This is a genomic window from Paenibacillus aquistagni, from assembly GCF_900177815.1.
Taxonomy (GTDB): domain Bacteria; phylum Bacillota; class Bacilli; order Paenibacillales; family Paenibacillaceae; genus Paenibacillus_B; species Paenibacillus_B aquistagni.
Window position 1 is genome coordinate 173,015 of record NZ_FXAZ01000008.1, and the last position, 57,671, is coordinate 230,685.

Sequence of the window (57,671 nt, forward strand, 5' to 3'; positions counted from 1 at the left end):
TCTTCTGCCGCAAGAGCCAGAGCAGCCATCATCAGCTCGACCGGCTTTGTGCCATATGCCTGATGGCACTCGTGCATCAATGTCCTTGTCTCTTGTTCTGTCCAGCGACGCTCAAGCACATGAGAATGGGCAATTAACGCCTCGCCATGCTCCATATCCAAGGGAATCGGCCGGATTCCCTCTAGTACAGCGTTCCAATATTGTTCTTCCTCATGTGAGACAGACAGCTGTGACACGGAATCAGACCACAGCTTAAGAGAAGCCGTCTTGGATGGAAGCTGGCAGCTTTGCCCTCTTGCACGACGATCTAACGCATCCGCAAAGTCTTCTAATAAAATGCGCCAGGATACGCCATCGATAACGAGATGATGCGCGGTGATCAATAGACGCTGGCCGTTCTGGCCAAGGTCAAACAAACAGCCCCCAATGAGGAGTGTATCGCGAAGATCAAATTGCCGCTTGAAGGTCTCGCCAAGCTCGATCATCCGTGCCGTCTGCTGTTCATCATCTTCGATATGCGCTAAAGAAATCGTTTGAAAGAGCTCCAGCCGATCGGGCTCATGATGGTACTTCAGCTCTTGCAGTTCCAGATCCACCTGCAATCGCAGACCATCATGATGTTCGGCTAATTGCAAGAGAACCGCTTTAACAGCATGCATATCAACAGCAGCCTTCATCTCCAGCAGCACCGATTGGTGGTAATATGCTGGATCTTCGAACTTCTGCTTAAAGAACCAGGACATGATAGGCAAAGGCTTCACGATGCCTTCGCTTCTCGCTTGGGAATATAGACTCTCTCCCATTAGCGGCTCTATTCGCAACGCCATCTGTTCAATGATAGGATTCTCCAATATATCTCGAACCTTAAGCAAATAGCCGGTCTTGTTCATTCTTGAAGAAACTTGTATCGCTTTAATAGAATCGCCGCCAAGATCATAGAAATGATCGTAAAGGCCCAACTTTTCAACTTGCAGTACACCGCGAACAATTTCAATCAAAATTGCTTCAATACTGTTTCGTGCTGACGCATGCTCGTTTTCCTGTACTAAAGTAAGTTCGGGCTCAGGCAGCATCCCCCGATTCACTTTTCCGTTAATGGTTAGCGGAATTTCCTCCAGCTCCACAAACACATGCGGGACCATATAGCTAGGAAGCGTCACTGCCAGGTACTGTTTAAGCGCTGTATTCTCAACGATTCCTTGCTTGACGATATAAGCACATAAATATTTGCCGAGCCTGTCATTCTCGCGATCCATGACGAAAGCATCTGAGATCCGTTCGTGCTCCGTAATGGCCTTCTCGATCTCGCCCGTCTCGATGCGGTAGCCTCGAATTTTGACCTGATGGTCCACACGTCCGATATATTCGAGCTTGCCGTCAGGAAGCCGCTTCACAAGATCTCCTGTACGGTACATTTTCTTGCCTGTCACAAATGGATTGTCAAGGAACCGCTCTTGTGTCAATTGTTCACGGTGAAGATATCCGCGCGCTACCCCGTCCCCACCGATGTACAGCTCGCCGATCATGCCAGCAGCGACAGGATTCTGGTCTGGGTCTAGAATATACAACGTCACGTTGTCCGCAGGAATGCCGATCGGAACGGACACCCGCTGATCCTGAATCGGATCATACTGATGAATCATGCAGCCTACCACCGTCTCGGTCGGTCCATATTCATTGTAAATTTCAATATGTCCTCCGAAGGCTTCCGTAATGTCCTTCGCAAGGCTTGTCTTCAGATCCTCGCCCCCAACAATAAACCGTTTGACAGAGGATTGCTTATAATTCCCTTCTCTTAAGAGTGATAAATGAGCTGGAGTCAGCTTCACAATGGTTGACGCCTCATCTCGTATAATGCGGTATAACACAAACTCATCACCGTCGTCCCGATACACGCATATGCGGCCGCCGCAGATTAGCGGGGTAAAAATCGAAGTAACCGTTAGATCAAACGCCAGTGATGAATATAATGGGAATGTCGGAATGTGATCGCGAACATATACCTTCTGTGCCCACCAGATATAATTGGTCAGTCCCTGTTGCTCGATCATCGCACCTTTTGGTTTACCAGTTGAGCCTGACGTATAAATCACATAGGCAAGATCCCCTGGAGCATGAACATGCTCCAGATTGGAGGAATGCACGTGATCCAGCATCAAATTGGAATAGGTTAGGACCTGACCTGCATAGCCCATCAGGATCGTATCGGACAGATTGGTCAGGACTAGCTGCGCGCGGGAATCCTCCAGCATGTAACGAATTCTCTCTTCCGGATAAGAAGGATCAATCGGCAGATAGGCTGCTCCTGTCTTCATGACCGCGAGGATAGCTGCAACCGCCTCTATGGAATGCTGCATCCAAAGGCCTACAATAGATGCTTTGCCTGCTCCATGCTGAAGCAGCACTCTTGCCAAGCGGTTGGCATGCTTATTGAGCTGCTGATAACTCCATTCCTCGTGCCCATGGACAACGGCGATGGCTTCTGGCCGCTTAGCCGCTTGCTCCTCGAACAGCTCCAGCACCGTGCGTTCCTTCGGATAAGCGGAAGTTGTTCGATTATGCTCATGCAATTCGCGATACTGCTCTTCTTCCGTCAACAATGTGATGCCTCGGATCAGTCTCTCCGGCTGATCAACCATCTGTTCGATGATAAGCAGCAGGCGCTTCGACATATCCTCAATCTGCTCCGCACGATAGGCATCCAATCGATAATCATAATCCAGCGTCAAGCCGCCATCTCTTGACCAATGCTTGATGACAAGCTGGAGCTCATACAGCTGATGGCCATTGTAGAATTCAGTGTTATCAACCGGCATGCCGCAGACATCCTGCGCCATGGTCGTATTATAGTAATTGATGCTTGTATGGAATAATTGATCGTAGCCTTTCTTCTTCAGCTCTAGATCCTGTGCAAGCAAATCATAGGGATAGCGTTGATGGAAGTAGCACTCCATTAATGCCTTCTGTACAGCATGCAAGGCATTGGCAATCGTGTCCTCCGCCGGAATCACGTATCGAAACGGCATGGTGCTCGTAAACATGCCAAACATGGATTTTTCCTTTTTGCCCGATCGGTTCAAAACAGGGGTACCCACCACGAGGTCCTGATGCTGCGTGGATTTGTACATGTAGATAAAATAAGCGAGCACAAAAAACGTATTCAAGGATATCCCTGCAGCATCTGCGAAAGATTGAATACGCTGTGAGCGCTCCATATCGAGCTCAACCGTATAACGTCTTCCCTCTGTGCTGACGACAGCTGACGGGGTTACTCCTTCGGGAATCGATGTGTACTTATCATTCCAGAACCGCTTGCTCTTCGTAAATCTCGGTGAAGCTAGGTAGCGTTCTGCATCCTGTATGTAATCGATGTATGATGGCGCAGACCCTGCATCTTCGATGCGTTCTCCATCCATTAGCTTGGAATAAAGCTCTGCGATCTGCGAGGTAGCCAATTGGTTGGACCAGCCGTCTGCTATCATATGATGGGATTTGATCAAGTACCCGTTATCTTCATCTGAAATGCGAAACATCGCGAAGTAATAAAGCTTGGAATGGGTAAGGGCAAATGGCTTGCCTGCTTCTTCATCAATCCAAGACCAGAATGAGGCTTCTGGATCAGGCTCTTTGGAAAAATCGTAAAAATCCAAGGGCGCGTCCTCGTGCGCCGCAACGAACTGGCGTATATCCTCATCCTGTGGGACAAACTGCAGCCTTAAGCCATCATGTCTCTGTATAAAAGCAAGAATGGCTCGCTCCAGCAGAGAAAATGCAATGGCCCCCTTGATTCGAACCGGGCCCCCGATGTTCGCAAATGAAGTTCCTGGAAAGATCTGCTCCATGTACCATATGCGCTTTTGCGGATGGCTTAAAGGATACGTGACATGGCCCAAGGGCTGAACCGATGTCGGTACATTCATGTGAAATTCCTCCCATACATCAAGTTGGATAAATCTCGCCTCGATTCAATTGTAGGGTAACTCTAGAACGCATTAAGAGATGCTTTGAGAAAAAAATGGGTTGTTAAAGGCGGGAAAGAAGTAGAGCTTCCCTCTAAATCTATACAGCTCGTTGGACTTGGCTCATATGAAGGAGTTGCAAGGTGCATGCAAGTCAGCTCCGATGGTGTAATTCAAACGGTTTCATTTTAGAGAAAAAATAAAGAGAGTAATTCTGGGTGTAAGGGTTTATTGAAGTTATGCTCCCTCATCTTGGGAGTGGTGGGAATGTCGATTCTTGATGGTTTAATTAGTCATACTCTACCAAAGTTTATCAGAAGAAGTCAATAAGTCCATTTCAGGAATTTGTAAATATTTGTCGTCGAATATCGTAAAATTGTGCAGGAAAACAAAAAAATTTGTCGATTTATATTAAATTTGTATTCTCCTCTCTTCAATGGATGTTTAATGGCATTTAGCATAATAATTGATACCCTAAAATATTTTCCTATTGATCCCACAATATCCCTATCTTTGACTAACGTCAAGTTTATTTTCCACATGAATGATTGAACTTTTTGTGTAGGTTTGCCGCTCATGATGCTTGGTAATCATTCTACTCCTCTACCTAAAAATAGCTTTAGAAAAAGACATCTAGCGCATGACGATGCAGCATCGCAACATGCTAGATGTCTCATTGGTTATGCTCACATATATCTTGCAATAATCCGCACAAGCTTAGCGGGAAGCTCATGCAGCTCCGTAATGTCCAAATACCGTTCACTACCGTATATTTGGCTAATCACGTCTTTGTCTTGGCCGATAGCCGCTGCCAAGAAGGTAACGCCCTTGCGCTCATATTCCGCGATGGTCTGCTGCATGTCTGCCATCGCATAGCCTCCGGTGTAGTCCTCCATGGCCTTCGGCTGGCCGTCGCTTATGCTGATCAAGAGCTTCGTCTTATGCATAGTCGCCGCGAGTCGCTCGGACATCAAGCGAAGCGCCAAGCCATCTCGGTTGTTGCTTCTCGCACGAATCGCCATCAACCGATAACGATCCATAGGTTCTGCTTGATCAAAGTCGGTGTATGCGAAGAGCGACATCTGCTCCAGCCTGGACACATCGGCGGTATCTCCGCAAATAAGGACTGGAATGTCGCACATCTGGCAGAATTCGTATACCGCAATAACTGCGCGCTTAGCTGCCTCTAATCGTCCGAAGGCGGCCATGGAGGCGGATTCATCCACCCTTAAGCCCACCACAAGCGAAGGCGATTCGGATGGAGGACGCTTTTTGGCAAATGTTCTGAAATCTCGGTAAGCCACGTTGTCCACCTGGAACTTCGTTCCATAGAATTGATGTTTGGCATATTCCAAGGACACCTCGTGCTCAAGCAGCGGAAGCGTCTTTCTTGCGATCTCTCTAATGATCGGCATCAGCGACATCGCGAGCTCATCGTATTCAAGCACATGCACCGCATCATAATCAGGCCGATGCACGATCAGCTTTACTCCATGATGGATGGAATGGGAGGCGACTTCCCTTGCCGTTCGATTCAATTGCTTGCGGAAGTCACGCGCTCTGCGCTTCGCGTCCTCATCCATATTGTCGGGATTTCCCTGATGGTATTTGGGATCACCATCCTCGCCCTGATCAGAGCTTTCCATATCTGAAGATGGATCTGCCTCTGCAGATGCGCTATCTTCACTATCTGACGATCTTTTTAATGCAATGCCGACTTCCTCTTCAGCATCGTCCTTCGTACAATCGCCATCATCAATGCTTCCCCATGCCTTTAATTCGATATCATCAATTTTTCGTTTTTTTTTAGAAGTTTCTCTAGCTGCTCCAGGCTCTCCAGCAGACCGTGACGATTCAACGCTTCTTCCAGCAGCTTGATTTCCTCTGAATCGGTCGTAATCTTATAAATGACCTTGTGATAAAGGGATGCTTTAACCGGAGTCCCTGCCGCAACGGCATCGGTCCAGTAGAAAAAGGATCGCATGCCCGCTACCCCTTTAATCGCATTGGCCCGTGCAGCTATGTCCAACGTCATGATGATCTCGGCTAGAACATCAAGCACCTGCTCATTCTGGTAGCCCGTCTTCGCAATCGCGCGTTCAATCATGACCGCCTTCGACGGCAAATCCATCTTCTCCGCATGCTGAATCCGGTCGCGCAGCGCTTCATTGAGCGGCCTCGCTCCAGCATAGCTGCGGTTAGTCGTAATCACCACGATAAAATCCGGATGACGGTGAATGACCTCTGTCGGAAGATTGATGCTCCCATCCAGCTCTAGAGCAGAATTTAATGCCATTAATACAGCAGCATCCCGAATGACATTCGGCTCCTGAATCTCCAGCAGATAGCCGTGCTGATAGGCTCTTACAATCTCGGATGGATAGAAGCGGTACTCAACGTTCTCCCCATCTGCATGTTCAACAGCCAGCTTCAAGAGCTGCTTCAGCTTCCATGCAGCTTCCTCGGAAGTAAGCTTCAGAACGTCCGCTAGGATGCTCGCCGCACTTTGAAAGCTGTCGCCTTCATATAGAGCCTTCAATGCAGCTTGATCGTTAGGCTCAAGCTCCTCCAATCGCTCAGAGTTAAGTACAGGCAGGATGGCGCCGATAATATCGGATTTATCCATATCGGCAAAGCAGGTGACCTTCGTATAAGGCAGGCCAAAGTTTGCCGACAATGCTTTTGCCAGCTGTGTTTTGCCGCTCCCGGCATCACCCTCCAGCAAAATATTGGCGATCTTCATCTCCCCGCGATTCCAGTTGCGGGCAATCTCCTCGCTGATGCGGCGTTCCTGCTCACTTTCCTTATGAGAGCGCGGCTTCTTCCAAATCAGACTCCGCTCTTCCTGCGTTAACTGCCTCTCTGGCGACAAATGATATCTCGATTGATGTTCTTTCATTGTGATTCCCTCCAAAAACGGTTCACATCAAATGACCGTTTGTTCGCTCACGAGGGATTGCTGACCATAGAAGGCCCTATTCGAACTTGAGAGGAGATTAATAACCCATCTCCTTCAAAATTCGCGATAACGTACGAAGCCTTTCCCCGATCATCTCTCCATCGTCGCTTAGCGCTTGATTAAACAACTCAATATCTTCATTAATTTTCTCGTTGTCTGTGCATACCTCTACTGTCATCGCGTCCCCTTGCAGGCCGATACGGTCAATGACAGGATTCTCCGGATCGTACAAATGCTCGTAGCGGTAGGCTTCGCGAAAGTGTTCCATCGTGCGGCAGATCAGAATGCTTAGATCCAGCACCCGATGCAGCGGCAGCTCCTCTGATTGTCTCGACCACTTCTCGCCCGTGAATCTCCACACCTTAGCTGAAATATCCACCTTGCCTCTGTCGTTCCATTGCGCCAAACCCAAGGATAGACCCTTGGCGTCTGTGTTTCTGGCCTTTCTTCCATCTACCTGCTCATAGTTCTCCGATACAACGACAGGCTTATGCTTAAGATTCGTAGGTATTTTCATTGCAAATCCCTCGCTTTGTTATTTTTATATATACTTGATTACTGAATTACTAATTTACTTATTTACTAAATTACTAAATCCATGAGCTCATTATAACGCTTTGCTGCTCATGAATCAAACCCATTTTTCATTTTTTTGCTTATCCCAGGCTCTCGCCTTCATGGTTAAGCAAATAAAAACACCCTCTTAGACATTGGATAAGACCATCGGCAATCCAAATGAATGCATGAGGGTGTTTGGTGACTTGCTTTACACCAGCAAGTCGAAAATGCTGTTTCTTCTAAGCAATGAACATCGAAATGCTGTTATTTGGCTATTCATCTTGCTTTCTCTCGCGGATTACACGGTCACACTCAGCTGAAAGCACGTCCAATTTGTGTGAGAGCGCGTCTAGGTCCTTGTTGATTCTTTCCATAAGGAGAAGGGCTCGATTCATCTCATCGCGAACTTCCTCCACTTTGTTGGTCAACCTGCATTTCGCTTCATCTCTTTCCTTCATTGGACGACATCCTCCATATCAAGCTTGACTCTTTTATCATACCTGTGAAACAGTTGAGACAACACGCTTAAATTGCTATTGTTAGTGGTAATAAGGAATCATAAACCGTGAAATAAACGAATATTCGGGTTTGAACTACCATTACCACCTTTATCCACATCTATAACCATTATGAACATCCCTGCAGCGGTCTAAAAAGGAGAGCATCCGATGAACGAATTCAATATCCCTATCACCAACTATGAACATGTCATTGAGAATCAAACCGTGATGATTGAAGATATCCAGTCCTATTCCTATTTTAAAAACTGTGTGATTGAATATAAATTCGGGCGCAGGCAGATCAATGAGGTTGCTTTTGAGAACTGTGAATTTGCTTACCATGATTTATCCAGCATGGAGTTCTTGGACTGCTTGTTTTATAAATGCGATTTTTCCAACGGAGAATTCAAGAGTACAACTCTATACCGGGTCAAGTTCGGCTCGTGCAAGCTGATTGGGGCACAATTCACCAACTCCACTATTAAGGATGGACAATTTTTGGATTGCTTATTAACGTATTCTTCTTTTTCAGATTCCAAATTAACCAATGTCCACTTTCAAGAAGGCAAACTAGATGATAGCTTCTTTCAACACATTAAACAAAAAAATCTCACCTTTAGCCGCGTCGCGATGGATGGAATTGATTTCTACGAGACACCGCTTAAGGACATTGACTTGTCTACATGCGAATTTCATCTCATCAATCTGGATATTGCTCTTGCTAGAGGCTTAACCATAAGACCCGATCAAGCATACAGCCTCGTCGCCTTATGCGGGGTTAAGCTCACTGATTAAGCTTCCCTTCTCAGCCACTCCTAGTTGAGTGGCTTTTCTACTATATAATTTCTCACACCTTCCTTGCATCCTCTAAAACCTTCTAATTGACTACGATCTAGACTTCATTTAACCACTTGCATACATTCGAATGGATATAACAGACTAGAGGATATACAGTCCAAACATCCACCAACCAACGTCATCAAGCATTAAAAAAAGGCTGCTGATGGGTTTCATAACTCATCAGCAGCCTTCTTGGCATACTACGGATAGAACGCACAACAAATGAAACAGAGCTGCTTCTCTTTTAGCGGAGCGGTTCAATGTTAAGCCGTGTGGACATTGACCTATAGTTCCTTCCATTTTTGTTTTAATTTTTGGCGGAGCCTGAAGCTTAAGCGCTGTGTATGCTCCTCATTTTTCACAAGCAGCTTGTAGGCATCCCATAGACGTTTTCTTTTCTTAATTGGTACAGCTTTTCACCAAATGTCATTCTTAATTACTCCTTCTTTTTTACATGGATAGCCTCATAATAGGTTCATAAAAACAGCTTCAAATTGAGGAGGATTCTACCATTATATATGAAAGGGGCGGGAGCATTCGTTTCAATCCGATTGCATCGCGAGGATACGGTTCACTGCAGGACCAATAGAAGCTGTCAATCCATTATTTCATCTAATTAGAGGATGCTCTCTCTTCTTCGGATAAGCCTTATCACTCGTCAACTGATGCGTAAGAGTTGTACCCAAAGAAAAGAAGCTGCAAATGAAACTGCAGCTTCTTCGTTATCTATTAATGCGCTGAACCATTAGCAAATCTTCCGCTGACACCTGTCTTGATTTACGTGCCTGTCAGGTGAACGACGCTCTTACAGCTCACCTTTTACAAAGACATATCGTTATGCACGCTGCCCTTTTCTTTTTGCTTAAAAGGCCACCAGTTGGCTTCGCCGAACGTCCGAATCATAACAGGGACGAAGAATGGCATGAACGCAAATGCATAGAGGAAGAGTCCCGTAATCGCAATCGTCGCGATCTGAATCAAAGACAGCACACCTGATGGCAGCATCGCAGCGAAGGTTCCTCCTAGAATAATGGCTGCTGAGATGATGACGCTGCCCATATTCTTCATCGCATGAATCATCGCATCTTTCACTGGCAAATGTCGATACTCATTAAAACGGTCCATCAGGAAGATGCTGTAGTCTACGCCCAGCGCGACCAATATGACAAAGGCGAAGAACGGCACCGCCCAGCTTATGCCTCCGTACCCCATCATATCAACAAAGATGAGCTCTGCTACCGCAACGGAGGTGAAGTACGTCAGAATGAGCGACAAGATCAAATAAAGCGGCATTATGATTGATCGTAACAGCACGACAAGGATAATGCCGATTCCAACCAGCATCAGCACGACCGTTCTGGAGTAGTCCGCTGCCGAGATCTCATTCAGATCGGCAAATGTTCCGGTAACTCCGCTAATGCCATAGGTGGCATCGGACAGCACCGTCCCTTTAATAGCGCGCTCGACGGCTGCCTTGATCTCATCGACCTTGGCGATTGATTCCGTGCTGTACGGATTGCCAGTAAACACAACGTCCAGCGTGGCAACTTTGCGGTCATGCGACATATAAGTATCGAAGACCTGCTGGAAGTCCGTATTCGCCAGCACCTCGCCAGGAATATACCAGCCGGCCATCGTTTCATCAGAAGCACGGGCAAGACCATTCAAATATTGCTGGGCGGAATCCAAGCCTCCTGTCAGCTCGCTCAAGCCAGCCACGCTTTGATCCAGTCCATCCGTCAGCTCGCCCAGCTGATCATCAAGCTGATTGAAGCCCTGCTGGATTTCCTTTTGGCCAGACGAGATTTGTCCAAGCCCTTGGATAACGCCCGGCACTTGGGAGACGATCTCGCCCTGGCCGTCAGCAGCCTGCTTGATGCCCATGCGCAGCTCTTCCATGCCCGATACAAGTTGATCCAAGCCTCCGACCAGTATGGTCTGGCCTTCAAGTGATTGCGCCAAGCCTTGGTTTGCCTGCTTCAGGGATACCCCAACCTTAGTCAGCTCCGCATTCAATTCAGACATGCCGAGCGCCATTGGCTGAGTGCTCTGCTGCAATTGAGACAGCATCGCCTGGAGCGTGACGTAGTCCTCATCCTGACGTAGCTCAGGATAGGTCTCAGCCAGCTTGCGAAGATGATGGTCCATTCCGCCAAGGCCTTCGCTGATTCCAACGAGCCCCTTTTCAATCTCCCCGTATTTCTCCGCAAAGGTCGAGATTCCACCTTCCAGCTGCTGATATCCTCCCAGCAGTTCCTTGCCTGCTGCTGCAAGCTGCTCAGCCGACTGCTTAGCCTGCTCTACAGCCTGCTTTAATTCACCCGCTCCTGCGGAGCCCTGCCGGATTCCATGCTCAATTTGCTTGAGTCCCTGGTTGAGCGCCGTCACGCCGCGCTTTAATTCATCCGTGCCTTGAACGAGTGTGCCTACTCCCGCTGCAGCTTTGGACAGCTCTGGTCCAGACTTGCTCAATTCAGCACTCGCGGTGCTTAATCCTTCTCGAATCTGTCCGATACCATCCTTCCCTTCGCCAAGTCCTTCATCTAGCTGCTTTACCTGCTCGGTGACGAGGAGCTCCTTCAATCCTTCTCCTGCAGGCCGGGTCGCGCTTCGTATCGATTCGATCCCATCTATTTTTACAATCTCCCGACTGACCTTCTCGATGGCTGCTAGCGCTTCCGAAGTGTCCATCGGCAGCTCATTTTTCAATACGATCTTGGCAGGCATGGATTGCCCTGGCCCAAAGCCATCTGCGATCAGATTAAACGCCTTGACGGAATCATAGCCATCGCCGATCTCATCAAGCGAATTATACGATTTGAGACCGTCATAGGTCAGCAGCAGCGGAATGATGAGCACGGCCAATAGCAGCAAGGTTATAAGTGGACGCTTCCACGAGAAGCGCCCTGCTGCCGCCCACATCCGGCTTGGCTTATGCTCCAGCGTCCCCTTCGACGGCCAGAACAGCTTGCTGCCTAATACCGCCATAAAGAAAGGCACGAGCGTAACCAGCGCGAGCAGGAGCACCCCGACACCAACCGCCACCGCGGCAGCCGATTGATAGAGCACAAAGGTGGAGAAGCCAATTGACGCAAAGCCGACCATGACGGCAAGCCCTGAGAACAGCACAGTCTTCCCTGCCGTGCGATAGGTCTCGATAATCGCGGACCATACATCCTCTGGCTGCTTGACAAGCTCTTCTCTGAATCGGCTGATAAGCAGGATGCAGTAATCCGTCCCGATTCCGAACATGACCGCGACCAAAAAGATCTGAGTGAAGTTCGAGAGCGGAAAATCCACTCCATCAACAAGGAACGCAACGATGGACTGTGCGGCCAAGTAGCTGATGCCTACCGTGAGAAGCGGTACAAATGGAGCGACTGCTGAGCGGAATACGATGAACAGAATGACAAGAATAAAGATCACCGTGATCACTTCCGTTCGCTTCAAGCCTTCCTCCGAGCTCGCCACCACATCCTCATCGATAAAATGCCGGCTCGTCAAATAATGCTCGACCGGATTATCTTTAAGTGCGGCATAGAGGGAGTCCCTCACTTCTGATGTGGACTGCCCCTCCCAGTCGCCGCCAAGCAGCACCATCAAGGTCTTGCCGTCCTCGGACACAAGCTGATCTTGCAATTCAGGCTGGTCAAAGTGGCTGGTCACGGACGTAAGCGACAACTCCTGCTGCTTGCTCTTAAGCAGCTGTATCGATGCTTCAATGTCCGCGAGGTTATCGGAGGAGAGCCCCTCATTATGATGAAAGACCAATACCGTATCCCCGATCTCCTCACTGCCTCCTTGCTTGCTGACTTCCTTCAGCATATGGTCTGCCATGGAAGACGAATAGCCGTCAGGAACCGTTATCTGCCCCTTTTCCCTAACGAGATCCGCCATACTCGGCGCCATCACAAATAATCCCGCTGCAACAGCTATCCACAGCACAACAATATACCATCTTGCCTTTAAAATTCCCCTTATCATGCCGTCCATCCCCCTTCCCATTCCATCAACCATAATGAGTCTATGCTGCCAAAATGAACGTTTTGCATCTCTTGTTGTCCACTCCTCACCTGACACAATCCAAGCCCATCCGATTCATGAGCATTGTACAGCAGCTCCAAATTAGACATACACACGTAATAAAATTGACAGATGTAATATTTTTGCTTAGAGTATAGGAAACAACACTGACATGTGTCAATTATTTTTCCCAAAGTATGACAGAATGGAGGATGTGTCGTGTATTCTGGAACGAACCCCTCAGCGATCCGTTCACAAAAGTGGCTGACTGAAGCTTTATTGTTGCTAATGGAGGAGAAGCCCTATAAGAGCATTACGGTGAAAGAGCTGACAGAGCGAAGTGATCTGGCTAGACAAACCTTTTATCAATTGTTTGATTCGAAGGAAGAGATTCTTGAGTATCATTTGGATCATTTATTTCAGATTTTTCTTCATGAAATGCATAAAACGATGCTTACGACTTCCGAGCTAGTCCGTTTGTATTTTGCCTTTTTCGAGCAGCATGAAAGGTTCATTCGGCTTTTAATCCAAAATGATTTGATCAGCATCCTCAACAACAAGTTCAATTCGTACCTTGGCGAGATTATGTCTCTGCTAGAGCTAGAGCAAGATGCCGAGCTCGATAGATATGCGGTTGCCTTTCTATCTTCAGGACTTGTTGGACTGCTCGTATACTGGTTCGACGACAAGAAGGCGCTGACCATAGATAAGCTAGTCGTATTAGTGGACAAGATGTTTAATAATGAGTGCCGGGATAAAGGCGGAGAATTGTGCTAGTGCATCGGCGTGCATTTAGGATCATGTCCACATAAAGAGCAGCCTCATGTGCTTCTATGAGACTGCCCCGTAACATGTCAATGATCATGGCATATCTGTCTACGCTAACTCTACAAAATCATGCTGTTACGCCGACGAGCGACAGCTGACATTATGCGTATATACAACAATGCGAGAGAAGTGGTTACGTTCCCTATTTCTAGCATTTCTATCATGTAAGGATAACTCCAGATGTCCCATGCTATCTCATGACCATCATTAGGAGTTCGCGGGTTTCTGCATGAGTGGTGGGTAGTTTCACAATTGGGTTTTTTTTACGTGCTCATTCTGACAAAGGGACATCTACGGCCTAAAGCGCGATACGGCATCTGCAAAGCGGCCTTCCATCAGGAGAACGATATGGCTGACGACAGTCTCAGCGGGAGCTTTCATTCCATGCTCAATCCAATCCAAGAGGGTCCCTGCGAAGGCATGGCTGTAGAAGCGAACGATAAAGGTCTTGTCCTCCTCCGCCACTTCCTCTGCATCAGATACTTCATGAATCACATTGCTCAGCAGCTCGCAAAGAACCTGATTCAAGAACATCTCCAAATGCTCCTTGCCAAGCGAGCGGCAGGTATTCATGCACAGCGCCTTGTTGCTCTCGACATATTCCAAGATGATCGACAGCCCCTGCTGCCATGTCGCATAGGATTTGTTGTTCTGAATCGCACCCAGCGCCTCCGTCTTATAGATCCAGCCGAGCAGGTCATAAATATCCTGAAAATGATAATAAAAGGTTTGCCGATTCAGCTTGCAGGCTTCTACGAGGTCTTTAACGGTTATTTTGTCCAAGGTCTTCGTGCCCAGCATGTCCTTCAGTGCAGTCGCTAATGCTTGCTTGGTGTACGGATGCATAGGAAACCTCCCCTTACGGTGCAATATGTTTTATTTTAGCATATCCTTATCCTTTTTTAGACATCTCGCATCTGACGTTGGATTTTTAGACACAGGGCCTGTGCTGTCTATGTAGATTCCTTACCATCTCCTATACATTAGAGGTGTCAAGAACACTTAAGGAGGTTGTTAAGGATGTATTACAGCAATGGTAACTATGAAGCATTTGCCCGTCCCAAGAAACCGCTCGGCGTTGATCACAAATCCGCCTATCTCATCGGCTCTGGTCTTGCGTCATTGTCTGCAGCCGCCTTCCTTGTACGCGATGGTCAGATGAAAGGAGAAAACATTCATATCTTCGAGGAACTCGATATTGCAGGAGGAGGACTCGATGGCATCTACGATGACGGCCGCGGCTTTATCATCCGTGGTGGTCGCGAGATGGAGAACCATTTCGAGTGCCTGTGGGATCTATTCCGCTCCATTCCTTCCCTGGAAGTGGAGGACGCCTCCGTATTGGATGAATTCTACTGGCTGAATAAGGAGGACCCGAATTATTCCTTGCAGCGCGCTATTTTGAATCGTGGCGAAGATGCGCATACCGATGGCAAATTCACGCTTAGCCAGACTGCCTCCATGGAAATCATTAAGCTGTTCTTTACGCCTGAGGAAGCGCTCGAAGACATGAAGATTACAGATGTCTTCTCCGAGGATTTCTTCAACTCGAATTTCTGGCTGTATTGGCAGACGATGTTTGCGTTTGAGCCATGGCACAGCGCGATGGAAATGCGCAGATATATTGCGAGATTCATTCATCATATCGGCGGACTGCCTGATTTCTCCGCGTTGAAATTTACAAAGTATAATCAGTACGAGTCTCTTGCCCTGCCGTTAATGCACTATTTGAAGGATCACGGCGTCAGCTTCCAATATGCAACAACCGTAACCAATGTGGAATTTGAAATTACAGAACTTAAGAAAGTAGCCAAGAAGCTCGTTTACGTGCAAAAAGGACAACAAAAACATATTGATTTAACTGAAAATGACCTTGTATTCATCACCAATGGCAGCAATACCGAGAGCTCAACGCTCGGTGACAACAACAAGCCAGCCGTCATGAACCCAGCGCTGGGCGGCAGCTGGGAGCTGTGGAAGAAGATTGCGGAGCAGGATCCTGCCTTTGGCCGTCCAGACAAATTCTGCGGCAACATTGCAGAGAGCAACTGGGAATCCGCCACCATCACTACCCTGGATGATCGCATCCCGCCTTACATCGAGAAGATCTGCAAGCGCGATCCATTCAGCGGCAAGGTGGTTACCGGCGGCATCGTGACCGTGAAGGATTCTAAATGGCTGATGAGCTTTACGCTGAACCGCCAGCCTCATTTCAAGTCTCAGCCAAATGATCAGCTTGTCGTATGGGTATACAGCTTGTATTGTGACGTGCCAGGCGACTACATTAAGAAACCAATGAAGGACTGCACAGGCATCGAGATTACGCAAGAATGGCTCTACCACATCGGCGTGCCTGAAGCACAGATTCACGAGCTAGCAGCAAACGCTGCGAACTGCGTCCCTTGCATGATGCCTTATGTTACGTCCTACTTCATGCCAAGAGCAGCAGGAGATCGTCCGAATGTCGTTCCTGACAACTGCGTCAACGCTGCCTTCATCGGCAACTTCGCGGAAACACCGCGCGACACCGTATTTACTACGGAATACTCGGTCCGCACAGCTATGGAAGCCGTATACACGCTGCTCGATATTGATCGCGGCGTGCCTGAGGTATTCGGCTCCGCTTATGATGTGCGTGTGCTGCTGGACTCCACCGCCAAGATGATGGATGGCAAGAAGCTGACCGAGATGGAGCTTCCTCCAGCTGTTCAATTGGCTGCAATGACAGGTGTGCAGAAGATCTCTCACACTCGAGTGATGCAGCTGCTTAAAGAGTATAAGCTGATATAATCGAATACGATCATGTGAAATGATAGAGGCTGCTGCCCGCTGTTGAGAGATTCACAGTGCAGCAGCCCTTTTTTTGAATAAACCATGCATTTTGACAGCTTGCTGTTCTTGTTCGACTCTACAAGAGCATGATTCGTATGACCCGCTTCATTATGTCGATAGTAGCAATTTGATAGAATCCTATATTTTCGAGCCCGATTCCATGTTAAGGTAGAAGCAGGAATTAGAATACATAAAGCGAGGGCTAATGATGAAGATTTGCAAACATGATCATGTACATGCGACTAGAATTGCTTCTAACAGACCGATGCCTTCGGGAAAAGTTCGAAACCAAGCATGGCGTTCACCAATGGGCTGGATGATCACTGTTCTTGCCATTATGATAGGCTTGCTGCCAGCCATCCAAACGGCTTATGCAGCCGAATATTCGGCCAAAGTCTATGCCACCTCTCTTAACGTCCGCAGCGAGCCTGCTGCTGATGCACAGATTGTAGGGAGCGTGAAAGAAGGCGCTGTCGTCACTGTTCAGGACGCACAATACGGCTGGTTGAAGATTCAATCCGAGGGTTTAACGGGCTGGGTCGCTGGACATTATCTCAAAAAGGTTTCAGAGAGCACCTCTACGGATGTCTCCTCTTCAGATAAGGGAACCGCAGTGAATGCCAAGGACCCTAAGGCCCCCTTGACAGGGACCGTCACAGCCGACTCCCTTCGCATTCGAAGCGGCCCTGGAACGAATTATGATATGATTGGCTCGTTGACAGAGGGCAATACCGTTACGATTCTGTCCAGCAGCTCTGGCTGGCTGAAGATCAAGATGACCGATGCCGCTGCTGGCTGGGTCTCGGGCGAGTATGTCACACACGAAGGCTCATCCACCATAACCGAAGGAAATACGGAGAATGCCAACGATAGCGTAAAGAAGCCTGTAAACGCAAGCTGGGAGACGCTTAAAGGCAAGTCAATCATTGTAGATGCGGGACATGGCGGTGATGATCCGGGTACGATTGGCACGACCTATGGGACTTTGGAGAAAGATCTTAACCTGCAGACGGCCCAGTATTTGAAAGATTATTTGAACAGCGCAGGAGCTCATGTAACGATGACTCGAGCAAAAGACGAGAAGCCTTCTCTCTCAAGCCGAGCCCAGTTGGCTCAGTCCATCTCTGCCGATGCCTTTATCAGCATTCATTATAATTCTTCTCCTAAGAAAGTATCCGGCACGCTTACCTTCTACTATTCAGAGACGAGCGACTTGAAGCTGGCCCATGCCATCGAGAAGCAGCTTGGAACTGGTGTGGATCTGAAGAGCAACGGTGTCTCTTACGGCAATTTCCATGTGCTGCGCGAGAATTCGGTCCCTTCTTCACTCGTTGAGCTCGGCTTCCTGACCCATCCCACCGATGAGTCTATTGTGAGAGGGCCTGCTTATCAGAAGCAAGCCGCCAAAGCCATTGCGCAAGGGCTGGCTGATTATTTTGCCAAGTGACATTACAGGATTCTCTTTAAACTTTGAATAAACATCCGATGAACAACAGGAGCTTGTTTCCCAATGCGGTTAGACGGGAAGCAAGCTCCTTATTCTGTATTTACTTCCTGTTGATCAATTGAATGTTTAAAAGATGGAATGAAATGTAATCCTGAACTTGACACGACACCAAACAGTGTCATATAATCAAACTGACACCAAAAGGTGTCTTATCAGGAGGTGGTGAAGGGCAACCATGATCACAACTCTCCCTTCTTGCCAGCATTAGAATTCAACAACAGGAAATCATATTTTGGAGGGGCTATGGTGAGCGAGAACAACCCGCAGCGGAATGTGTTTGACGCAATTGCAGATCCGACTAGACGTCGACTGGTTCGCCTGTTAGCAGAGACAGATGAGATGCCGCTGCATGAATTAACCGCACATTTTCAGATGGGAAGAACGGCGGTATCCAAGCATTTGACCATTCTTAAAGAGGCTGGACTCGTACTTGACCGTAAGGTCGGCAGGGAAACGCGATTTAGGCTGAACGCCTCCCCGCTTCAAGAGGTACAAGATTGGGTAGCGTTCTACAGCAAGTTCTGGAGCACGAATATGCTGCGCTTGAAGCAGCTATTAGAGGAGGAAGAAGAATGAGTTTAACCTTATCCTTGGATTTTCAGTACAACACAACGATAGAGAAGCTGTGGTCTGCCCTAACCGATTCAAGCAAGCTTGCCAAGTGGGTCGTGAATATCCACACGGATCAAGCCATGGAGAATAATTTTGAGCCCGTTGTAGGGCATCGCTTTCAGTTTCGCACCGAGCCTACCGAATGGTGGAATGGGATTATTAAAGGCGAAGTGCTCATTGTCGACGAACCACACACCTTGTCCTATACGTGGGAAAGCGGCGAGAAGCACAAGATTGTTTGGACACTTCAAGATCTAGGAAATGGAAAGGTCAATCTTCATCTGGAGCAAACCGGAATCTCCAATGAGCAAGCGCTTAATGGCGCTAAATACGGCTGGAGCAAGTGGTGCAGCGGCCTTGATGCCGTGCTGGCCTAATATCCTATTGATTAAGCTGAGCCGCTAAGCGGAGACAATGTTGAACGGTGAATGAAAGAGGCAGTCGGCCCACTTGCCCCGCTGCCTTCTCTTCTCTTAACGGCGTAAAGAATCTGAATGCATGAAAAAAGCTTAAACTCGAACAAGATTGCCTGTTGATCGAATATGAAATGAGGTGCTTGATGATGACGAATCAAGAGACGAACCCTAAGGTTGATGGATTTTTACGTAAAGCGAAAAAGTGGAAGGAAGAATTTGAGAAGCTAAGAGCAATCGTGCTAGACTGCGGGCTCACTGAGGATTTTAAGTGGATGCATCCCTGCTATACATTTGACAACAAGAACATCGTGATCATTCACGGCTTTAAAGATTATTGCGCGCTTCTGTTCCACAAAGGAGCCTTGCTGCAGGACCCTCATGGCATTCTTATCCAACAAACAGAAAATGTACAGGCGGCCCGTCAAATTCGTTTCACCCATGCTCAAGAAATAGCAGATATGGAAACGATCCTGAAAAACTACATCCTTGCAGCCATCGAGATCGAAAAAGCCGGCTTGGAGGTAGAGCTCAAAAAAACGACCGAATACGCCATTCCAGAGGAGCTTCAGCACAAATTCAATGAGCTGGCCGGCTTGAAATCCGCCTTCGAAGCATTGACACCAGGACGGCAAAGAGCTTACCTCCTCCATTTTTCTCAACCTAAGCAATCCAAAACCAGAGTGTCTAGGATTGAAAAATGTGTGCCGCAAATACTAGATGGCAAAGGATTAAATGACTAAGATTGGTGAAGCACAACATGACGCTTTGCAGCCTGTCGATTGGACAGGTTTTTGCGTTTATGGCTTCATAATGGCATGTATTTCACCTGCAAGCTTACTCTTCGCACAGCTTCACAATTTGATCATGAACATGGGCATGGCTTAGTCCCCCGTGGTAGCAAACCACCGATTGGAGATCGAGCTCCTTATATTTGTGCAGCGACAACCGCGCAGCCTCCATGTCCGGCGTCGTTGGAGGATGTATGCCTTGAATGACTCCATTTATACTGTACATCGAATCGCCTGCCACGAGCAGCTTGCTGTTCTTCAAGTAAAGGCTGATATGCCCCGGTGTATGGCCAGGCGTATGAATGACTTGGATCCCGCCGCACCAAGGCATCTCCTGACCATCCATTAAGGTCATGTCCACACGGCCCTTAGGAGGATTCTCCAGCTGCCCATCTTTCAGCAATGGCCGTTTCCCTTGAATATAAGGCTGATCGAGTTCATGTGCACATACAGTGACCGCATTACCCCGCTCCTGCAGAATCTCTGGAAGGGAGCCGATATGGTCCACATCCTGATGTGTTAAGATGACCCCTCGGAGTTGGTCAAACGACACCCCCGCCTTCTCTATTTCCGCTCGCAACTCTTCAAATTGCCCCGGGAACCCTGTATCGATTAGAATGGCCATGTCCTCATCCCATACCAGAATCGGATGAACGATTGCGCCCTGATAATCAAGATAAAGCATCTTCACACCTGGTGAAATCTCCATAAGCTTAACCCTCGCTTTTTTGTAAGAATTAGGTTGGCGTAATTGGCTGTTTATGACGACCACCAATCGCGGATCTGATCCAAGTTCCATATCCTCTCCTCTAGCCGAAACACAAACCATCAGGATGGATTCCCCAACTCACTACGTAGACGCTTATGCTGATCGAAAAGTTACTTTTTCCAATGCGCAAGGCATCATCCCTACACCTGCAACGGTTAAAAGCCTGAAAAACGAGACTCTACATCAAAATCCACATCCTGAATAAATTCAATCACTTCCCCATTGGGACTGTGGACCAAGGCGTTCCTGATCGGCAGAGGGGGCTCGCCAAGAGCGAGGTTACCCGGCTCCACATAAGGCTTGGCCCCATGGGCAATCGCCGTCTGGAAGGCCTCGTCGGCATCATCCACATAAAACGCCAAGTGCAGCATAGCGCCGTAGGCAACTTCATCCTCCGAGCGCGCTTTCTTCCCTTGCGCTGGAATCACAGCCTCATCATCAAAAATCTCAAGACAGGTTCGGCCGTCAGGAGAGATCAGCATCGAAGCTTCCTTGATCTGAAAGGAAGGAAGGCTCCAATGATGCCCCCGCTTGAATCCCAGCGCCTCCATATAAAACCGGATGGTGGCCGAATAATCTTTTGCTTGAATCGCAACATGTGCAAGACCCTTGATATTCACATATACCTTCCCCTTTCTGTTGACTTCATTATAGAATGCTGATATCACTAAATACATACGAAACGAAAGGAATCAATCATATAAAATCTTCAGAACATTAGGAATTCTACTGATATTTTTTCATTTTAGAAACTAGATTAGGAGGAGCGAAGTTAGGATGGAAGATTGGATGGATGAGACCGATGTTCGCATCATGCGTCTGCTTCAGCAGAATGCGCGCATCTCTATTTCACATATCAGCAAAGAAGTATCCATGTCCCAACCCTCAGTTAGGGAACGAATGAAAAGACTTGAGGAGAGAGGCATCATCACGGGTTATACGGCAACCTTCCAGCGTCAGGCGCTTGACCGTGGGACCACGGCATTTTTCCTAATTAAAACAGAGCAATGCCAAGCATTAGCGGACTTTTGCGAACATTCGCCTGCGGTGACGGATATGCATCGTATTAGCGGTGAGTATAACTACATGATTAGGGTCCAGACAGCTTCTATAGAGGAGATTGGCCAATTCCAGGATGCTATCATCAAGTTCGGACCGTCGAAGTCCCTCATCAGCTTGAAAAATCTAATCGAGAATCGAATAATAATATAAGCTGTTCATAATGACAGGAAGCTTAGTGGGCAGCATAAACAGGAATCCCCACGGCCCGCTGCCCTACTTCGCAGCCAGATTGCAGATCTGAAACTTCATTTTCCAATCTGGAAAAACAATCATAAGCATCCAAATTTATGTTGACTTAATGGGAGCGAATCCATATACTTGTCATAACAACTATATTAACGGCTCTAAATGGAGGTTCCTATTGAAGTTAGAACAGTATATTGGTGTCATCGTTCACCGTACAGATCTAAAGCTATATCAGTATTATCAGAAGGTAGTTGACCCTTTCAATATCACCATAGATCAGTGGGAGATTCTCGTTATCCTGTGGGAAACGGAAGGGATTACACAAAAAGAGTTGGCTGAACGGCTTTATAAAGATCAGGCGAATATTGCCCGCATGCTGTTCAAGCTTGAGCAGAAAGGCTTTATTCATCGTACGACCCATGAGAAGGATCGGCGTTCATTGCGCGTGTACTTGACTGCTGAGGGGCGTGATATCAAGGATAACATTCTCGAACCCTCTATTGAGGCGTATAACAAAACGATTGCTGGGCTGACAGAAGAAGAAGTTGAGAACTTCAGACGAACGCTTTCGATTATCTATAACAATGTAAAGGATCTGTAGCTCCCTAACCCGCTATTGGTCCTCCATTTTTATCGCCATATAGTTGTTATGACAATTACAGCTAAGACAACTACCGTTACGACAAGTATAGTAGGAGGTCATGATCACAGAAACCGTAAAACAAGGGATTTTCAGCACTCCATATCGCGCCTTAACCATCGGTATTATACTCGCGATCTCTACCGTTGCCTTTGAAGGATTGGCGATTACTACTGTTGCTCCGAATGTCGCACAGCAGCTGCAGGGTATCCATTTATATGGATGGATATTCAGCGCCTTTCTTTTATTTCAAATTATCGGAACCATCGTAATGGGCAAGCGGATTGATCAAAACGGCGTCTTCAAGAGCATCATCTGGTCATTTTCCCTTTTTGTGATTGGCATCATCATTGCGGCTCTATCGTTCCACATGCCTGTTCTTATTATAGGAAGGGCTTTTCAAGGATTTGGGGCAGGCGCTCTGCTAACCTGTGTGTATTACTGCGTTGCTGTTCGTTACCCTGATTCTCTTCGAACCAAAATACTTGCTTCATTCTCGATGGCTTTCGTGCTGCCAGCGTTAATCGGCCCGTACATTGCTGGGCTAATCGCGGTTTATGTATCATGGAGACTTGTATTTCTAATCGTACTCCCCTTCATTGTCATCTCCTTAGGTTTAACACTTCCGACTTTTCGTTCCTTACAACAACCTGCATCTGCTACAACTAAAAAACGAAACAGCAAAGAAATTTATGCGATCATCCTTGCCATAGGCACAGGTGCTCTGCTAACTGGACTAGGCTGGATTCCCGATTGGAAAGGAATCATCCTTGCCATAGCAGGCATTCTGGTGATGGCACAGCCTTTGCGCAAGCTGCTTCCAGCAGGCACATTTTCGGCTGCCAGAGGCCTGCCTGCAACGATTGTGGCAAGAGGCATGTATGTTGCCTGCTACTTTGCCACAGAAAGCTTTGTCGTATTGGCCCTTGTTGAAGTGAAAGGCATCTCCGAACATCTGGCCGGACTAATCGTTGCGGCAGGAGCATTAAGCTGGTCAGGCGCGGCTTGGCTGCAAGCTGCTCTTGATTCCAGAGATCATGGAACGGGGAGAAAAAGAAGAATCCTCAGCGGAGTAGGTTTTATTATCGCAGGGGTTGCACTCATTATCATCGCAATTGCTAGCTTAGGTGTTGGAGTCGGGATCGCGGTGCTGTCCCAGATCATTATAGGCTTTGGAGCAGGGCTGGCTAATCCAACGACAGCAGCGATTGCTTTGCAGTATGCGGAGCCTGGGGAAGAAGGAGACGTGTCGGCCATTCTTCAATTTATCGATTCCTTTAGTATTGCACTAAGCATTGGGATTGGCGGAGCATTAGTCGCGATCAGCGAGACGTTTAACTGGGGTATTGGGACTGGAATTCTGATGGCGCTCTCTCTTCAACTGCTCTTTGCTCTCGTTAGCTTTATCACGACCTTCCGTATTTCTAAAAAGGAGCAGGTCCACAACACTAGTCACACTAGTGCATCCAGCAGCATGTCCTAACACCACGTCAAGATAAAAGATGAATGTCTAAATTTAATGCTATGAAAATGGAGGTTCGGTTCTATGGCGCGTGTGTTAGTTGTGAATATTCCTGCTGAAGGGCATATTAATCCTACCTTGGGTTTAGTGAAGCAGTTAGTAGACTGCGGGGAACAAGTCGTCTATGTATGTACAGAAGAATATCGCGATAAAGTGCTTCAAACTGGCGCAGCGTTTCGTGCATATCCTTTTCCTATGGACCCGTTCTCGCATGATCCGGACTTAAAGCCAGCTCCGTATAAGCACCCTTCGCAGTTTGCCGACATGGTCGTTCGTGGAATTATTCAGAAAATCATCCCCGAAGCATTAAAGGTTGCAGAACAGGACACTTATGATTATCTCATTTTTGATTCATTGATGGGCTGGGGAGGCACCATACTTGCACAGAGATTGGGTATTCCTGCGGTATGTTCCATTGCTTCCTTTGCTTTTGTCGACCCGCTCGGCGCTGAGCAAGACTATTACGAGGATTTTGGCGGCAATGACGCGAATCTATATGCGTCAACGATGGAGCTTGCACATCAATTAGCGAGACAATTTAATGTTCCCGTTCCTTCGATCCAGGAGCTCACCAAGCATGCTGGACAGCTTAAGCTTGTATATACAAGTCGCTATTTGCAGCCAAAAGCGGATCAATTGGATGACAGCTTTCTTTTTACAGGGACTTCTGTTGTCCCCCGTCTGGATGCCCCTCCATTTGATTTTGAGCCGCTTCTTGACCCGAACCGCAAGATCGTTTATATCTCCATGGGAACGATTTTGAACCGAGATTTAGCCTTCTATGAGCTGTGCTTTGCTGCATTCCAACAGCTCCCGTTTCAATTCATCTTATCTTCAGGAAGAGATACGGATATGACACCATTGGCAGCATACATTCCAGACAACTTTATTGTGAGGCCCTACATTCCGCAGTTGGAGGTGCTTGAACGAGCCGATGCTTTTGTTACGCATGCGGGGATGAACAGTGTAAGCGAGGCTTTGTATTATGATGTACCGATGGTTATGATTCCACTAACATCTGATCAGCCGCTTGTCTCTAATCGAGTGCAAGAGCTCGGTGCTGGGATTACACTCAAACCTAGCACACTTACGCCTGAGACCTTGAGAGATGCGCTGTTGCAAGTACTAAGTGATAGAAGCTACAAGGATCAAGCTTGCGTGATCGGAGAATCGTTGCGCCAGGCAGGCGGATACGTGCGAGCAGCGGACGCTATCATCCGAACTTTCTCCACCGTAGAGCAGAAATGAGCAGCAGCTTTCACCTATTTTTAAAAATAGTATGCTCATCGAGATGCTGCGCAATAGACTTGAGCGCATGCTTGTTAGCTTGAATTTTCAATAAATATAAAATGCTTTTTGCTGTTATCAAGCGCTGTTGCAATGAATCTAGCTTGCACACAAATTGACTAACGTTGTGACAAGCTTACACAATAGAGGGTAGCAAGGAAATGCTGTGCTCCCCTTACGGTAGACAGGTGAAATAATAGAACCTGCTGCTGTGAGGGGAGCTTATTCATATTCAAAAAAGTTCAGTGCTTGGTTCTACACTTTTCGGATGTGCTATTGTCTGCCTACTACATTCCGTCATGCTTGGTCAGCGCAAGCTCGACCTGATGAACGCAGCGCGCTCTTCGATGCTGCAGCGCGGAAGCTCGACTAATTCGTATCCCAGTTCGGTATAAACGGCCGCCATCGTGTCAAAGGTTCGGCAGGCTGTTTTTAGATCCTGCTTTCGTTCGGCATCCTGCCGATAGATGTCTGGCCAAGGCGGAGCGATAAAGACACGTTTATTGTAGCGAAATAACTCGCCAGCACGCAGGATATGATCTGGAACCTCCACCCCTTCCAATCGAAGATACCCCATGACATCAGGCACACCTCGATCAAACAAGACGGGCGCGTTAATTCCTTGCTTCAGCTTTTGTAGCTCATGTTGGTATGAACGCATGTCCCAAGATAGCATCAGCTCTGCGAAGAGCATGCTGTCTTTCCACGGCAGAGCGGCGCCGCCAATCATCGTTTGCTCCTGAATGATGCTCCGTCCCGCTTCGACCGACCGCATGAAGCCTTGCTGCTCGAGATAATCGATGAGCGTACTCTTTCCTGAGCCAGGGCCACCTGTGATGACATAAAAATGGTTCCCATCAAACGGCATATATACCTCCTTAAATAGAGCATGGGTGGGCGAACTCGACCCATCTATAGATTCGTTGAACGCAGTATGAATAGAGTAGGTGTGGTTATTCTTCAAGTATGGTGAGAAAATAGGCATCCAAGGAGGGATAGAAGAGGATTGCAGCGGCGAGAGGCCACTATGAAGTGATTACATTCTATTCGTGCATTATATCATACCGTTGAAAAATGGCTTCAACCGTTCTCTTAAGTGTGCTAGAACAGTTCCAATCTGGCGAGTAGCAGAGATAAAAAAACAACGCAGCAAGTCCAACCAATGACGTCACTAATTTTCCGAAATCACGTGCATGACCTAAGGAATAGCAACGTCTAACGGAAAAGTGTACAATGCAGGTAATACATATATTGGTAGAGTCAACATATATCCATCTTCCAAATAAAACACTCATGATTAAGAGGTGTAGTAATGAAAGTAAACATGATCCTCGCAGTATTCACCGTTACATTGTTCCTAGCTTTTGGTTATACGGCACACGCGAATAATCTTCATGACTATTATAATGATGTAACAGAAAATGACTTGAAAAATAGTATCATTCTGTCCCCTGAAAGTTCCATGGCATTTGTTAACGGACAGAAGAAATCAGCCGTTCAGCCTATTGTTAAAGATGGAAGAACATTAGTACCCCTTCGGTTTATCTCTGAAGGACTTGGTGCAAAGGTCGATTTTAATACAAAAACGCAGTCCATTACGATCAAATACAACGATAAGACCATTCTCATGAAAATAGGAAAGAACCAGATTTCTATAAACGGTAAATCAAGCGAAATGGATGTGCCCGCAAGCATATACAACAACTCAACGTATATTCCTTTAAGAGATATTGGCGAGGCATTGAATAAAAAAGTAGTCTATTTAAATCATGCAGAGATTCGATCCTATCCTTTGATTATCATAAGGGACGTTAACGGAACAGCACTTGAGGATCTTAAATTTACCCGCATTTTTCAATTACTTTACCAAGGAAAGTCCATTGTCTATAGTGACCGTTTTATGGTTGTCATTAAAGAAAACGGTCAATTATTATTCAGCAATGATTTTAATTATTTTGAGCCTTTTAATTATCAGGAATTGATTGAGGATAAAAACTCGGTTCGTCTTGGAGATATATGGTTCAAAACAGATATGGGCCATTTTTATTTGGATTATGCTTATAACACTACACGGGAATTTATTTTATATCGTGTGGATGGAGAAACGATTACAAGGGTAGCGATTGAAAAAGCACCGATTAAGGCGGTAAAAACCTATCAAAACGAGGTTTATTATTTGACGAGATATGAGCGTGGCATACCCAATGCTCATGAAACAAGCAATTTAAAATCTGCAACGTTTAACAATGGACAATGGACTTCTGATTATTTAGGCAAGCCTGGATTCTATTATGGCTTTGACACATTAGGCGAGGTCTATGATTGGCCAATTACGAATAACGGCATCGTTGCATTTGGTTATCAACGCTTCGGCGATCTGAGCTCTGATGAGAGAAAAAAAACGTTCGGACTGTATAGAATCGAGCGGAAGGGACATCACCATGAGCTTGTAACCCCATAACGCAATTGGCTAGTTGAAGTTCTTATTGTTTAGAACTTTAACTGGCCTTTGTTTTTATCCAAAAGATTTAGGATTCTATTCCGTAATTAACCCTACTCCTCCACCTTGGTTTAAAGTAGGCTTTTACCCCTATAGCTCGATCATGAGAATAAAGCTATTTATCAGACGATTCGACCAATTTCTCACTTATCATTGCTGCCTCATAATTTTCAGCAGGGGCAACAATCCGTTGAAATTAATGTCCATCAATTTATAGGTCTTTGTGAATTCAAAAGTTCCTATTTCAATATTTCCGGAGAATTTCTTAGAACGGAACAAGGGATCCGTAAGAGTCCCTTCGATTTTAATTGTTGTCTTACAGCTGATGATGACGGCTCACCCGGTTTGTATTGGATTGCAGGATAAGTAATATTGATTTCTTTAGGATAAGAGTAAAAAAAAGTATATTTTACACGGTTTACAACTGATTTTCGTTGAGCAGAAGGATTTACAAATGCATCAACTGCTAATCCAGTATCACCATAACCTGCAGGAACTGAATTTATCACTATAGTCCTGACTTGATATACTCCTTTCATTTGAAAAACACCCGGCAGGATGCGTGCCGAGAGAAATACGGCATACATCCAAGCCGGGTAAGGGATTAGAAAATAATATCAATGGCCTCTAGCACATCTTGCTCCTGCTCGGCTTGCCCGTTCAGGGAAATATCCTTCAACAGCACCGAAGGCTGTTCGCAAATCTGGGTGATGATCACGAGCAGGTCCTGAACGAAATTGTCGATCAGATTGCGCGTAAACAACTTGGTCGCATATTCAAACTGCCCGTTCATTCCCTCATCCAGCATCGAAATAACCAAGGTCAGATCAAATTGGGAAACCGTATGCGTTTCCGGATAAGATTCGATCTGGATATCCCCGAAGCTTTGAACGTTATCTTCCTTCGTTTCCAGAGCAAACATAACATCAAATAAAGGATTGCGGCTTTGATCTCGTGGAACTTGCAGCTTTTTCACAAGCTCCTCGAACGGATAATCCTGGTGGTCGTAGGCCCCCAGCATCGTTTCTTTGACTTCGTTCAGGTAAGCGTGGAACGTCTTCTCCCCGGACGGATAATGGCGAATCGCCAACGTGTTGACAAACATTCCGATGAGCGGCTCCAGATCGGCATGTGTGCGGCCCGAAACCGGCGTGCCTACAATGAAGTCTTCTTGTCCCGAGTACTTGCTGAGCAGGATGGAATAGACCGCGGATAACACCATATAAAGGGTGGCACCGTTCTCATCGGCGATGCGCTGCAAGCTGTCGGTCATCTGCTTGTCGATGCTGAAAGGCAGCACATCTCCCTCAAAGCTGCGAACGGCAGGTCTGACAAAGTCCGTAGGCAGTTCAAGCGTCGGCAGCTTTCCTTCCAACACGTCCAGCCAGTAGGCTTCCTGACGTTTCAGTTGTTCTTTTACAGGTTCGGACTGCTGCCAAGCAGCGAATTCCTTGTATTGAATCCGAAGCGGTTCCAGTGTCTCGCCGTTATACAGACGCAGCAGCTCTTCGACGAAGATGCCCATCGACATGCCATCCGTGACGATATGATGAATGTCCAGCATGAGCAGATGCCGTTCCACTCCCCATTCGACTAAGCCCACACGCAACAGCGGCGGCCGCTCCAAATCAAAGACGCGCACAAAGCCGTCTGCGATGCTCTTCGTTTCACTTTCCGTCGCTTTCGCATACTCCACGGCAAACTTCAAATCCGGATAAATCCGTTGTACCGGTTCGCCGTCGACCATTTCGAAGCCGGTTCGCAAAATTTCGTGACGAGCGATTAATCCTTTGAGCGCCGCCTCGAATTGATTCCTTTCCAAGCGCCCGACGAGAACCGTCATGCCGGACATGTTGTAGCTAAGCTCGGCGCCTTCCAACTGCTGCTGGATGTACAGCCGTTTTTGCACGGAGGAAAGCGGATAATAATCCCTCTTATCCACAACCGGAATGGAAAGGTGTTCCTGCCGCTCCAATTGGCTGATCGCTTCGGCCATCGCTTCGATGGTCGAGTGCCGGAATACATCGCGCAGCGGCAAGTCCACGCTCAGCTCCTTGTGCACCTTGCTGACCAGCGTCGTCGCCCGCAGGGAGTGACCGCCGAGGTCGAAGAAGTTGTCCGTCACGCCAATCGTGACCGGCCCGAGCACGTCCTGCCAGATGGCGACCAGTTTCGCCTCCAGTTCGGTGCGCGGCGCCACGTATTCGCGGCCTCCGCCTGCTCCCCCTTCCGGCGCCGGCAGCGCCTTCCGGTCAATCTTTCCGTTCGGCGTCAGAGGCAGGCGCTCCAGCTCCACGAAGTACGACGGAATCATGTAACCCGGCAGCTCACTGGAGATCGCCCGTTTCAGGTCTGCCACCGTCAGTTCGCCATCCGTTGTGTAGTACGCGCACAGCACCTTCTGCCCGTTCGCGTCACTTCGAACCAGCACCACCGCTTCGCGCACGCCTTCCACCCGCATCAGCTGCGACTCGATCTCGCCCGTCTCAATCCGGTACCCCCGGATTTTCGCCTGGTTGTCGATCCGGCCGATGAAGTCCACGTTCCCGTCCTCCATCCACCGCGCCAAATCCCCCGTGCGGTATAGCCGTTCGCCCGTAGTGAACGGGCTGTCTACGAACTTCTCTTCCGTCAGCTCCGGACGATTCAAGTATCCGCGCGCTACGCCGACTCCGCCGATGACCAGCTCGCCCAGCACTCCGGCTGGCACCGGGTTCAGATACGCATCCACGATGTAGAACTTCGCATTCAGCCACGCTTTGCCAATCGGCACATGGCCGGTCTGCGGCAGCTTCATCAACTCCTCGTCATAGAAGCTGGAGTCGATCGCCGCTTCCGTCACGCCGTAGGCGTTGATGATTCGGAATAACGAGCCAAACCGTTCCTGCAAAGTCCGGTAATCCGCCACGCTGCAGCTGTCCGAGCTTGTGATTAACAGCTCCATCCAGCTCATATCCAGCCCCTGCTCATGCACATACTCCATGAACGGCACGATCAGCGCCGGCGTCGATTCGAAGATGGTGACCCGTTCCCGCTCCATCCAGTAATGAAGACGAGAAGGATCGATACGGTCGTCCTTCGGCACAATGACCATCGTGCCTCCGTTGTACAGCGTGCGCGCGATGTCGCCCACGAACACGTCAAACGAGAAGCTCGCGAGCTGCAGCAGCCGCACTGGGAACTGATCCAACCGATATTCCCGCCGGTAGCCCGCCGCCGTGTTCACCAGGCTGCGATGCTCGATCATTACGCCCTTCGGCTTGCCCGTCGTTCCCGACGTATAGATCACGTATGCCAGATCCTCTGGACGAGCTTCATGGAAGCTATCCTTGCCGACAGCATTCGGATGGCTTTCATCACCGTCGTTGACAGCACCTGTCAGTTTGCCGGAGACCATACCGGAAACCATATCAGAGCCACTTGGGGCATCCTTCGGCTTCACGGAGATCATCCCCGATAGCTTGTCGGAACCCATCGGCGCATTCGTCTGCTCCTCGGAGACGATGCCGGATAGCTTATCGGAGCCCATCCGCACAGTCGTCCGCTCCTCACTGTACGACGCTTCGTCGTCGAGGTAGAGCACAGTCGCCAGCGCCAGCTCCTCTTCGCCGAGCCAGGCTTCGGCGCGCTCTCGTAGCGGAGTTTGCGTCAGCAGCACCTTCGCTCCGCTATCTTCCAGCATGAACCGCACGCGATCCACCGGATAATCTGGATCGAGCGGCACATACGCCCCGCCTGCTTTCCAGACAGCCAGCACAGCCACCAGCAAGTCCACCGTACGCTCGGCGAGAATGCCGACGATCGTCTCCCGGCCGATGCCGCTTGCGCGCAGCGTGGACGCCAAGCGGTTCGCTCGCTCGTTCAGCTCCGCATACGTCAGCCGATCGTTCTCGTACACGACAGCTGCCGCTTCCGGCGTGCGCTCCGCCTGTTCCTCGAACAGCCGGTGGAACGCGGCCGCAGGAACCGCTTCTAGCTGCGCGGGGTTAAACACGCCGAGAATTTGCTCTTTTTCCACAGATGTCAAAATGTCCAGCTCGGCAATCGTCGCCAACGGGTTGCGGAGAATGGATTCAAGCAGCTGCAAGTAGTGAGCGGCCAATTTCTCCACCGTTTCGGTTTTATAAAGAGCCGTGGCGTATTCAAACAAATATTCCAAGCCTTCCTCGATCTCCGTAACGTCCAGGCTGAGATCGAATTTAGAAACAATTTCTTCGCTGGCATACGTCGACAAATGGAGTCCAGGAAGCTCGATTTCCAAATTCTCTGTATTCTGCAAAGCAAACATCGTATCGAACAGCGGATTGCGGCTCAAATCGCGAGCCACGTTTACCTTATCTACCAGCTCCTCAAACGGATAATTCTGATGTTCAAAAGCTCCCAGCGTCGTCTCCTTGATTTCCATTAAGTAGTCAAGGAACGTCTTACCGGCAGCCGGATAACTGCGGATAGCCAGGGTATTAACGAACATCCCGATCAGCGGCTGAACGTCGCTGTGATTTCTTCCCGCAATCGGCGTACCGACCACCACGTCTTCCTGGCCTGAATATTTATGCAGAAGCACGTTATACGCCGCAAGCAGAACCATGTAGAGCGTTGCGCCGTTCTCGGCTGCAAGCCGTTTCAAACCCTCGCTTTTCTCGCTATTCATAAACAATTGCAGCGTGCTGCCCTCGTAGCTCTGCATAGCCGGGCGCGGATAGTCCGTTGGCAATTCCAACACCGGCAGCTCTCCTCGGAACATGTCGAGCCAGTAAACTTCCTGCTTGGCAAGCTGAGCTTTCTGCTCGTCCGATTGCTGCCATACCGCGTAATCTTTGTATTGAATGCGGAGCGGCTCCAACTGCTCCCCACTGTACAAGCGGACGAACTCTTCGATCAGTACGTCAATCGAAACGCCGTCAGATACGATATGATGCGTATCAAACATCAGAATGTGCTGGTCCGGCGCTAGTTCGGCCAGGCCTACCCGCAGAAGCGGCGGCTTCGCTAGATCAAATGCGCGTACGAATTGGCGCACCGTTTCTTCCGCCTGCTCCCCGCTGATCTGCACATATTCCACCAAGAAGGCGGCTTCTTCGTAAATCCGCTGAACCGCTTCGCCTTCTACCATCTCAAAGCCGGTGCGCAGCGTTTCATGACGAGCTACGAGCCCGCGGAACGCTTCTTCAAACCGCTGCCGGTCGAGCTCCCCTTCGAACAGCATTGCTCCCGGTATGTTGTAGCTCAGCTCGCCTCCTTCCAGCTGGTTCAAGATATAGAGACGTTTCTGAGCGGAAGAGAGCGGATAATACCCGCTAGGTTCGGCAGCCGGAATAGCCGTGAATGAGCCGATCTCCAACTGCTCCATAGCCGCGGCCATTTCCTCAACCGTCGAATAGCGGAATACATCGCGAAGCGGGAATTTAACGCCTAGCTCCTTATGCATCTTACTGACAAGCGTCGTCGCCCGCAGGGAGTGTCCGCCGAGGTCGAAGAAATTGTCCGTTACGCCTACCGCCTTTTCCCGAACAAGCACATCCTGCCAAATGATGGCCAGCTTCGCCTCAAGTTCGGTGCGCGGCGCCACATATTCGCGTCCTCCACCAGCACCCTCTTCCGGTACCGGCAGTGCCTTCCGGTCAATCTTTCCGTTCGGGGTCAGAGGCAGGCGATCCAGTTCCACGAAGTACGACGGGATCATGTACCCCGGCAGCTCCTGTGCCAGCTCCCTGCGCAGAACGTTCACTGCCAACTCCGCCCCGGTATCCGGCGTATAATACGCGCACAGCGCCTTCTGCCCGTTCGCTTCACTTCGAACCAGCACCACCGCTTCGCGCACGCCTTCCACCCGCAGCAGCTGCGACTCGATCTCGCCCGTCTCAATCCGGTACCCCCGGATTTTCGCTTGGTAGTCGATCCGGCCGATGAAGTCCACGTTCCCGTCCTCCAGCCACCGCGCCAAGTCTCCCGTGCGGTACAGCCGCTCACCCGCGACAAACGGGCTGTCTACGAACTTCTCTTTCGACAGCTCTGGACGGTTCAAGTACCCGCGCGCTACCCCGACTCCGCCAATGACCAGCTCGCCAAGCACCCCGACTGGCACCGGATTCAGATGTGCGTCCACGATGTAGAATTTCGCATTCAGCCACGCTTTGCCGATCGGCACATGGCCTGTTTGCGGCAGCTTCGTCACTTCCTCGTCGTAGAAGCTGGAGTCGATCGCCGCTTCCGTCACCCCGTAGGCGTTGATGATGCGCAACGACGAGCCGAACCGATCCTGCAAGGTACGGTAATCCGCTACGCTGCAGCTATCCGAGCTCGTGATTAACAGCTCCATCCCGCTGATACTCAGCCCCTGCTCATGCACGTACTCCAGGAACGGCACGATCAGTGCCGGTGTTGATTCGAAAATGGTGACCCGCTCCCGCTCCATCCAGTGGTGCAGACGGGCCGGATCGATCCGGTCGTCCTTCGGCACAATGACCATCGTGCCTCCGTTATACAGCGTCCGCGCGATATCGCCCACGAATACGTCGAACGAGAAGCTTGCGAGCTGCAGCAGCCGCACCGGGAACTGATCCAGTCGGTATTCCCGGCGGTAGCCTGCCGCTGTGTTTACCAAGCTGCGGTGCTCGATCATTACACCCTTCGGCTTGCCCGTCGTTCCCGACGTGTAGATCACATACGCCAGATCCTCAGGACGAGCTTCATGGAAGCGGCCCATGCCAGCAACATACGTATGGCTCTCATCGCCATCGCAGTAGCCATCGTCCACAGCATCCGCAAGCTTGCTGGATACCATACCGGAGAGCTTGTCGAGGATTGTGTTGGAAACCATATCAGAGTCCCTCGGCGCATTCGTCCGCTCCTCGCTGTACGACGCTTCGTCGTCGAGGTAGAGCACTGCCGCCAGCGCCAGCTCCTCTTCGCCGAGCCAGGCTTCGGCGCGTTCTCGCAGCGGCATTTGCGTCAGCAGCACCTTCGCTCCACTGTCTTCAAGCATGAACCGCACGCGGTCCGCCGGATAATCCGGGTCGAGCGGCACATACGCCCCGCCCGCTTTCCAGACGGCCAGCACGGCCACCAGCAAGTCCACCGAACGCTCGGCGAGAATGCCGACAATTGTCTCCCGGCCGATGCCGCTATCGCGCAGCGTAGACGCCAAGCGATTCGCCCGCTCGTTCAGCTCCGCATACGTCAGCCGGTCGTTCTCGTACACGACGGCCTCCGCTTCCGGCGTGCGCTCCGCCTGTTCCTCGAACAGCCGGTGGAACGCGGCCGCAGGAGCTGCTTCCGGCTGCGCCGGATTGAACGCCCCTAGAATTTGCTCTTTTTCCGCTGCCGTCAAAAGCTCCAACTCATTCACGCGGATGTCCGGGTTAGCTGCAACCTGCTCCAGCGCCCGAGCAAAGTGACCGTGGATCTGCCTAATATCTTGCTCTCTGAACGTCAACACATTGTACGTAAACCGCAGCAAAATATGCTCTTCTGGAATGACGGTAATGTCCAGGTCGTAGTTCGTTTGCTCCGGCGACTGGATATTAGCGATTTTCAGCGCTGCTTTTTCTCCACCAACGACCTGTTCAATCTGTTCTTCCATCGGATAATTTTCAAAAACCATGATATGGTTGATCAAGTCGCGCTTTTGCTCGCTCAACGACTGAATTTCGAACAGCGGGAACGTTTCGTAAGCTCCCGATGCCAGCGCTTGATCCTGGGTTTTTCTCAAAATATCAGCTGCCGTTTCCTCGGCTTTGCCTTGAATACGGACCGGAATCGTATTAATAAACAGGCCGATCATGCTTTCAATGCCCGGAATTTCCACCGGACGCCCGGATACGACGGAGCCAAATACGACATCCTCGCTGTTGTTGTATATTTGCAAAACGAGTCCCCATACGGTCTGCATGAACGTATTGAGCGTCACCTGCTGCTGGCGCGCCACCCGCTCGATTTGCCCGGTCAGTTCCTTGCTGAGTTCCACATCGAGTTCTGCTGCTTCAAAAGCACCCTGCTTCAGCTGCGTTTTCTCCTGGGGCAGCTTGGTCTGCTGATCGTAACCCGCCAAATACTCGGACCAGTAACGCGAAGCTGTCGCGGCATCTTGAGCTTCCAGCCATTCGATATACCGGGAGTACGAGGTAACCGGAGGAAGCTCCGGCGTCCGCTTCTCCTGGAACGCGAAGTAGGTGTCGAACACTTCCTTGATCATAAAGGACATGCACCAGCCGTCCATCAAAATGTGATGATGACTCCAGATCACATGGTAGGACTCGTCACCCGTGCGCAAAACGGTCACACGCATCAGAGAGCCTCGGTCCAAATCGAACTTGTTCGCTTTATCCGCACTGACGAAATCAGCTACTCTCTTCTTCAGGTGCTCATCGCTTACCGAGCGAATATCTTCGAAGTGCACTTCACACTTCCGCTCGCGGAATACCACTTGAATCGGCTCGTCTCTCCAGCCGGTAATAAAGTTGGTCCGCAGCGCCTCATTCCGCTGCACCAGCGTATCCAATCCTTGGGTGAAGGCTTCGACATTCAGGCTTCCGTACAGATCGAAGGTCACCTGTTCGAAGTATGCTTCCGAATCGGCATCCAGCAGGCTGTGGAACAACATCCCTTTTTGCAGCGGAGTCAGGGTGTATACATTCTCCAGTTCGCCAAGCGCCGCCGTATGTTCGGCCAGCCGCTCCAATTCATCCACTGTTACATCTTGAAGTAATACGTCGCTAGGCGTAAGCTCCGGCCGCTCTTTCGATACGCAGTGGCTGATAACTTCACGCAAGCTCGAATGAAGCAGGGTGCCCAGGCGCTCTACCGTTTCCCGTTTATACTGGGTTTCCCCATAACGGATCGTGAGTTCCAGCACTCCTTCCGACACCATACCGTTGATATCTAGGACAAAATCCATCCCTGCATTCGGGCTTGAATCGGAGCCCGGGCTGAACGGAGACGGCTGCGAGCCGCTGCTTTCGTAATCCTGGTCGAACTGACCCAAATAGTTAAAGCTGATCTCCGGCTCCACAGCGAAGCGCTCGCCGTCACGCGGCGCCGACAAATAGCGCAGGATGCCGTAGCCGATTCCTTTTTTCGGAATGCGGCGCAAGCTTTCTTTCACCTGTTTCACCTGATGACCGAGCGCCTGAGCGTGACCGAACTCCAGAACGACAGGGAATTGGCTTGTAAACCAGCCTACCGTGCGCGTAATGTCCACATCCGGCAAAATATGTTCCCGGCCGTGGCCTTCGAGATTCACCAGCACGCGTTCCCGGCCGCTCCAAGCTTGTACTGCGAGGCCAAGCGCAGCAAGCAGCAAATCGTTCATTTCCGTACGGTAAGCACGGTGTGCGTGCTTCAGGAGCTGTTCGGTTTCCTCTGCTGTCCAGCGAACGGTCACGAGACCGCTGTCCTTCAGCTTGGATCTGCCTTGTTCAAAATCTTTTGGAAGCGGCTCATAGCTCAATTGCTCGATATGCTGCCAGTACGCTCTTTCGCTTTCCATCGCCGAACCGTTCGCATAATTAGCGAGCTGTTTCGCCCACGTTTGGAATGAATCCGTTTTGAGCGGCAGACGGATCGGCTTCCCTTGCAGCGCCTGCTCATAACCGGCGGCAAAATCCTCAAGCATAATCCGCCAAGATACGCCGTCTACGACCAAGTGATGGATCGCGATGAGTAGATGGTCGCCGTCATCGCAGCGGAACAAGCCGAGCTTCACCAGCGGACCATTTTCCAGATCGATGCTCGCTTGAATGTCATTCGCCCTAGTCTCTACCGCTTCTTGCACGTCTTGGGCTCCCTTGCAATCGACAACCTCCAGATCGAACAGCGCTTCATTCTCCCCAGCGCCGCGGTTCCAGGCGCTATAGCCGTCCACGGTTAAGCGGTAAACCGTACGAAGAGCATCGTGATGCACGACAAGCTGACGCACCGCTTGGCGTAAAGCTTCTTCGTCGAAGCCTTGCTTGGAGAACTGCATGAACGCCTGATTGCTGTGATGCACGTCGGCTGGATTTTGTTCAAAGAACCAACGCTGAATTGGGGTCAAGATGACCTCTCCCATCACTACGGCTTGGCTTGCCGTTCTATCCGCCGTTTGCAGCTGCAAACTAAGGGCGGAAATCGTCGGGTAATGGAACAAATCTTTCATGACCAGCTTGTACCCCGCTTGCAAAAGACGGGATGATACCTGCAAGGCCTTGATCGAATCGCCACCGAGCGCAAAGAAATTGTCCATCGTGCCGACCTGCTCTACGCCCAGCACCGACTGCCAGACCTCCGCAAGTGCTTGCTCGGCAGGTGTACGAGGCGCCGTGTATGCAGCCTCGGCACGAATGCTTCCCTCCGGCACAGGCAGCGCTTGACGGTCGATCTTGCCGTTCGGCGTAAGCGGCATTTGATCTAGGCGCATCATGCGCGAAGGCACCATATGGGCAGGCAGCGCAGCGTCCAGATGGGACACAAGCCCTTCCAGATCGAAGCTGGAATCCGCTGCGACATACCCGCACAAATATTTCTGCCCACGCTCGTCCGCCCGATCGATGACAAGCGCTTGACGCACGCCGGCAACATGTTGCATCGCCGCTTCAATTTCTCCAAGCTCGATCCGATAGCCGTGAATTTTCACCTGGTTGTCGATCCGGCCGATGAAGTCCACGTTGCCGTCTGGCATCCAGCGCGCCAAGTCGCCCGTCCGGTACAACCGCTCCCCAGCGGCGAACGGGCTGTCTACGAATTTCTCCGCCGTCAAATCCGGGCGGTTCAAGTAACCGCGGGCTACACCCGCTCCGCCGATCACCAACTCGCCCAGCACCCCGATTGGCACCGGCTTCAGATTCGCATCCACAATGTAGAACTTAGCGTTCAGCCACGCTTTGCCGATCGGCACGCTGCCCGTCTTCGGCAGCTTATCCAGCGGCTCGTCATAGAAGCTGGAGTCAATCGCCGCTTCGGTTACGCCGTAGCTGTTAATAATACGGAACTGCGAGCCGTAGCGCTCCTGCAAGGTGCGGTAATCCGCTACGCTGCACGCATCCGAGCTTGTGATTAGCAGCTGCATCGAGCTGAGGTCCAGACCTTCGGCATGCACATGCTCCATAAACGGCACGATCAGCGCCGGAGTTGATTCGAACACCGTCACGGCGTAGTCGTGAATCCAGCCGTAGAGGCGGGTTGGATCGATCCGATCGTCCTTCGGCACAATGACCATAGTGCCGCCGTTGTACAGCGTCCGCGCAATATCGCCGACGAACACGTCGAACGAGAAGCTGGCGAGCTGCAACAAGCGCACCGGAAACTGATCGAGGCGGTAATCGCGCCGATAGCCCGCCGCCGTGTTCACCAAGCTGCGGTGCTCGATCATTACGCCCTTCGGTCGGCCCGTCGTACCGGAGGTGTAGATGACGTAAGCCAAATCACACGGCTTGTTCACATTCGCCGGATTCGATGCGAGATTCACTGCCAGTACGTTCTGCTCGGCTTCTGCGGTGGCGGACGTTTCGGCAGAAGCGATTTCCGCTTGCGCCAATCCCCGCGCCTCTGCGCCTGCTTCGCCCACAGCTTGTACACCTTGAGTTTGTACGCCCACTGCCACTGCCACTTCCGCCGCTCCAAGGCTGTACGTCGCAGCGTCGTCAAGTGCAAGCACCGTATGCAGCGCTGAAGCTCCGTTGCTGCGCCAAGCTTCCGCCTGCTCCAGCAGGCAAGACTGCGTGAGCAGCACCGATGCCCCGCTGTCCGCGAGCATATACTCGATCCGCTCCGCCGGATAGTCCGGGTCAAGCGGCACATAAGCGCCACCCGCTTTCCATACGGCGAGCACCCCGATCAACAGCTCCGTCGAACGGCCAGCCAGAATGCCGACCACCTGCTCCGGCTTCACCCCGCGCGCCCGCAGCGCATATGCCAGATGATTCGCTTTAGCGTTCAGCTCCGCATAAGTCAGCTTGCTGTCTTCATATACAACTGCCAGCGCTCCAGGAGTGCGCTCCGCCTGCTCCTCGAACAGCTCGTGGAACGTTCTCTCTCTCCACAATTCATCCGCTTCCAAGCCTGTACCCTCTGCGGCGGGTTGCTTCGCAAGAGCCGCAGACGACACGTCAAACTTGACCAGCAAATCATGCTTTTCGCTGTCCGTCAAGAGTTCCAAATCCGCAATCCGTGCACCCGGCTGAGTCACAATCGACGCCAAAAGCTGCTCGTAATGACCTGCCAGCCGTACCATCGTGTCCTGTCTAAACAACGAGGTAGCGTACTCGATCTTGCAAACCAGCTCGTTACCCGCTTCCACGATATCTAAGCTAAGGTCGAACTTTGCCGTCTTTTCCTCGATGTCGAACAGTGACCATTGCAAACCATCCAAGGTTACATCCAAGCTTTCGTGCTTTTGCAAAGAAAACATGGTGTCAAACAACGGATTCCGGCTTAAATCCCGGCTCACTTGAAGAGCTTCTACTAGTTCCTCGAACGGATAGTCCTGATGCTCGTAGGCTCCAAGCGTCGTTTCCTTCACTTCCTGCAAGTAATCCAGGAACGTCCGCTCCGCCACCGGACCCAAGCGAAGGGCCAGCGTATTGACGAACATCCCGATAATCGGCTGCAGATCGGCGTGAGAACGGGCGGCAATCGGAGTGCCGACCACGATATCTTCCTGTCCTGCGTATTTATGAAGCAATACAGAGTACGCAGCCAGCAGCAGCATGTACAGTGTCGCCCCCGAATCGCCGGCAAGCCGTTTGAGCGCTTCGCTTTTCTCCGCATCCAGCGTAAACGTAAGCGTCTGACCGTCAAATTGCTGGACGGCCGGGCGGGAGAAGTCAAGAGGCAGCTCAAGAACCGGAAGCTCGCTGCTGAATACCCCACGCCAGTATTCCTCCTGCCGCTTGATGCGCTGGCGCTGCTCCTCGGATTGCTGCCAAACGGCATAATCCTTGTATTGAATCCGCAGCTCCGGCAATTCTTCGCCATTGTAAAGCCTCACGAATTCGCGCAGCAGCACGTCCATGGAAAGGCCGTCGGAACCAATATGATGAATATCCAGCGCGAGCAGGAATTTCTCTTTCTCCAGTTCGATCAGCAGGGCGCGCAGCAAAGGCGGCTCGGTCAAGTCAAAAGGCTGAATGAAGCCTTCAAGAATGGCCGCAACCTGATCTTCGCTTACTTGAAGCTTCTCGACCTTGAAAGCTGTGAGCGGATGAATACGCTGAACCGGCTCCCCATCCACAATTTCGAAACCGGTGCGCAGCATATCGTGCCGGGACACCAAAGCAGTCAGCGCCTTCTCCAATTTGTCCTCGTTCAAAGCCCCTTCCATTTGCAACGCACTTGGGAGGTTGTAATTCAGCTCTGAGCCATCCAGCTGGTGCAGAACGTACAGTCTTTTTTGCGCGGAGGAAACGGGATAGTACGCTTTCTCTTCCGCTTTTGGAATCGAGCTGTGCCGCATTTCTTCCAAGCTGGCAATAGCTCCGGCCATCGACTCTACCGTTATATAGCGGAACACATCGCGCAGCGGAAGTTCGACGTTCATTTCCTTCCGAATCTTGCTGACAAGGTTCGTCGCCCGCAAGGAATGGCCTCCGAGCTCGAAGAAATTGTCCTGGACTCCAATGCCGGAGTAACCCAGCACTTCCTCCCAGATCTTCACAAGCTGGGACTCCGTCCGGTTACGCGGCGCTACGTATTCAACGCCTGTATGTAAGCCACTTTGCGGCGCCGGCAGCGCTTTGCGGTCCACTTTGCCGTTGGACGTCAGCGGCATGCGCTTCAGCTGCACGAAGTAAGATGGGATCATGTACCCCGGCATTCCCTGGGCCAGCGAGGTTCTCATATCACTGACCGTCAGCGTCCGGTCCGCCACGAAGTAGGCGACAAGCGCCTTCTCGCCCCCATCGTCCTGACGGGCCAGCACCACCGCTTCTTCCACGCCCTCGACGTTCAGCAGCTGTGTCTCGATTTCGTCCAGCTCGATCCGGTAGCCGCGGATTTTCACCTGATGGTCGATCCGACCCAAGTATTCGATGTTGCCGTCCGGCAGCCAAGCCGCCAAGTCGCCCGAGCGGTAGAGCTTCTCCCCCTCCGCAAACGGGGAATCGACGAACTTCTCCGCCGTCAGATCCGGACGGTTCAAATATCCTCTCGCCAGGCCTTCCCCGGCCACATACATTTCCCCCGCTACGCCGATCGGCACAGGACGGCGGTTGGCATCAAGAACGTACACGCTTAGCGTCGGAATCGGCTTGCCGATATTGCTCTTCGCCGCCTCCATTTCGACCCACGTCATTTCCTTATACGTCACGTGAACCGTCGTCTCGGTAATGCCGTACATATTGATCAGCTTCGTCTCCGGGTACTTCGTCTTGAAGCCCTTGAGCAGCAGCGGACTGAGCGCTTCACCCCCGAAAATGACGTTGCGAATCCGCAAATCGTACGGATGATCCGCCAACACCTCTCGCAGCAGCTGGTAGAAATACGTTGGTGTCTGATTCAAAATGGTGACCTGTTCGCGGCCCAGCAGCGCCAAGAAATCCGCCGGACTTTTCGCTGTGAGCGTCGGTACGATGACCAGCTTGCCTCCGTACAGCAGCGCGCCGTACATTTCCCAGACGGAGAAATCGAAGCAGAACGAGTGGAACAGCGTCCACGTGTCGGACGGCCCGAAGTCGAACAGGTTCTTGTCGTTGAACAGGAGGCGCACGACGTTCTTATGCTCGATCAGCGTTCCCTTCGGCCTGCCCGTCGTTCCCGACGTGTAGATGACATAAGCTAGGTTGCTTGGTCCGGACATCGGCTCCAAATTCGAAGCGTCCAGCGCACCTTCCGACGTTGTGGAATCCGTCCCGCTGTCGCCCCAAACGAAATCGTCCAATTCGAGGCGAGTTCCTGCGAAGTCAGTCTTCTCGTGCAAATGCTTTTGAATCAGCAATAACGGTGCGCCCGAATCCTCGATCATGAAGCGAATGCGCTCCTCTGGGTAGTCGGGATCGACAGGCACGTAGGCTCCGCCCGCTTTGAGAATCGCCAAAATGCCGACGACCATATCAAGCGAACGTTCAGCCAAAATCGCTACCAGTTGGTCCGCTTCGACTCCCGTCTCCCGCAGCTTCCGCGCAAGTCGGTTGGATCGCTCGTTCAGCTCGCGGTAGGTCAGCTGCCGCTCGTTCATAACGGCGGCCACGTTATCCGGGTAAAGCTCCGCCTGCTCTTCGAACAAGCCGTGAATCGTCTGCTGCTGCGGGTAGTCCGCCTCCGAATCGTTGAAACCGCGTACCAGTTCGCGGATTTCCTCTTCCGTGAGCATTTCCAGCGAGGCAATATCCCCGTCCGGCGCTGCTGCGATGGTTTCGATCAGTTTGTCATAATGTCTGGCGAACCGCTTCGCGGTCTCCTGTTTATACAAAGCCGTAGCGTACTCCAACCGGCATTCGAGCTGACCATCCAGCTCCGAAATGTCTAGGAGCAGCTCGAACTTGGATGTTCGGTTCTCCAGCGGATAAAACGATTGCTCCAGCCCCTCGATGACAATTTGCTCGTTCTCCGTATTTTGCAGGGAGAAGAACGTATCAAAGAGCGGATTCCGGCCGGTCGCGCGCGGAATGTGAAGACTATCCACCAAGTCTTCGAACAAATAATTTTGGTGTTCGAAAGCGCCGAGCGTGATGTCCTTGATTTCTTCCAGGTACGAAAGGTATGGCTTGGAACGTTCCGGACGGCTGCGAATGGCCAGCGTGTTGATAAACATCCCAACGATCGGCTGCACTTCATCCTGCGTTCTTCCGGCAATCGGCGTTCCGACGATCAGATCCTCCTGACCCGAATATTTATGCATAAGGATGGAGTAAGCCGACAGCAGCACCATGTACAGGGTCGTCCCCGTCCGTGCCGCCAGCTCTTTCAGCTTCTCCGTCCTCTCTTTCCCGATATAAAACTTCACGGTCCGGCCGTCAAAGCTTTGCACCGCTGGCCGCGGGAAATCCGTCGGCAGTTCCAAGACCGGCAGCTCGCCTGACAGCTGTTCCAGCCAGTACTCCTTCTGCGGCTGAAGCATCTGCCCGTAGGCTTCGGAATGCTGCCAAACGGCATAATCTTTGTATTGAGTGTGCAGCGGAGACAACTCCTCGCCCCGATACAGGCGGCTGAACTCGTCGAAGAGCAGCGCTGTCGAAATACCGTCCGAGACGATATGGTGCATATCGAACAGCAACATGTGGCGATCCTCAGCAATTTGAATCAGACCGATGCGCAAAAGTGGCGGCTTCGTCAGATCAAATGGACGATAGTAAGCTTCTACCACTTCGTCCACTTCCTGCTCGCTCGACTCGAAATAATCGACAGCGAACTCCACCTCGTCATAGATGCGCTGGACAAGCTCGCCTTGAACCTGCTCAATCCCGGTACGCAGTGTCTCATGGCGCTGAATCAGCGCCCGGAACGCGTACTCGGTGCGCGTGCGGTCCAGCTTGCCTTCGAGTACAAGCGCCGCCGACATATTGTAGCTGCGCTCGGCCCCGTCAAGCTGGCGCAGGACGTATAGACGCTTTTGCTCGGATGAAACCGGATAGTACTCGGCCTCAGCCGTCTTTCCAATCTCATACGTCTCCTGCTGCTTCAAACCGCCGATTCGTTGGGCCAGCTGTTTGATCGTGGTGTAGCGGAATACGTCACGCAGCGGTACCTCGACTTGCAGCTCTTTCCGAATCTTAGAAACAAGCGTGGAGGCCCGCAAGGAATGACCACCCAAGTCAAAGAAATCGTCTTGGACTCCAACTCGCGCAATACCAAGCACCTGCTGCCAAATGAGAGCAAGTCTTGTTTCCATCGTTGTGCGAGGCGCCACATACTCATGGCCTGCTTCTACCTCTCCGGTCGGTTCAGGCAGCGCTTTACGGTCAATTTTGCCGTTCGGCGTAAGCGGAAGCTTATCAAGAAACATCAGACGGGCCGGGATCATATGAGCCGGCAGCTCTTGCTTCAATTGAGACAGCAGATCGCTCAGCTGCAAGGAAGTATCCCCCGCCACGTAGCCGCACAAATATTTATGCCCCTGCTCATCCGTACGGTCGGTCACTACAGCCTGCTTGACGCCCGGGAATCGCAGCAGAGCCGTTTCAATTTCGCCGAGTTCGATCCGGAACCCGCGAATTTTCACCTGATAGTCAATCCGGCCGATGAAGTCGACGTTGCCGTCTTCCAGCCAGCGGGCCAAATCGCCTGTTCGGTACAGACGTTCGCCCGCAACAAACGGGCTGTCCGCAAACTTCTCGGCGGTTAGGTCCGGACGGTTCCAGTACCCGCGCGCCACCCCAGCACCGCCGATGACAAGCTCGCCCGGAACCCCTACAGGAACAGGCTTTAACGCCGCATCGACAATGTAAAACCGAGCATTCAGCCAAGCTTTGCCGATCGGCACATGACCCGACGACGGCAGCTTATCCAACGCCTCATCGTAAAAGCTGCTGTCAATGGCCGCTTCGGTAACACCGTAGCTGTTGATGATGCGGAATTGTCCGCCGAATCGTTCCTGCAATAATCGATAATCGGTGACACTGCAAGCATCCGAGCTGGTAATCAGCAACTGCATGGAGCCAATGTCCAGCCCTTCTTCATAAATATGCTGCATGAACGGCAGAATGAGCGCAGGCGTCGATTCGAATACCGTAATGCTTTGGTCCCGAATCCAGCCGTATAAACGGTTCGGATCAATCCGGTCATCCTTTGGCACAATCACCATCGTGCCTCCGTTATACAGCGTCCGCGCGATGTCTCCGACGAATACGTCAAACGAGAAGCTGGCCAGCTGCAGCAGCCGCACCGGGAACTGATCCAAGCGGTACTCGCGACGATACGCATCCGCCGTATTCACGAGACTACCGTGCTCGATCATGACGCCTTTCGGGCGTCCCGTCGTACCCGAGGTGTAAATCACATAAGCCAAGTCTTGCGGGGCGCTGTCGGCAGATTCACATTCCACGGCTAAGGCATCCCCGTTATAAATCTGTTCATCGTCCATGGCATAGACAGCTTGAAGCTTCAGCCGATCATCGGCCAACCAACCTCCAGCCCGCTCCAACAGATGACGCTGTGTAAGCAGCACCGATGCTTCGCTATCGCTAAGCATGTACTCAATCCGCTCCGCCGGATAATCGGGGTCCAGCGGTACATAGGCTCCGCCGGCTTTCCAAACGGCAAGCACCCCGACCAGCAGTTCCACCGAACGCTCCGCCCAGATCCCCGTAATCGTCTCCCTTCCCACGCCCTGTTCACGAAGGAGAGAAGCCAGCCGCTCGGCGCGTTCGTTCAATTCGCCGTAGGTCAGCTGTGTGTCCATATAGACGACCGCCGGATGATTCGGAATTTCCCGGGCAAACTTTTCAACATACCGATGAAACGCTTCTCCCTCGCTCAGCTCTGCCACTGGCAGGTTAAACACGCCCAGAATGCGGTGTCTCTCCTCATCGCTCAGCAGAGAAATATCGCGTACCGGCAGTTCCGGAGTCTGAAGGAACTGATCCAGAACGGTTACATACTGTTCCATAATCCGATTGATCTCAGCCGTCTCGAACAGGCCGGTACGATAGGAAGCATGGAGAATGACATGGCCTTCATTCAGCATATGGTCAAAGCGCAGCAGCAAATCGTCCATCTCGTGCCTAGCGAAGTGAGCCTCCAGACGAACCTTGATGTCTTCGTACTCCACGATTTCCAAAGGCAAATATTCCAGTGACGTCCGGAACAGACCCGAAAGATCATTGCGGCCGTGTTGTTCGCGTAAATCCTGGATTAATTGGTTATAAGGATATTTCTGATACCGCAGATCGGCCGTATTTTCCTTGGAAACGGTTTGGATCAAGGAAAGCACATGCTCGTCTGGATTCAGGCGAATCCGCGTAGCCACGGTGCTGACGAACATGCCGATCGTTTCTTTCTCCTTCTTGCTAGTGCGATTGGCGAACACCGTGCCGACCGGAACATCGCTGCTGTCGGTCAGCTTGTACAATAAGGTATACATGACGGACAGAAATAACGTATATAAGCTGACCTGATATTGTTCGCTGAAGGCCAGAATGCGTTCATACCGGGAACCGTCCAACGTGATGGCCAGTTTATTGGATTCGCTCCCGATCAAGAATGGCGGATACGATTTGATGCCGGTCGTTTCAGGCAAAGTGCTGTACTTCGTCAGCCAGTATTGCTTGCCTTTTTGATAACGCTGCGATTGCTCATATTCAAGCTCTGTGGAAATATAATCCAGATAGGAAGGGGCATGGTAACTACTGGAGATGCCTTTGCGCAGTTTCAGGTATTTTTCCATCACCGCATGCAGCAAAGCATTTACGGACAAGCCGTCGGCGATAATATGATTTACCGTCAAATTAAGCCATACTTGGCCGTTCGCAAATTGGATCAACGTAAATTGGTGGAGGTGTTCATCGAATACACTGACCGGTTTTTCGCTTACTTCTTTCACCCATGCATAGAATTGTTCGGTGGTGCTTAATTCGAGGCGGCTTATTCTGGCTTGGACATTCTCCGGCTCTTCGAACCACTGCATTGGATGTTGCAAATCGCCGCTAATGCGGATTCGGAAAGCGTCATAGGTGTTGACGATCTCTGCCGCCGCTTGCTCCAGAAGCTGTGTGTCGATCTCGCCCGTCATTTGGTAGGTCGCGGAAAGCATCGTGATGGACGTTCCCGGATTCATTATTTCCATGAACCATATTCGGCGCTGGGCTTGCGTTAATCCATATTGCTCGTTGGTATTCTCTCTCACATCGACACACTCCCGTTTTAGAGATTGTTTGTAGATAGGCTTTGTACCTAGGAAGCCGCCCACCGTAAAGCGGGTCTAGCCGTACAGCCGGGTGTAATAACCCCCGAGCGCCAGCAGGTCCTGATGGCGACCCCGCTCGACGACCGTCCCTTGGTTGATGACGGTAATCAAATCCGCATGTTCCACGGTGCTGAGACGGTGGGCGATTAGAATGGTGGTGCGCCCCTTCATCAATACGTTTATGGCCTGCTGTACCCCATGCTGGGATTCGTTATCCAGCGCGGAAGTCGCCTCGTCCAGCAGCAGAATCGGGGCGTTTTTGAGAATCGCCCGGGCGATCGCAATTCGCTGCCTTTGTCCGCCCGACAACGACGCTCCTCTCTCTCCCACCGGCGTTTTATACTGTTCCGGAAGTTCCTCAATGAAATGGTGAGCGTACGCCGCTTTGGCCGCTTCGATCACTTCTTCAACCGTTGCATCCGGGTTGCCGTAGCGGATGTTTTCCTCAATCGTTCCGGTAAACAAGAACGGCTCCTGCGGAACGTATGCAATCTGCCTGCGGATTTCGTCCAGCGTGTAATGGCCGAACGGTTTGCCTTGAAGCAGGATTTCTCCGCTGTTCACAGGATAAAAGCCGAGGAGCAGCTTGATCAGCGTACTTTTGCCGCTGCCGCTGGCCCCCACGATAGCGGCGACTTGGCCGGGAAACACCTGCATGGACATGTCGACAAGCACCTTTTTATCCGCCTGATAGGAAAATTCCACATTGCGAAACTCTACCGCAGCCTCTGACACGAGCTCGCTGTGAGGAGATCCCAGGCGATTCGGTTCCTCTTCCTCTCCTAGCACCTCTTCAATCCGGTGAGCGCCCGCGAGCGAATTTTGGGTCATCGACAACACCACGCCTAAGTTCAACAAGGCGTGTGTCAAATTCACTTGCAGAACCGCCAGAGCGGCAACGCTTCCCATTCCCATCAGTCCGTGGGCATAAAGAAGACTGCCGATGACGATGATGCCGCAGAACGTGACATAGCTGATAAAATGATTCACCGCAGCTTGCATGCCGTTCTTCTGCGCCGTTTGCCGAAGCGTCTGCGTCATTTGTTCGTTCAACGCCGCGTACTGGCTGTAAATCGTGCGGATGCGGAACAGCTTCACAATTTGAATGCCGCCCATAAAATCTTTGAATTTTTCGGTCATTTTACCGAGCGTCTGCAAGCCTTGTTCGGATAGGACGCGAATATCCCGCGCAAATTTCAGGCTGACCACGGAGGACAGCAGCAGAATGACAAAGGATACGCCGGCAAACCGCCAATCGATCAATACCATGGAGACTATGGAGCCGATGCAAAACACAACTTGAAGCAGCAACACGAAGTAAACCTGCGACAATGTAAACTCAACGGTCGTTACGTCATTGTTCACCCGCGACAACAAATCCCCATGATGCGTCTGCTCCAGAAATCTCGGTCGAACCCGGCACAGCTTGTCATAAAGACGTTCGCGAATATTCAGCACAGTCAGTTCGACACTGCGCTGGTATAAGTAAATGAACCAAGGAGAAATCACATTTTCCAGGAACAGGGCCGCGCCCAAAATAATAAAGGCTGCCACCATCAGGGACGTATCTCGGGATACGGCGAAATCAACCAAGTTATGTACGACCAAACTGAAGGCGATCAGGAACAACGTCTGGGTGAGCGCCGTCACGGCGAGGCCAATGGCGTACTGGGTTTTGCGCTTGCGGGTCATAAACGTCAGCAAATAGGCGAGTTCTTTCACTTGCGAGAGCCATCCGCCCTCTTTCATGTGTACGCCACCTCCCTGTGTGCGGCAGACTCGGTAAATTCCTGGTAGTACGACTTGGCGTATAGCCCCTTCATCTCCAGCAATTGTGCATGAGTGCCCTTTTCTACAATATTGCCTTGTTCCATGACCCAAATTTCGTCAGCATTTTGTACCGTAGAAAGCCGGTGGGCAATAACGATGGTCGTTCTCTGCTTCATCAATATGTTGAGCGCTTCCTGAACCGCGCTTTCCGACTCTGGATCAAGAGCCGACGTTGGCTCGTCCAGCAGCAGAACGGGAGCATCCTTCAGAAAAGCCCGGGCCATTGCAACGCGCTGGCGCTGCCCGCCAGACAAAAAGCCTCCGCGCTCTCCTACATACGTCTGGTAGCCACCGGGAAGTTGCATAATGAAGGAATGCGCCTGAGCAGCTTTGGCGGCTTCGATAATCTCGTCCATCGACGCTTCTTCCCGCCCGTAGCCGATATTTTCGGCGATCGTGCCGCTAAACAAATAGGAATCCTGGGTGACCACGGAAAAATGCGACCGAAGCTGCTCCGGATCGGCGCCGTGAATTAGGCTGCCAAACACGCGGATCTCACCCTGGTCCTCCGGAAGCGGATAAAAGCCGCATACAAGCTTAAACATCGTGCTCTTCCCTCCGCCGCTCGCGCCGACAAGCGCGATCGTCTTCCCTTCTTGCACCGAGAAGCTAACATTCCGCAGGATCGGGGAGCTCTCCTCATACCCGAAGGTTACGTTCTCAAACTCGATGGGAGCGGCGCTCGCTTTCGGCAGCGAACGCCCATTTTCCGTTTCGGTCGGCTGCTCGACGATTTCAGAGACCCTTCTCAGGGCACCGGCCATTTCGAACGTCCGCGTGATGAGCTCGGGTATATGCTCCAGCGGCTCCAGACACAGATTCAGCAAGTACAGGAAGGCGATCAGCTCTCCCGCGCCTAGCTGCCCTTGGTAGATCAAATAGCTTCCGTAACTGACGGCGAAAATGATCGGGCTGATCATCAGCGTGGAAAGCAGCGGATTGACCCATGCTTCCCGCTTTTTAACGGCCAGCTTTTTTTGGGCCGTCAATTGCAGCAGCACTTTGTAGGAGCGAGATAACATGCCGGATAGCAGGTAGCTTTTTACAATAGGCATGCCCCCAAGCGTATCCTGGAGGTTGACGTTCATTCGGCCCATGTTCGCTTGGGCTTCCTCCGTCAACCGCTCCAACTGCTTGCCGATCCATTGGGAAACCAGCAGCGCTAAGGGAAATAACAACAGGCTGGACAGCATCAGCTCCCATTGGAGGTAGATCAAATAAGCGAAACAGCCAATGAACAATAGCGGATGATAAAACCACTGGGCGAGGTCCCGAATCATAAACTGCTGGATGAGCTGCAGGTCGTTGTTGATCCGTGACAACACGTCGCCGGAGTGCTGCTTCTCCAAATAGGAGACCGGGAGTTTGCCGATATGACGCATGACATGATTGCGGATGTCCTGCACCGCAGAGGCGCTGCTTCGCTCCACGCCGAAGCTCATGAAATACTTCGCCGGCACACCGATCAAGATGACCACAAAGACCGTGTACACGATTTGCAGAACGACTGGCCCCGCCCCCTTCTCGGCCTGGGTGGTCAGCTGCTCGATCAAACTCCCCGTCCATATTTCAATCACGGCGGAGGCAATTGCGGACAAGGTACCGACGATCATCCAGCCTTTGTGACGGCTTACATAGGACATCAGCCAGCGGAACGCTTTCCATGTGGCGTAAGCGGTTTGGCGCTTGGAAGGCGCCGCTGTGCCTTGTTCTTGAACAGACGTCTCGCGGTCAGCTTCCATGCAGTACCCCGGCCTCCGCTTCGATCTGCCGCTTGACTTGCTCTAAGATGTCCCGGATGACGACAGCCGTTTCGTCCACGCGCGCGAGTTCCAGCAATTCCTCGTGCGCGCCCTCCAACCGGTAATCGGCGTAAGCTTGCGTCGTTGCCCCCCGCCAGGACGGCAATTGGTGCTCCAAGCGGAACGCTTCGCTGTCCTTCGCAATCAGTTCGTAAATCCGGGCCGGAATTGTACCGGTATTCATAAGCTGCGCTTCGTACGCCAAGGTCGCTTTGACCTTCCGATGAACCCGCTCCCGTACGAGCGGGTTGCTCATTAATTCCTTCTCTTCCTCGTCGAAATCGGCAAGCGTTTCTTCAAGCTCCTTCTCCGACGTTTCGGAAGGCGTCAGCATGTCTTTAATCCACGAGTCCACCATGAGCACGTCCGTTACGGAATACCCTCTTTTGTCCATCGTTTTGGCTACCTCGAACGTCAGGTTGCCTCCAAAGCAGTAGCCGAGCAGCACGTAAGGTCCTTGTGGCTGGATGCGGACGATCTCGTCTACATAACGATTCAGCATGGCCTCGTAATTGGTCGCATCGTCGATAAAATCAATGCCGTAGAGCACGAAGCGGCCTTCCAGCCTGCTTGCAAGCTCTCGGTAACCGATGCCGAAGCCGCTGCCCGGAGGGAAGCAGAACACGTTCAGCTCTCCTGCTTTATTCAGCTTAATGAAGGAGTCCCCCCCTTTATCCAAGCCGAAATCCCCCTCTCCGTAAGCCATCTCTTCAACGGTTACATGATGAAATTGGCGGTTCAGCGGTATCTCAATGCCCGTTTCATCGTAAACGGCTTGCACGAGCCTCATCAGACTTAACGAATTGCCACCCAACTCAAAAAAGTTATCCTTTACGCCGACCTGCGGAATACCAAGCGTATCCTGCCAGACGCGGGCGATCTTCATTTCGAGCAGCGTTCTCGGCGCGACATAATCCGCTCCTTCGGCCGCGACTTCCTCCGGCGCGGGCAGCGCTTTGCGGTCGATTTTCCCGTTCGGGGTAAGCGGCATCTGCGAAAGCTGTACGAGGTACGAAGGAATCATATACCCCGGAAGCTGCTTGGCGAGCTCCTCCTTGAGTTCATGCGCCGCCAGCCTCGTTTCTGCGACGTAATAAGCGACGAGCTGCTTTTGACCGTTCGCGTCGTTGCGGTCGAGCACCTTGGCTTCTTGCACGGCGGCGATTTTCAGCAGCTGCGTCTCGATTTCGTCCAGCTCGATCCGATAGCCGCGGATTTTCACCTGATGGTCGATTCTGCCCAAGTATTCGATGTTGCCGTCCGGCAGCCAAGCCGCCAAGTCCCCAGAGCGGTACAGTTTCTCCCCTTCTGCAAACGGGGAATCGACGAATTTCTCCGCCGTCAGATCCGGGCGGTTCAGGTATCCTCTCGCAAGCCCTTCCCCCGCCACGTACATTTCTCCTGCTACGCCGATCGGCACAGGGCGGCGGTTGGCATCAAGGACGTACACCCTCAGCGTCGGAATCGGCTTGCCGATATTGCTCTTCGCCGCCTCAATTTCGACCCACGTCATTTCCTTATACGTCACGTGAACCGTCGTCTCGGTAATGCCGTACATATTGATCAGCTTCGTCCCCGGGTACTTCGTCTTAAAGCCCTTGAGCAGCAGCGGACTGAGCGCTTCGCCCCCGAAAATGACGTTGCGAATCCGCAGATCGTACGGATGATCCGCCAACACCTCTCGCAGCAGCTGGTAGAAATACGTTGGTGTCTGATTCAAAATGGTGACCTGTTCGCGGCCCAGCAGCGCTAGGAACTCGGCCGGACTTTTCGCCGTGAGCGGCGGTACGATGACCAGCTTGCCTCCGTACAGCAGCGCGCCGTACATTTCCCAGACGGAAAAATCGAAGCAGAACGAGTGGAACAGCGTCCACGTGTCAGACGGTCCGAAGTCGAACAGGTTCTTGTCGTTGAATAGGAGGCGGACGACGTTCTTATGCTCGATCAGCGTTCCCTTCGGCCTGCCGGTCGTTCCCGACGTGTAGATGACATAAGCCAGGTTGCTCGGTCCGGCAATCGGCTCCAGATTCGAAGCGTCCAGCGCACCTACGGACGCACCTGTGGACGTACCTGTGGATGCACCGGTTGACGTGCCTGCGGAGTTCGCCCCTCTGTCGCCCCAAACGAAATCGTCCAATTCGAGGCGCGTTCCTGCGAAGTCGGTCTTCTCGTGCAAATGCTTTTGAATCAGCAATAACGGCGCGCCCGAATCCTCGATCATGAAGCGGATGCGCTCCTCCGGGTAGTCAGGATCGACAGGCACGTAGGCTCCGCCCGCTTTGAGAATCGCCAAAATGCCGACGACCATATCGAGCGAGCGTTCGGCCAGAATCGCTACCAGTTGGTCCGCTTCGACTCCCGTCTCCCGCAGCTTCCGCGCAAGTCGGTTGGATCGCTCGTTCAGCTCGCGGTAGGTCAGCTGCCGCTCGTTCATGACAGCGGCCACGCTGTCCGGGTAAAGCGCCGCCTGCTCTTCGAACAAGCCATGTATCGTTTTCCCTCGCTCGAACCCGGTTTCGGTGTCATTAAATCGCTTCAGCAGCGTCTCCCTCTCGTCTGGGGACAGCACATCGACTTGTCCAAGCTCCAGATCCGGCTGGAATATAAGCACGGACAGCAGTCGAACAAGATGGTCGGCTGCCTGTTCCATAAATACCCGTTCGTACCGCTGCCCATCGAAGCTTATTTCCAGCTCGATGGAATGTACTTGGCGGTCGAAGCGAAAAACGGTATCGGCCTCTACCCGTTTCTCCAGCGATCCCGGATGAATCGGGGCGAAGGACGCGACGGTGTTGACGATCGGCAAGCCGTCCCCCGTATAGTCCAGATGGAGCGGCCCCACCATTTTCCGAAAAGGCAGGTGCTGATGCTCCAGCGCCTCGCCGATGGACGCTTTGATGCCCCCGAGCAGCGTTTTCAGTGTAGTCTCACGGCTTACGGACGTCTTAATTACTAAAATGTCATGCGGCGGCGGAGTCCCATTGGGGTCCGCGCTATAAGAAGGCATGCCAACCAGTACCTGATCCTGCCCTGTATATTTGAACAGCAGGCTTTTTACTCCTGCCAAAACAATCATGTACAACGCCAAATCGGAACCGTTGGCGAGGCGAATGATTCTCTCTGAGAGTTCGCTCGGCAGCGTACGGTGAAGCAAGCCCGGCTCAGCCGCAGCTTCGCCGTGGGCGGATAATTTGGAGGATTGACTGTAGGGAAGAAAGCTCAGGCTGTCATCGGCGTCATACTTGCCGCTCCAGTACCGTTCTTCCTTTTCAAATAAAGATTTCATTCGTACCTCCCCTAAAAATGAAATGACCCCATGCCCTTGCGCAGGTCCGAAAAAGCTTGCTTTCGGCCTGCGCGTTTACGGGATTGGTTTACGAGCTTGGTTTACCGGCTTGCACGCTGTGCGTCGTCTTCCTTGAGATGCGCGCCGCTTTCGCTTGACAGCGGAGGCGCGCTTGTAGCATTAGAACGCAAATTCAATCGTATCGACAGCACTCTTTGCGCCTGTCGTCGGTTTGTGACATTCAATCCGGCTTAGCTCAAGTTGTGGATTGTCGGCAATTTGAGACAGTATTCGCAAGTAATCCTCGGTCAAGGTGCGGATCATCGTTTCTTTGAACAGCTTGGTAGCGTAGAAGAAGCCCCCGCTTAGCGCCCCGTTGTTTTCATACATAAACAGCGTCAGATCGAACTTCGCTTCTTCCAAATGGTCAAGCTCGTAATTTTTCAGGCTGATCCCTTCCAGCTCGGCGTCTCGTTCTTCGATATTTTGCAAGTCGAAAACGGCATCGAACAACGGGAAGCGGCCCGGCTCCCGCTTCACATTCAAACGCTCCACGAGTTCCTCGAATGGATAATCCTGATTCTCGAAAGCGCCCAAAGCCGTTTCCTTTACATCTTCTAGGTAGGACAAGAACGTTTTGTCGCCCGACGGACGATTGCGAAGCGCCAACGTATTAACAAACATTCCGATGACCGGTTCCAAATCGGCATTCGTTCTTCCCGCCACCGGGGTACCCACGATTACATCCTCCTGACCGCTGTACTTGGAAAGCAGTACGGTATAAGCCGCAAGCAGCACCATGAACAGCGTGCTTTCAGACTCGGCCGCCAATTCGCGCAGCCGCAGAGAGAGAGAAGCTTCGACGTCGAACTCCTGATGCGCACCTTCGTAGCTGCGAACCGCAGACCGTTCATAGTCTATCGGCAGGTCCTCCCTCGGAAGCTCGCCTTCAAAGGTTTGCAGCCAGTACGCTTCCTGCCGTTCGATTCGCTCTCGGTGGGCCTTCGACTGCTGCCAAACAGCATAATCCTTGTAGTGAATGCGCAGTGGCGACAGTTCTTCTCCGGCGTAGAAACTAGAGAACTCATCCATCACAATCGCCATCGATACGCCGTCGGACACGATATGGTGCATGTCGAAAAGGAGAATATGCAGCTTCGGCTCCAGCTCGATAACCCCGGCTCGCAGCAGAGGCGGCTTGCCGAGATCAAACGGACGAACGAAGCTGCGGACGATCTGCTCGATTTGAGCCGTATCCTCTTGATCCGCTTGATGATGCTCGATAGCAAAATCGACCTGCGGGTAAATTCGCTGAACTGCTTCACCCTTCACATTTTCAAAACCAGTGCGCAGCGATTCATGCCGTGTTATCAATTTCCGCAAGGCGGCTTCCAACCGATTTAAATCAAACTCGCCTTCCACCTGCACCAGCTCTGGCATGTTGTACAGCTGATCGGCTCCATCCAGCGTGTGCTGAATAAACAGCCGTTTCTGTGCAGAGGACAGAGGATAGTACTCTCTCTCTTCCACTTGAGGAATAGCCTCATGCTCCCGCCGTTCCATTCGGGCGATCGCCTCGGCCATCGCCGCAATTGTCGAGTGACGGAATACGTCGCGCAGCGGCAAGTTTACTTTTAATTCCTTAAATACTTTGCCCGCCAGCATCGTCGCTCGCAGAGAGTGGCCGCCGATGTCGAAGAAGTTGTCGTGAACACCGATCTCCTTCGCAAGCCCTAGCACCTCCTGCCAAATCTCCGCCAGTTTTATTTCCAGCTCATTGCGCGGTGCGACGTACTCCGTTCCGCTTCCCGCTTCTCCTTCTGGCGCTGGCAGCGCCTTCCGGTCGATCTTTCCATTCGGCGTCAGAGGCAGACGCTCCAGCTCCACGAAGTACGACGGGATCATGTAGCCCGGCAGCTCCTGCGCCAGCGCGCCGCGTAAATCGCTCACCGTCAGCTCCGCTCCAGTATGTGGCGTGTAATACGCGCACAGCGCCTTCTGCCCGTTCGCGTCACTTCGAACCAGAACCACTGCTTCGCGCACGCCTTCCACCCGCAGCAGCTGCGACTCGATCTCGCCCGTCTCAACCCGGTAGCCCCGAATTTTCGCCTGGTTGTCGATTCGGCCGATGAAGTCCACGTTCCCGTCCTCCATCCATCGCGCCAAGTCTCCCGTGCGGTATAGCCGTTCGCCCGCAGCGAACGGGCTGTCTACGAACTTCTCTTCCGTCAGCTCCAGACGATTCAAGTACCCGCGCGCTACGCCGACTCCGCCGATGACCAGCTCGCCCAGCACTCCGACTGGCACCGGGTTCAGATGCGCATCCACGATGTAGAACTTCGCATTCAGCCACGCTTTGCCAATCGGCACATGGCCGGTCTGCGGCAGCTTCATCAACTCCTCGTCATAGAAGCTGGAGTCGATCGCCGCTTCCGTCACGCCATAGGCGTTAATAATGCGGAACGAGGAGCCGAACCGTTCTTGCAAAGTCCGGTAATCCGCAACACTGCAGCTGTCCGAGCTCGTGATCAACAGCTCCATCCCGCTTATATCCAGCCCCTGCTCATGCACGTACTCCATGAACGGCACGATCAGCGCAGGCGTCGATTCGAAGATGGTGATCCGCTCCCGCTCCATCCAGTAATGAAGACGAGAAGGATCGATCCTGTCATCTTTCGGCACAATGACCATCGTGCCTCCGTTGTACAGCGTGCGCGCGATATCGCCCACGAACACGTCGAACGAGAAGCTGGCGAGCTGCAGCAGCCGCACCGGGAATTGATCCAGGCGGTATTCCCTCCGGTAGCCCGCTGCCGTGTTCACTAGACTGCGGTGCTCAATCATTACGCCCTTCGGCTTGCCCGTCGTTCCCGACGTATAGATCACGTACGCCAGATCCTCCTGACGGGCTTCATGGAAGCTGCCCATGCCAGCAACATTCAGCTGGCACTCATCGCCGTCGCCATAATCCACAGCACCCGTAAGCTTGCCGGATATCATACTAGAAACCATATCAGAGCCACTTGGGGCATTCTTCGGCTTCACGGAGATCATGCCCGATAGCTTGTCGGAACCCATCGGCGCATTCGTCTGCTCCTCGGAGACGATGCCGGATAGCTTATCGGAGCCCATCCGCACATTCGCCCGCACCT

General features: G+C 51.5%; 27 protein-coding genes (2 of these 27 running past the window's edge). 12 read left to right on the plus strand and 15 right to left on the minus strand.

The window, feature by feature from the left end:
• The 4 genes from B9Y93_RS21875 to B9Y93_RS21890 form a co-directional block, all read right to left on the minus strand.
• On the minus strand, positions 1 to 3,920 hold the 5' portion of the coding sequence (locus B9Y93_RS21875) for a non-ribosomal peptide synthetase (protein WP_085498274.1). 613 nt of this gene lie to the left of the window's left edge; the window shows 3,920 of its 4,533 coding nt (coding positions 1-3,920); the start codon lies at positions 3,918 to 3,920; the stop codon falls past the left edge of the window.
• A gap of 725 nt (positions 3,921 to 4,645) precedes the next feature.
• Positions 4,646 to 5,605 (minus strand): vWA domain-containing protein, encoded by a 960-nt coding sequence (locus B9Y93_RS21880; RefSeq protein WP_085498276.1) that lies wholly within the window; start codon positions 5,603 to 5,605, stop codon positions 4,646 to 4,648.
• Positions 5,606 to 5,733: 128 nt separating this feature from the next.
• Positions 5,734 to 6,858 (minus strand): AAA family ATPase, encoded by a 1,125-nt coding sequence (locus B9Y93_RS21885; protein WP_085498278.1) that lies wholly within the window; start codon positions 6,856 to 6,858, stop codon positions 5,734 to 5,736.
• Between the two features lie 97 nt (positions 6,859 to 6,955).
• Positions 6,956 to 7,435 carry a DUF6530 family protein gene (locus tag B9Y93_RS21890; RefSeq protein WP_085498280.1) on the minus strand — a complete coding sequence of 160 codons (480 nt, stop codon included), beginning with the start codon at positions 7,433 to 7,435 and terminating at the stop codon, positions 6,956 to 6,958.
• A gap of 709 nt (positions 7,436 to 8,144) precedes the next feature.
• Here B9Y93_RS21890 and B9Y93_RS21900 point away from each other — a divergent pair.
• Complete coding sequence (locus B9Y93_RS21900) at positions 8,145 to 8,771, plus strand: pentapeptide repeat-containing protein (protein WP_085498284.1); 627 nt, start codon at positions 8,145 to 8,147, stop codon at positions 8,769 to 8,771.
• A gap of 864 nt (positions 8,772 to 9,635) precedes the next feature.
• Here B9Y93_RS21900 and B9Y93_RS21905 read toward each other — a convergent pair.
• A complete protein-coding gene (locus tag B9Y93_RS21905) occupies positions 9,636 to 12,797 on the minus strand; it encodes an efflux RND transporter permease subunit (protein ID WP_085498372.1) in 3,162 nt (1,053 codons plus the stop codon).
• A 261-nt stretch (positions 12,798 to 13,058) separates the two neighbouring features.
• Between B9Y93_RS21905 and B9Y93_RS21910 the strand changes: the two genes are divergently transcribed.
• Positions 13,059 to 13,616, plus strand: coding sequence for a TetR/AcrR family transcriptional regulator (locus B9Y93_RS21910; RefSeq protein WP_085498286.1), 558 nt, complete (start codon positions 13,059 to 13,061; stop codon positions 13,614 to 13,616).
• A 342-nt stretch (positions 13,617 to 13,958) separates the two neighbouring features.
• On the opposite strand, the gene B9Y93_RS21915 is transcribed toward B9Y93_RS21910, so the two are convergent.
• Positions 13,959 to 14,513, minus strand: a complete 555-nt coding sequence (locus tag B9Y93_RS21915) for a TetR/AcrR family transcriptional regulator C-terminal domain-containing protein (protein WP_169028322.1) — start codon at positions 14,511 to 14,513, stop codon at positions 13,959 to 13,961.
• A gap of 174 nt (positions 14,514 to 14,687) precedes the next feature.
• On the opposite strand from B9Y93_RS21915, the gene B9Y93_RS21920 reads away from it, so the two are divergent.
• From B9Y93_RS21920 to B9Y93_RS21940, 5 genes are all read left to right on the plus strand, one after another.
• Positions 14,688 to 16,457: an oleate hydratase gene (locus B9Y93_RS21920; RefSeq protein WP_085498290.1), complete on the plus strand. Its 1,770-nt coding sequence runs from the start codon at positions 14,688 to 14,690 to the stop codon at positions 16,455 to 16,457.
• Between the two features lie 250 nt (positions 16,458 to 16,707).
• A complete protein-coding gene (locus tag B9Y93_RS21925; RefSeq protein ID WP_244903535.1) occupies positions 16,708 to 17,946 on the plus strand; it encodes an N-acetylmuramoyl-L-alanine amidase family protein in 1,239 nt (412 codons plus the stop codon).
• 306 nt (positions 17,947 to 18,252) lie between these two features.
• A complete protein-coding gene (locus B9Y93_RS21930) occupies positions 18,253 to 18,582 on the plus strand; it encodes an ArsR/SmtB family transcription factor (protein ID WP_085498294.1) in 330 nt (109 codons plus the stop codon).
• Entirely contained in the window at positions 18,579 to 18,995 is a 417-nt protein-coding gene (locus B9Y93_RS21935; protein ID WP_085498297.1) for an SRPBCC family protein, read from the plus strand. The genes B9Y93_RS21930 and B9Y93_RS21935 overlap by 4 nt, the downstream gene beginning before the upstream one ends.
• A 185-nt stretch (positions 18,996 to 19,180) precedes the next feature.
• Entirely contained in the window at positions 19,181 to 19,774 is a 594-nt protein-coding gene (locus B9Y93_RS21940) for a YdeI/OmpD-associated family protein (protein ID WP_085498374.1), read from the plus strand.
• 94 nt (positions 19,775 to 19,868) lie between these two features.
• Here the strand turns inward: B9Y93_RS21940 and B9Y93_RS21945 are convergent, their stop codons facing one another.
• Positions 19,869 to 20,531 (minus strand): MBL fold metallo-hydrolase, encoded by a 663-nt coding sequence (locus tag B9Y93_RS21945; protein WP_085498376.1) that lies wholly within the window; start codon positions 20,529 to 20,531, stop codon positions 19,869 to 19,871.
• A gap of 215 nt (positions 20,532 to 20,746) precedes the next feature.
• Positions 20,747 to 21,211: a VOC family protein gene (locus tag B9Y93_RS21950; RefSeq protein ID WP_085498300.1), complete on the minus strand. Its 465-nt coding sequence runs from the start codon at positions 21,209 to 21,211 to the stop codon at positions 20,747 to 20,749.
• Between the two features lie 157 nt (positions 21,212 to 21,368).
• Between B9Y93_RS21950 and B9Y93_RS21955 the strand changes: the two genes are divergently transcribed.
• The 4 genes from B9Y93_RS21955 (at position 21,369) to B9Y93_RS21970 (ending at position 25,249) form a co-directional block, all read left to right on the plus strand.
• Positions 21,369 to 21,803, plus strand: coding sequence for an Lrp/AsnC family transcriptional regulator (locus B9Y93_RS21955; RefSeq protein WP_085498302.1), 435 nt, complete (start codon positions 21,369 to 21,371; stop codon positions 21,801 to 21,803).
• 211 nt (positions 21,804 to 22,014) lie between these two features.
• Positions 22,015 to 22,440: a MarR family winged helix-turn-helix transcriptional regulator gene (locus B9Y93_RS21960; protein ID WP_085498305.1), complete on the plus strand. Its 426-nt coding sequence runs from the start codon at positions 22,015 to 22,017 to the stop codon at positions 22,438 to 22,440.
• Positions 22,441 to 22,540: 100 nt separating this feature from the next.
• Positions 22,541 to 23,962 (plus strand): MFS transporter, encoded by a 1,422-nt coding sequence (locus B9Y93_RS21965; RefSeq protein ID WP_085498307.1) that lies wholly within the window; start codon positions 22,541 to 22,543, stop codon positions 23,960 to 23,962.
• Positions 23,963 to 24,025: 63 nt separating this feature from the next.
• Entirely contained in the window at positions 24,026 to 25,249 is a 1,224-nt protein-coding gene (locus B9Y93_RS21970; protein WP_085498309.1) for a macrolide family glycosyltransferase, read from the plus strand.
• A 346-nt stretch (positions 25,250 to 25,595) separates the two neighbouring features.
• On the opposite strand, the gene B9Y93_RS21975 is transcribed toward B9Y93_RS21970, so the two are convergent.
• Positions 25,596 to 26,156, minus strand: a complete 561-nt coding sequence (locus tag B9Y93_RS21975) for an AAA family ATPase (protein WP_085498311.1) — start codon at positions 26,154 to 26,156, stop codon at positions 25,596 to 25,598.
• Between the two features lie 444 nt (positions 26,157 to 26,600).
• Here B9Y93_RS21975 and B9Y93_RS21980 point away from each other — a divergent pair, with 444 nt between their 5' ends.
• Positions 26,601 to 27,749 carry a copper amine oxidase N-terminal domain-containing protein gene (locus tag B9Y93_RS21980; protein ID WP_085498313.1) on the plus strand — a complete coding sequence of 383 codons (1,149 nt, stop codon included), beginning with the start codon at positions 26,601 to 26,603 and terminating at the stop codon, positions 27,747 to 27,749.
• Positions 27,750 to 28,027: 278 nt separating this feature from the next.
• On the opposite strand, the gene B9Y93_RS24415 is transcribed toward B9Y93_RS21980, so the two are convergent.
• The 6 genes from B9Y93_RS24415 to dltA all read right to left on the minus strand — a co-directional run.
• On the minus strand, positions 28,028 to 28,327 hold the full coding sequence (locus B9Y93_RS24415; RefSeq protein WP_139829208.1) for a hypothetical protein: 300 nt from the start codon (positions 28,325 to 28,327) through the stop codon (positions 28,028 to 28,030).
• A gap of 65 nt (positions 28,328 to 28,392) precedes the next feature.
• Positions 28,393 to 47,481 (minus strand): non-ribosomal peptide synthase/polyketide synthase, encoded by a 19,089-nt coding sequence (locus B9Y93_RS21985; protein WP_483406821.1) that lies wholly within the window; start codon positions 47,479 to 47,481, stop codon positions 28,393 to 28,395.
• A 135-nt stretch (positions 47,482 to 47,616) separates the two neighbouring features.
• On the minus strand, positions 47,617 to 49,350 hold the full coding sequence (locus tag B9Y93_RS21990) for an ABC transporter ATP-binding protein (protein WP_085498317.1): 1,734 nt from the start codon (positions 49,348 to 49,350) through the stop codon (positions 47,617 to 47,619).
• On the minus strand, positions 49,347 to 51,173 hold the full coding sequence (locus B9Y93_RS21995) for an ABC transporter ATP-binding protein (protein ID WP_085498319.1): 1,827 nt from the start codon (positions 51,171 to 51,173) through the stop codon (positions 49,347 to 49,349). Before B9Y93_RS21995 ends, B9Y93_RS21990 begins: the two co-directional genes overlap by 4 nt.
• Positions 51,163 to 54,519: a non-ribosomal peptide synthetase gene (locus B9Y93_RS22000; RefSeq protein WP_085498322.1), complete on the minus strand. Its 3,357-nt coding sequence runs from the start codon at positions 54,517 to 54,519 to the stop codon at positions 51,163 to 51,165. The genes B9Y93_RS21995 and B9Y93_RS22000 overlap by 11 nt, the downstream gene beginning before the upstream one ends.
• 180 nt (positions 54,520 to 54,699) lie before the next feature.
• Positions 54,700 to 57,671: the final stretch of a D-alanine--poly(phosphoribitol) ligase subunit DltA gene (dltA, locus tag B9Y93_RS25295; protein ID WP_483406822.1), read on the minus strand. It continues 5,152 nt past the right edge of the window; 2,972 of the gene's 8,124 nt are visible here — the last part of the coding sequence; the start codon falls outside the window, past its right edge; its stop codon occupies positions 54,700 to 54,702.

Bases quoted from the DNA above. Each gene is read 5' to 3' on its own strand.
- B9Y93_RS21880 (WP_085498276.1), bottom strand. From the start codon at position 5,605: ATGGAAAGCTCTGATCAGGGCGAGGATGGTGATCCCAAATACCATCAG.
- B9Y93_RS21885 (WP_085498278.1), bottom strand. From the start codon at position 6,858: ATGAAAGAACATCAATCGAGATATCATTTGTCGCCAGAGAGGCAGTTA.
- B9Y93_RS21890 (WP_085498280.1), bottom strand. From the start codon at position 7,435: ATGAAAATACCTACGAATCTTAAGCATAAGCCTGTCGTTGTATCGGAG.
- B9Y93_RS21900 (WP_085498284.1), top strand. From the start codon at position 8,145: ATGAACGAATTCAATATCCCTATCACCAACTATGAACATGTCATTGAG.
- B9Y93_RS21915 (WP_169028322.1), bottom strand. From the start codon at position 14,513: ATGCATCCGTACACCAAGCAAGCATTAGCGACTGCACTGAAGGACATG.
- B9Y93_RS21920 (WP_085498290.1), top strand. From the start codon at position 14,688: ATGTATTACAGCAATGGTAACTATGAAGCATTTGCCCGTCCCAAGAAA.
- B9Y93_RS21925 (WP_244903535.1), top strand. From the start codon at position 16,708: ATGAAGATTTGCAAACATGATCATGTACATGCGACTAGAATTGCTTCT.
- B9Y93_RS21935 (WP_085498297.1), top strand. From the start codon at position 18,579: ATGAGTTTAACCTTATCCTTGGATTTTCAGTACAACACAACGATAGAG.
- B9Y93_RS21940 (WP_085498374.1), top strand. From the start codon at position 19,181: ATGACGAATCAAGAGACGAACCCTAAGGTTGATGGATTTTTACGTAAA.
- B9Y93_RS21945 (WP_085498376.1), bottom strand. From the start codon at position 20,531: ATGGAGATTTCACCAGGTGTGAAGATGCTTTATCTTGATTATCAGGGC.
- B9Y93_RS21955 (WP_085498302.1), top strand. From the start codon at position 21,369: ATGGAAGATTGGATGGATGAGACCGATGTTCGCATCATGCGTCTGCTT.
- B9Y93_RS21965 (WP_085498307.1), top strand. From the start codon at position 22,541: ATGATCACAGAAACCGTAAAACAAGGGATTTTCAGCACTCCATATCGC.
- B9Y93_RS21970 (WP_085498309.1), top strand. From the start codon at position 24,026: ATGGCGCGTGTGTTAGTTGTGAATATTCCTGCTGAAGGGCATATTAAT.
- B9Y93_RS21975 (WP_085498311.1), bottom strand. From the start codon at position 26,156: ATGCCGTTTGATGGGAACCATTTTTATGTCATCACAGGTGGCCCTGGC.
- B9Y93_RS21980 (WP_085498313.1), top strand. From the start codon at position 26,601: ATGAAAGTAAACATGATCCTCGCAGTATTCACCGTTACATTGTTCCTA.
- B9Y93_RS24415 (WP_139829208.1), bottom strand. From the start codon at position 28,327: ATGAAAGGAGTATATCAAGTCAGGACTATAGTGATAAATTCAGTTCCT.
- B9Y93_RS21985 (WP_483406821.1), bottom strand. From the start codon at position 47,481: ATGGAAATAATGAATCCGGGAACGTCCATCACGATGCTTTCCGCGACC.
- B9Y93_RS21990 (WP_085498317.1), bottom strand. From the start codon at position 49,350: ATGAAAGAGGGCGGATGGCTCTCGCAAGTGAAAGAACTCGCCTATTTG.
- B9Y93_RS21995 (WP_085498319.1), bottom strand. From the start codon at position 51,173: ATGGAAGCTGACCGCGAGACGTCTGTTCAAGAACAAGGCACAGCGGCG.
- B9Y93_RS22000 (WP_085498322.1), bottom strand. From the start codon at position 54,519: ATGAAATCTTTATTTGAAAAGGAAGAACGGTACTGGAGCGGCAAGTAT.